Genomic DNA, 57,671 nt, shown 5'->3' with positions numbered 1-57,671 from the left:
TTAACTTAAGTTCACCCAGCCAGCATGCTTGGACACAAATCAAATGAGGGGGCACGCCCGATTTTGCATGGCTTGGCGTCTGCCAGAGTCTTGATGCTCACAACATGAGGAGGTTCTGTTGGGTGCTCAGAGGCGTCGTCATGAATAACTTGTTGTGTCGCAGCAACAAGGCGGAAGCTTCTTTCGTTGTAAAAGCTTGTGCTTTCACCTATCAATTGTGGATTCGGTAGCGTCCAAAGTTATGCATAATATTGGCGATTTATTGCAACTTATACAATTAACGAGTGTCTGGCCATCAAATTTGCGTGCCATGGTTAGAGAATTCGGTGCCATCGTTAGAGCGAAGTGTGCCGCTATTAGAGAACGCGAACTGTGGATAAGTCTGGTAGATACTAACGTAAGGCGATGAATTTTAAGGGAATTATATTAATCTTCAAGGTGCTCTGAAGTTATCCACAATTTCTCTCTAACCGTGGCACCGAAATCTCTAACGATGGCACATCTCACTAAGGATGGCACATTACCTCTCTACCGATGGCACCGGACCTCTCTAACTACGGCACATTACCTCTCTAATAGCGGCACAATTGACACTACTTTTCTGATTAAATTCAAGGACTTAGGCAGAGCGTAAACAACATCTTAAGGTTTACAATAAAAACTCAAGCTGTTTTTAACCACGCGACCCCTTAAACCGCTTACCGCCAAGATGGCGGCCTATAAGCACGGAAGAGGTTGATTTAGGTGTCGTCCACGACAGTGCCTTGACATTTGACGGCTTGCCGCCAGGTCGAAACACCTTTAAGCTCAGCGTCCATTGGATCGTGCTTTGGGAATAAGGAGCTACATGGCATCGACAGCACGGATTCGTAAGTTGACTATCCAGCGCTTCAGGGGTATCGAATCCCTGACATGGCTTCCTGCCGAAGGTATGAACGTCATTCTGGGTGGAGGTGACGTAGGGAAAACGACCATTCTTGAAGCGGTCGGCTTACTACTTCTGCCATCGAACACAGCGGTCATCTCGGAGGCTGATTACTGGCTTCGGGACAGTACGCAGGAATTTGTCATCGAGGCTGTTATGTCGCTGCCTGACGCAAGCGGGATCAGTTCACAGAATACTTTCGTCTGGCCATGGGCGTGGGATGGGCGGGATGCTGTCGTTCCATCTGCAGACGGAGATAATGGGGTTCCGATACTTGCCGAAGCGGTGTACCGGCTTCGCGTTCGAGGGACTACTGAATTGGAACTTGTATGGGAGGTTATTCAACCTAACGATGAGTTCACTTACTTTTCCACCGCTGTTCGTCGTCATATTGGGCTCGTCCGAATGGGTGCGGACGAACGTAATGATCGGGACTTGCGTCTTGTCTACGGGTCGGCTCTGGATCGATTGCTAGCTGACAATGCCCTGCGGGCACGCATTGGAAAGCAGGTGTCGGAGCTCAACTTGCACGATGCGCTTAATGATAAGGGCAGGGAGTCGATTAGTTCGTTGGATACGCGCATGGCAGGTGCAGCGCTTCCAAGCGATTTAAAGCTCGGACTGACTACTAGCCAAGGACTTTCTATTGGAGCGCTGATCGGTTTGCTGGCAAACAAACATGGAGTAGCGTTGCCACTTAGCACATGGGGAGCCGGTACCCGTCGCATGGCTGCACTTGAAATTGCTTCTGCAACTGAGAAGGAATCAAGCGTAACGCTCATCGATGAAATAGAGCGGGGATTGGAGCCTCATCGTCTACGAAAGCTGATCAACATCCTCGCCGAACAGCACGGACAAATTTTCCTAACGACCCACAGCCCTGTCGCGATAACCTGCGCGGAGAATGCGCATCTTTGGTATTTGGACAGTCTCGGGGCTATTGGTGCTCTACCACGCAACAAGATCGGTCCGCAACAGCGGCGAGACCCCGAGACGTTTTTGGCACGCGTTGCCGTCATCGCAGAAGGGCCAACCGAAGTCGGTTTCCTGCAGTATTTGTTGGAGAAGGCTTTCCGTGGTGACCCGCTAGATCACGGTGTTCGGATCTGTGATGGACAGGGAAATGATGCGACCTTGGACCTACTTGAGACACTCGTTTCTTCCGGACTCGTGTTCGCTGGTCTGGTGGATGACGAAGGGACTGCTCCGCAACGCTGGGCCAGGTTGAAGGAAAAACTCAAAGAGCGTCTGTATCAATGGCCAAAGGGCTGCACTGAAGAAAATGTGATCGGGGTAGTCTCCGAGGAAAATCTCATCGAACTTCTCAAGGATACTGAGGGCGAGCTGGACAGCTACCGCCTCCGCACACTGGCGGAGCGACTAGGTCTTCAAGATAAGACGCCAGAAGCGATAGACACGGCGCTGAGAGCGGCCGACCGAAGTTGGCGCAGCCTGATCATTGCAGCGGCGACTGGAAGCAAGCACGGCGCCCCTGATGGACAAGATAAAGCTTGGAAGAAGCATTCGCAACAATGGTTCAAGTCGACCGACGGCGGGCGCGAACTAGCCGAGAGAATGGTCGCGCTGGGTGCATGGAATGACATTCAGGCGAAATTGCTCCCGCTGATCAACGCGGTGCTTACGCTCGCGGGAAAGCCCGCTTTGGAAAAGCTAGATCTATGAGCGATGAGACCGTCGCCAAGCTTCTTCGATCACGCGAGCAACTGGTGATCATCGAAGCTGCTGCGGGTTGCGGCAAGACGTTTCAAGGGGCCACCTATGGCCAAGAGGTCGTAAGTAACCTTGGCAGTGGACGCTTGCTGATTCTGACGCATACCCATGCGGCTTGCTCCGTGTTTGCCAGTCGTACCAAAAGTGCCGGCTCTCGCGTGGAAATTAAGACCATCGATGCGTTAATCGCGCAAGTTGCACTGGCCTATCATAGGCCGCTAGAACTGCCCCGAAATTTAACTTCATGGGCTTGGCAGGACGGTGGAAAGGGTTTCGAGATCATGGCCGCAAAGGTAGCCGGATTTCTTCGCCATCAGCCCATGGTTGCCCGTGCACTTGCTCGACGATACCCAATCATCATCTGCGATGAATATCAGGATTCTAGTGTTGATCAGCACGATGTGGTGATGGCCCTGTTGTCTGCGGGTGCGGCAGTCCGGATTTTTGGCGACCCCATGCAGCGAATTTACGGAGCCAAGAGCGACAAGGCTGCGCGTAGGGATCGCACACGCTGGGATGCATTGAAGGCGCTAGGTGCAGGCGGAAAGTTGGTCGTCCCTCACCGCTGGGACGGCGGCTGCTCTCGCCTTGGAAAGTGGATTATTCGGGCACGGGAGAACTTGGAAGGCGGGGTGCCAATTGACCTGACGCGAGATGTGCCTTCATCGGTCAAAATTCTTGAAGGGGATAACATATCCCTGAAACGCACCGGCTACCGACTGACCAAGCAGCACCGAGCCCCGATCGACGAAATCCTGCGAGCCAACTCGCAGCTGATGATTCTGGCCTCGCAGAATGAGTTGGTGACAGCCCTCCGGGCATTTTGGTGGAGATCGATACCAATCTGGGAAGGGCACACGCGGGAGGCATTGGGTGCCCTTGTGCAGACGGTGCGTGAGGGTCAGGGGAATGCAGAAAAGCTGGCGCATGGCGTAATTGCTTTCATGGGTAGCGTCGCCGCTGGATTCAGTCCAACAAGTCACGGTGATAGACTTATCCAAGAAGTTCTCACGGGCGCAGCCCGTCCCACGATGGGAAAGCCCGCGAACATACAGACGGTCGCGCGTTGTCTTCTGATGAACCCGACGCATACCGGAGTCTCTGAAGCGCTTTTGACGATAAGCACCTTGGTGAACGAAGGCGCTGCGGGCTTTGACACAGTAAAGGTCGACCGTCGTTCTGAACTCCGTGACGCTATGCGAATCGGCCAGTTCACTGGAGTCGATGAAGGTTTTGCCGAGTTGTCGCGTATGCGCTCCTACTCCCGCCCATCTCCTCCGGAAAAGGTACTCAGCAGTATCCACAAGGCGAAAGGATTGGAGTGCGACCATGCCATGCTGATGGCCTGCGACAAAACTCAGTTTTCTTCAACCTTGTACGCCAGGTCCAAACTATATGTCGCGCTCAGCAGAGCCAAGAAGAGTCTGACCCTAGTAGTCCCGACATCCAACTCCAGTCCTCTCCTTAAATTAAGTTGAATACAGAACTATGTTAATGCCTATTTCAACGACGAAAAGATGTATAGTGCGTTCGCAAGTGTTTCAACATGCCATTAAAAATGCTCCGATTATTTTAGCGCCAGTGTGCGGCGCGCGCCGTTAAACACGATTACAGAAATAAGCGTTCCGACAGCGATATCGGAATATGGAAAGTCGGTCCATGTTCCCAGTGCGCTTGCAATTATGTGGCGAAGCCGTTCTCGTTCGCATTTATGGCGAGAGGCATGCCGCGCTGGAGAGCAAGGCACCTGAGCACCGGCATTGATGTTGCTCAGATCTTACCGAGTTGGCGATCGATCGCTTTCAACGCTCGCTCATTGCGTTCGCTATACCTGTCTGTCAGGTAGTCCGTGCGTCCACGCATCAGCAAGGTGAATTTTGAATAACTCCTCCATCACGTCGACCACTCTGTCATAGTAGGCGGACGGCCGCATGCGCCCGTCATCGTTGAACTCCTTGTAGGCCATCGGCACAGATGACTGGTTCGGAATCGTGAACATGCGCATCCAGCGGCCAAGCAGCCGCAGCGTGTTCACGACGTTGAACGACTGCGAGCCGCCGCAGACCTGCATCACCGCCAGCGTGCGCCCTTGGCTGGGACGCACTTGTAGCAGTAGCTTGATTGCTTTTTGGAGCGACAATCAAAGACTGCTTTGGGTCGTTAGCGGACGCTACAATACGTCGGCTGCCGGCCAGGAGCGGACCTGCGATGCCAAGTTAGCACGCATTTAAGACTGACAAGACATTCGCCTAATTATGTGCTTCCATGGAGTAACACATGAAATCAGTACGTAGATGTTTTCTCGCATTTTGCGTCCTGCTGACCGCGATGACTTGCCATGCCAGTGAGCCAATTGTGGACGGTCGAGGTGTCGGCAATCTCCTAATTGGAGAGGCGCCGCCACGCCTTCTAGGAAAGCATCTTGTCTCTCGAGAATGGCAGGAAGATGAAAACGGCGAACGCTACGAAAGTCTAAAAGCGCGCGTTGAAGGTATTCCAGTTGAGGCAGAAGTGTACGACGGTAGGATCTGGCGAATCACCGTGATGCGTCGTGGCCTGAGAACTCGGGACGGTTCACAGGTCGGCGATAGTGTACACAAATTGATTCATGCGAATCCCTCACTTCATCGTGAAATTGGTCCAGGTCCGAGACTTGTACTAATCCCAGAAAACTTCTGTGGGATCAGTTACACGACGGATGCGGATTTACCGGAAAGCGTAATGAACAACCTCAACAGCGAGTTGCCGACCCAGTTTGCGAGAAACACGCACATACACCAGATTTTGGTCACGGGCTGCGAAATATAGCCGGGTGGATCGTCCGCTTCGGGTCGTAAGCAGACGTCGAGGTAGGTCTGCTAACGGCCCAGGCTGTGTAAAAACGTACGGTCGTGTAAACGGCGGCAGTGTAGTAAACGTTAAGCCAGTATCTCATCACTACGGGTGCAAAATGAAGCGCTTTATTGAGGGCGAAGACCGGGGACAAGGCACGCTGCTTCCCGAACTCCTGGACGATTACGTGGCCGAGGATAATCCGGTTCGTGTAGTCGACGTGTTCGTCGACGAGCTCGACCTCGCCAGCCTGGGTTTTGCTCGGGTGGCGCCGGCGAAAACGGGCCGGCCGGCTTACCATCCAGCTGTGCTTCTCAAGCTCTACATCTACGGTTATCTCAACCGCATTCAGTCGAGCCGCCGGCTCGAGCGTGAGGCGCAGCGCAACGTCGAGCTGATGTGGCTGACGGGACGCCTGGCACCCGACTTCAAGACGATCGCGAACTTCCGTAAGGATAACGGCAAGGCCATCCGAAACGTGTGCAGGCAATTCGTCATCGTGTGCCAGCAACTCGATTTGTTTTCAGACGCGGTCGTCGCAATCGACGGCAGCAAGTTCAAGGCAGTCAACAGCAGCGACCGCAATTTCACCGACGCCAAGCTCAAGCGAAGGATGGCGGAAATCGAAGCGAACATCAGCCGCTATCTCACAGAGCTCGACACGGCTGACCGGCAGGAGCCTAGCACTGCACAATCGAAAAGCGTTCGTCTGAACGACAAGATCGCCGCGTTGAAATCGCAGATGGCCACGCTCAAGGAAATCGAAACGAAGCTGGAAACGACTGGCGAAACGCAGATTTCGCTCACCGATCCGGACTCACGTTCGATGATGACGCGCGGTTCAGGCATCGTTGGCTACAACGTGCAAACCGCCGTCGACACCAAGCATCATTTGATCGTCGAGTACGAGGTAACCAATAACGGCAGCGACCGCGATCAGTTGTCTGGCATGGCCAAGAAAGCCCGCACTGCAATCGGCACGACGACCCTGACAGCAATCGCCGATCGCGGTTACTTCAAGGGTGAAGAAATCCTCGCCTGCCATGAGGCCGGTATCTCAGTTTTGGTGCCACCTACGAAAACCTCGGGGGCCAAGGCCGACGGTCGATTCGACAAGGCCGACTTCATTTACGACCCGCAAAAGAACGAATACCGCTGCCCGGCAGGCCAAGCTTTAATATGGCGCTTCGCCAGCATCGAGAAAGACATGACGAACCACCGCTACTGGAGTTCGAACTGCAAAGACTGTGCTCTTAAGGACAAGTGCACGCCGAGCGCAAATCGGCGGGTAACCCGCTGGGAACATCAGGACGTGCTCGATGAGATGCAGGCACGTCTCGAACAGACGCCGGATGCCATGCGAATCCGGCGCTCGACGGTCGAGCACCCGTATGCAACGATCAAGGCATGGATGGGAGCGACGCACTTCCTGACAAAAGGCCTGGAGCGCGTAAAAGCCGAGATGAGCCTGCACGTGCTTGCCTACAACTTTAAGCGCTTGATGACCCTGCTCGGCATGGAGGAACTGCTGGCAGCGATCAGGGCATACGCCCGTTTTTCGACGCTACAAGGCTTGCTCACTGCGGTAATCTTGCTGGCCCTGCCGAAAATGCTAAAGCGGAATTACGATGCCTGGGGCACTGCCATGCACTTCAGAATCCGCCTTAGTCCGTACAATCAAGCTCCCAGTCCTCCATTTTGAGTTTTTACACGGGCTGGGCCAGAAGCAGACATAAACATGGGAGGTGTATGGCACTCGAGGCACTGGCGGAATTTATCCTGCGGCCAATACTTGAAATTGCTTTTCATGTAGCCGGATACATGACAGGTTACATCGTTGTGCCACTCCTTACCCTTGGTCGCGTTTTTGTCGAACCAGACAAGAAAGGCTTGGGTAATTTCAGGAAAGGCAATCGCTTTATGCGGCGGCCCGACGGGACGTTGGTCATGGAAGCTGAGCTAGGCGCTTTATGCGGCATCGTATTCTGGGCTGTGCTGGCTGGCTTGTTCCTTGCATTCCAATACTTAATCCCGTGAGCCGACTTTAGACTGCCAAACCGAACTTCAAGCTGATGCCGGTAAGGCGACTGGACGCAATCGATGTCCGCTTCGGGTCGATAGCGGACGCTATAATACGTCTGCTTTCGGCCAAAAGCAGACATTGGTGACCGATGCTTTCGATGAGGCCCGTATCGAATAAATGATAAGATTTGGCATGACCGCTCGTAGGTAACACTCAAGCGTAGCGGCTTTACGACAAAATGTTTACACCGCCGTTTTTGCCGGGGTACCAACTGTCGTCCAAGCACCTATTTGAATTTCTTTCCTTCCCTTTAGCATGTCAAGCAACATCACTTCAATTTCCGCGCCAACGCGACAGCAGACTGACGAAATCGAGGAACGTCTGCGACTGGTCAATCACTACAATCATCTTCGCGGCCAGCCTGGTGGGTTCGTAGCTGAAGCGCAGAAAAAGTTTGTAGCGGGCACTATGGCGGACAGCGAAATGGTCTCGTTGCGTAGGCTCTATACGTACGTGGTCGACGCTGCTGAACAGAACGATGCTTTGCCTTCACAGCAGTCACTAGGCTAGAGCACGGTTGGGAGTTGCAAAACGAACAGATAATCTGGCCAGTCTGTTAAGCTGAGTTCTCCAGGCGGGCACGCTTACGCGTACCCTTCACAGGAGGTTGACTCGCGTCGGAATCGTATGCAATTTGAATCTCTACCGCTTCACGACGCATTGCTGGCAGATGTCTACGTTAGTTGGGATGCCGCGCTTTGTGATCTACGGTTTTGCCCTGTTGGCTTGCCGGATCACCTACTGTTGTTTGAAGGGTTTACACATGTAGAGCTGCCTCGAATTGAAAGATGGGGGCGGTCTTGCTCGGTAGACGCCGTTCCCCAGCCCCTCGAAGGTGTATTTGAAGTTTCCCTTCAGTCGGGAGACGTAATCCGAATCGCAGCCCGGCAGTGGAGATTCGCGCCAGTATGAGTGATCTACCTTCAACAGTTGGCTGAGTCCTGTCCAGCAGAATGCACCCGTACTGCCAACAGGCAGAACGCAAGAAAGCGTTATCGTTGTCAAGTTAGTTCCACCGCGTCTTGTAAATACGATACTCTCTTTAGACAGGGGGAGAAATGCATCAAATGCCAGTTCCCGACAGACGCCTAAATCGCCACCGCAAGTCACTGGTCGAGGTAGGCATCCTGCTAGAGCGCGCTTACGGTGGCGCATATGCGCGCGCCTATCTTCAAGACGTCAACATTCCGGAGCCTGTCATAGTTCGAGTTCTCGGGCACGGCGTTCGACATCACGTCGCAAAATCTGAACGTTAGCTCCTGCAAAGCTAGTGCGCGGCTTCTTCACAAGCTCTGCAGTCAATAACCCGTGTTATCTTTGCAACAACCTTATTCACTCGTCACCTGAAGCCTCCACTATCGGCCAACAGCGGAGCCAGGCGTGTTCGCCCCTTCCGTGTCTACTTTGGCATACGACGTCGCTCAACCGGTGGGGTCGCTGCAGTCATATTAACTCCAAATCCTTCTATGTTGGATTCAAGCAATCGACGCAACAAATCGAGAGACGGATGACGCGGAACAACTGCGCATGCACCTACTGGTGGTAGGAACTTCGTGACGATGTACTCCTCGTCATTGGCAGCAATAGCAATAACTGCTGACTTTGGCGCAATCCGCTTCAGTTCACCGGGCAGTTGGCGGCGCTCGGTCAATAGATCATGTAGCGGTGTGAAGATCAGCTCAAAATCCATCGCTGCGGTAAGTGTGAGTGCTTCGTCTGCTGTTGAGGCCACAACGGGTGTGTGGCCTAACCATCCCACTAGCTTAACAAACCGCTCGCGGGTGTACTCGTCCGTTTCCAGAATCAAAGCATATTTCATTGAGTTCCCCCTTTACCTAGGGGTAGTGGTCAATTTGATATTTTCAAGCGGTGGTCCAAAGTATTTCTCTCAGCAGTATCCGCTCAAGCAAACGTTAAGGCAAAAAAATGCCCGACTCACGGCCGGGCCAAACCAAAGCGGACTACGAGAGGTAAGCGCCCATCTTAGCAAGCCTGCCGCAGCATCGCCGCACAGTTGGGTTACCGAAGCGACACGTCTGCTCTGGGTCGTCAGCGGACGCTACCGAAGGTCCACAACCACCTACTAGCGAACCTCAGGTTCTGAGCCAGCGTCCTCATCCTGCAGTTGGCTCTTCGTTCATGATAGGGTACAGCTTCATCTAAGGAGACTACGCATAATGCATGACCTGTCTAAATATTCGCTAGCTCAGCTGCGCGCTCTAGAAGTACAAGTGATCGACGAGCTAAAAACTCAACATTTCCTCAGTATCAGTAAGGCGCGTGAACAGATTCTTCACATTGCTCGCAACGCTGGGCTGTCTGAAAAGCAGCTTCGCTCTATCAAAGTTGGTAAAGCGCCGAAAAAAGGCAATGTGCAGGTCAAGTACCGTAACCCCGAAGATTTAACCCAGCAGTGGACCGGTCGTGGACGCCAGCCAGCGTGGGTCAAGGCTTGGATTACATCTGGAAGGTCCCTCGAGGCCGCTAAAGCGTAGAACGGTTGCAGTGGATGCAGATATTTGAGTCAGGTCTAAGTCATTAAAAAGCTGGATTCAGGCTGCGGCGTGTGGCCACGATGACTGCTTTCGACCAAAAGCAGACTTTTTCTTGGTTCAGTCTATTGGCGTTTGCACATGTCAAGGAACGGCATGTGCCGAGTCTAGGATATGATGTTTTAACCTCAAGGCGTCGAGACGATAATCCATCGTTGCCTTCAATCCTGCGCCATTCATCTATGTCCAAGACTCCTAATTTTTCGGCGTTGTTTGATGCGTCACCCTATCCATATCTATTGATAGATACGAATTTTACAATTATCGGCGCCAACACGTCCTACCTGACGGCAACACGTCGTTGCGCTGATGACATTGTCGGCAAGCATATATTCGAAGCATTCCCTGCGGACCCGAGTGATCCAGAGTCGACGAATATAACCGAAGTGCATAACTCGATCTCCCTCGCCGTTTCAACGAGGAAACCCACACCAGTACGCTGCTTCGATACGCGATCCCTGTTGAAACTCCCGACGGCACCGCCTATAAGGAGCGCTACTGGAGCGCCGTCCACACTCCGGTGTTCAACGACGAGGGAGAAGTGGACTTCGTCGCCCAAAACGCCATTGACGTCACTGACCTGTATCGCTTTGATCCAACGACCCAGCGCTACTACCTAAAGCAAGACGCGAACGGTGTCCCAGATGGGCAGCAGGCAAATCGACCGCAAATTCATGAAGCGATGACGCGAATCTTGAATGCCGAACGCAGTCAGCTTCAGACCATGTTTGACCAGGCGCCCGGTTTCATAGCGGTGTTGCATGGCAAAGAGCATGTGTTCGAAATGGCAAATGAAGCGTACTACCAACTAGTCGGTCATCGAGACATCATAGGGAAGCCGGCGATGCAGGCTCTTCCGGAGTTGGCCAGCCAAGGCTTTGCCGAATTGTTGGACAACGTATTTGCCCTCGGAGAACCACTGGTGTTGCGAGACCGTAAAATTTCGTTCCAGCGTTATACCGGTGCTCCACGGGAAGATCGATTTGTGGATTTGCTTTATCAGCCAATCATCGGGCTTGACGGTCGGGTAACAGGAATTTTTGCGCAAGGAAATGACGTAACGCGGGCTTACCAGGCCAGTATGGCGTTGGCTGAAAAAGTGCAGCAGCTTGATGAAATACGATTGAACCAGGCCTTTCAACTTGAACTGAGCGACAGCATTCGACCGTTGAGCAATCCGGCGGATGTGACGGTAGTTGCATGTGCGCTATTAGGACGCAAACTCAATGCGTCGCGTGTGATGTACGCAGAGGTCGACAATACCTGCGGTACCATTTTCATGCGACACGACTGGACTGCTAAAGGATTTGCCAGCCTGGCAGGGCAGAGCAAGACAATGGATGATTTCGGCCCGGATTCGATCGCGGATTTACGCGCCGGAAGAGCAGTGATCAATGACGATGTGGTAAAGGATATCCGTACGGCAGCACACGCCGATGCCTTTTTGGAAAATGGCGTACGTGCTGAGATCGCGCTTCCACTTATCAAGAATGGAAAATTGCGGGTCGTCCTTGCAATTCACAGTGCTCACCCGCGCACTTGGCAGGAAGAAGATCTGAAGTTGGCAAGAGAAACGGCCGAGCGGACCTGGTCGGCAGTGGAAGCCTCCCAGGCCCAATCAGAATTGCGTTTGGAACGTGATCGAAGCCAGGCTGTTTTCGACACGATGGCGGAAGGCTTTGTGTTGATCGACCAGCATTGGACCGTGCTGTACGTAAACGCGGAAGGTCTGCGACTCGGCGATCGAACCAAACAGCAAGTCGTCGGCCGACCGCATTGGGAAACATGGTCTGAGCTTGTTGAGTCTGACGCCTACCATCTGTATCGGCGGGTAATGGAAAGTAGGGAAGCAGAAACCACGGAATTTCAATTTTCCTACCTAGACGGACGTAGTGCCTGGATCGAAGTGAGGGCGTCTCCTGCCATGGACACCGGTCTCGCCGTGTTTTTTCGAGACGTGACAAGCCGCAAGGAAGGCGAAGAACGGCTGCGCGATGCTGACCGGCGCAAGGACGAGTTTCTTGCAATGCTTGCGCATGAGCTAAGGAACCCCCTGGCACCGATTCGTGCCGCTGCCGAGCTGCTCCAGTTGGCAAAAATGGATGAAGTACGGGTACGAAAAACAAGCGAAGTCATCGTGCGGCAGGTGACCCACATGACCGGGTTGATCGATGACCTGCTCGATGTTTCTCGTGTCACCCGTGGCCAGATCGAACTGAACAGGATTGAGCTGGACATCCACCAAGTCGTAAACGAGGCAGTCGAGCAGGCCAATCCGCTTATCCGATCACGCCGGCATGAACTGACGATTCGACATGCGCCGCACACGGCCGTCGTCGCTGCCGACAAGAAACGCCTTGTGCAGGTGCTTTCAAATGTCCTAAACAATGCTGCTAAATACACGCCGGAAGGTGGTCACCTGAGCTTGCGCACCACGGTCGACGAGTCGCGGGTACAAATTGAAGTAACCGACGACGGAATCGGCATGACGCCGGAGATGACCAAGCACGCATTCGACCTTTTTGCCCAAGCACAACGCAGCTCCGACCGATCCTCTGGGGGGCTGGGACTGGGGTTAGCGCTGGTAAAAAGCATGGTAGAGCTCAATGGTGGCTCCGTGACGTGCAGAAGCGAGGGGCTCGGCCAGGGCAGTACGTTCTCGATCTGCCTGCCGCTCCTGCGCGAGCAAGCACCGGCTGAGTCCAGCGAGCTTTTAGAAAGTGGCGCCGAGACAGCTTTTCATCGCCCACTACGGATCATGGTGGTCGATGACAATGTCGATGCCGCAGAAATGCTAAAAATGATTTTGCAAGAGATGGGACACGACGTGCTGGTTGAAAACGAGCCGTTTCAGGCACTGGAGCGAGCCAGGATTGATAGTCCGCAGGTTTGTCTGTTGGATATCGGCCTGCCCGAACTTGATGGCAATGAACTCGCGCGACGGCTTCGGGCTCAGCTTGAAAATAGTAGGTTGGTCCTGGTCGCGGTCACCGGGTACGGGCAGGAGAGCGACCGGCAAAATGCGATATCTGCTGGGTTCGACTACCACCTCGTCAAGCCGGTGGATATTAATGCGCTCGCTTCCATCCTTAGGACAATCGAGGTGGCTTGATCGTCTGCTTTGGGTCCGGAGCGGACGTTCCGGTAGGTCCGCTACCGGCCAAGAGCGGACGTAAGCACTGCCATTATCTAGGAGTGTCATGCATATGGTGCAAGCACGATTCGAGCAATTCCGTTCCGAACAGCCTGGTCTGAAGTTCATCGATAGCGGCGCGGTGTCCCACGTACAGCTATCTCGAACGCTCCGCTCGCACGAAGGGGAAGCAAGGGCGCCGTCATGATCCATGCGGCTTCGCAAGGTGAATCGTTGATGTTAGCTGAGGTGCAGAGAATCGGCTTTGGCGGCGGCTGCCATTGGTGCACTGAAGCCGTGTTCGCTGCTCTTCGCGGCGTTATCCGCGTGGAGCAGGGGTTCATCCAGGCCGACGCGCCCGACGACAATTTCTCCGAAGCGGTACTGCTCACCTTTCTACCAGACAAAATCGCGCTTAAGTCCTTGATCGAGATCCATTTGCGGACACATTCAAGCACGTCGAACCACTCCATGCGGCACAAGTATCGCAGCGCGGTTTATGTAATGGACGAGCTACAGGCCGAGGCTACACGGCGCGTCCTGATCGAAGTCGGGCCAGGATTCGATGCGCCCCTGGTCACCAGAATCCTGCCTTTTCGAACCTTCAAAGCATCGGATGAGCGCTTTCAGCGCTATTCTGAAAAGAATGCCGGCGGCCCGTTTTGCAGCACTTATATCGATCCGAAGCTCGCGCGACTTAGAGAGGAATTCGGCGGATTACTGAGGTCGGCAGGGGAGTAGTCGCGGAATTCGGACGCGTGCGAACTTCCGAGATCGACCAGGGTAGGAAACTGGAAAATCGGCACACGCGTGCACAGCTTTGAATAATTTTAAGTTACTATCTCGCATGAAAAGGCGGGTTGACCACGAAACTGCCGCTCACATGTCCAAGCGATCAAGATCAAGCAATCGCGGGGAGAACTTGAAGCCGCAAGATTTCTCTAAGAGCACAAAGTCTAAATCGAAATTGCTCTACGTGTCGTATCAAAACTTTGGCAGATATCGGGCTAGACCTTACACGCTGTGTGACGAAGTCTGCTATGGGTCATAGTCAGATGCTTCATGGGTCCTCTCTCGGCCGTTAGCGATGTTCAGCCCTGCTTTTATCAGAACTGCCATTGGCTATAAGCTATGCTCGTCCGTTAGCACTGCGGTATTGCATTTCGATATGAATCAAGTGCAAGAGTAATGCAAATCTTATTCCTCTTACTGGAGCCATACGTTAAGACAGTGTGAGTAATCAGTAGTATGCCAACTGTGAAAACCGCCAAACTAATGCTGAGCAGAGGGAAATATGGTAGATTTTTTTGGGTCGGTGGACTGGTACACTATACTCACACCGCAGATTTCAATTGCAGAATTGTTCGTACGCGCAACATTCATGTACTTCATCCTGCTAATACTTATGAGAATTATTCTAAAGCGACAGGGTGGCGGAATTGGCACTGCAGATGTTTTAGTGATTGTCTTATTGGCTGAGGTTTCAGGCAACGGATTTACTACAGAGTACAAGTCGATAATAGAAGGCGCAGTGTTGATTGCCACAATCCTTTTTTGGACGTACTGCATTGAATGGCTGGCTCATCGGTTTAAATTTGTTAGTCGCATTTTGCACTCGCCAACCTTACTCCTAATTGAAAACGGAAAAATGTTGCGAAGAAACATGCGTGCAGAACTGGTTACCGTCGAAGAGCTAATGGCACAATTACGCGAAAATGGGATTGATGACTGTTCTAAAGTGAAAAGTGCATGCATGGAAGCCGACGGGATGATCAGTGTCGTAAAGATAGAGAACTGACTTTTGATCGTGACGATTCGACGCGGTAGTGGAGAGGCCCACTATAGAGCAGGGGTATGTGGCTTGGCTTTCCTACGATCCATCATACTTAAAATAAATTCGGTGGTTAGCCCATACACAACGTGCGCGATTAAGCCGCGTGCATGTGCTTGCCAAGGATAAGCGCCCGGTTTTGCTCCCAGTCCGGTTAACGAATTCAATGCTTCGTCTTGCACCAAGAAAAGACTGAGGCCGAAGAGCGCTCCCCGTGAAACTTCATTGCCAGGCAATTTTGCTCGTATTAGTGCATAACCAGCGGCCGGTGCCATACCAATGGAGTAGTGGGTTGTGTTTCCGGCAATATTATGTTGCCGTTCAGTTAGATTCGAACCAGTGAATTCCTCGACCTTTGTAATCAGTGCATGTGAGGGCGGCTCCCCTCCAGGTCGAACACGTATCGTCTGGGCACGCGCTCGCGGATCTTCTCTGTTCCACATGAGCCAGTCGACACGGTCAAGTGCCCATACGCCTACTGTGCCAGCCACAGCGCCCAATAGTGCTGTAGTAGCAGTCCCCCTTGTTTTCGCGCCCACTGCAAAAAATTGATTCATAAGTCTTCCGTTGCGTTGTTCACCAACTGGCTCGGTGTCGTGGGGCGTCGATCGGCCGGCCGAGCAACAATACGCACTGCGACACCTACTGGTACTCCTTGCTCAACAAGCTCCCACGCCGTGTCAATCCGGCTATGGGCCCTGCCGTCTTTGAGAGCTTCCTCGATGAGCCGAGCCGTGCGTAAGTCATTTCGATTATGCATATTTCCTCCTGTGAACAATGTGCTTCAGCCTTCGGAGTCTCGCGAACAACTAACGGTAACACTTTCAGTAAGCAGTGACACTAACTCGTTTGCAGCTAGAGCGGCTGGTCCGCTATGGGTCGGAAGCGGACGCTGCAATAGTCAGCTTACGGCTAACAGAGGACAGTGATGAAAATGCAGCAATGGGGCAAAGAACCTGTGAAAAAATTATTTGGAAAATTGGTATTGCTCAATTTTGTCAGCTTTTTTGTGGGCGGCATCTACTTAGGAGGGGACGCCTTAAATGGAAAAATCGAAGATGGGCGTTTCTACCTGGCTAACCATGGGCAACTTACCGAGGTCAGCGAGGGTATCTACCGATACAGCCAGCTCCACGCACTGTCCGTGCTTCTGCTCATCGGCGTCGTCATGATTGTCCATTTCGGCAAGAAAAATGACTAATGCTTCTGCGGTGCTGTTCGGCAGGTCGCTACGACTGAATCGCCCCGGATTTTGTAGAGGCTCCATTCTTTGAGAAAATGGAGCTATGAAAAAGCAACCCAAGTATTCCCCCGAACTCATCGAGCGCGCCGTGCGCATGGTCAGCGAAGCCGGCAGCCAGTACGAGTCGCAATGGGCCGCAATCACGTCGATCGCCGCCAAGATCGGCTGCACGCCGGAGACACTGCGAACGAGATCCTGCGCCTAACGAGTGCGTTTTTCGCCCAGGCGGAGCTCGGCCGCCACTTCAAGCCGTGAGGGCTTTCATCGACCGGTACCGCCATGCCTACGGCGTCGAGCCGATCTGCAAGGTGATGCAGGTCGCGCCGTCGGGCTACTGGCGCCACGCCGCGCAGCAACGCAACCCGGCACTGCGCTGTGCCCGTGTCCAGCGGGACGACGTGTTGAGCGTCGACATCGAACGTGTCTGGCAGGCGAACCTGCAGGTTTACGGGGCTGACAAGGTTTGGCGCCAGCTGAGACGTGAGGGAACGGACGTAGCCCGCTGTAGTGTGGAGCGTTTGATGCGCAAAGCCGGCCTGCGTGGCGTCATGCGTGGCAAGGTCGTGTGCACGACGGTAGCCGATGCGAAGGCACCGTGCCCGCTCGACCGCGTCAACCGCCAGTTCAAGGCACAGCGGCCAAATCAGCTATGGGTCAGCGATTTTACTTATATCTCGACCTGGCAGGGCTTTGTCTATGTCGCCTTCGTGATCGACGTTTTTGCCCGGCGCATCGTCGGCTGGCGCGTCAGCAGCTCGATGCGGACCGACTTCGTGCTCGACGCCCTGGAACAGGCGCTGTACGCTCGCCAGCCTGAACGCAACGAGCTGGTCCACCATAGCGATAGAGGGTCGCAATACGTATCGATAAAGTACAGCGAGCGCCTGGCAGAAGCCGGCATCGAACCGTCTGTGGGTAGCAAGGGCGACAGTTACGACAATGCCTTGGCCGAGACGATCAATGGGCTCTACAAGGCTGAACTGATCCACCGCCGTGCTCCCTGGAAAACGCGTGAAGCCGTCGAACTGGCGACGCTGGAATGGGTGTCCTGGTTCAACCACCACCGCCTGCTGGAACCGCTCGGCTATATACCGCCTGCCGAAGCTGAGGCAAACTATTACAAGCAACTGAGCAGTCAAGCCGTCGCGGCCTGACTCACACTAACCGGCCTCCACGAAAGCCGGGGCGATTCAGTGCAACCTCTCCTGCATATTCAGCTGGTTCAGTTGCACCTGAGGAGTGGATTTTAAACCCTTGGCGAGGCGGCCTGTACCTAACAACTCCGTTTGCAGCACGAGACTGCTCAAGTGGCAAACGCTGCCAAGGACCGTTTCAGTAGAAGCGAGGAATGCTCATATCACGAAGTCGGGCGCCCACCTGCCCCCACCGTTGGTCGCGCTACATACGCGATTGCGACCACCACGTTTTGCAAGGTAGAGTTGCGCGTCAGCTGAGGCTACAAGTTTGGAAAACTCGAAGCTACTGTCGATCTGCATCGATGCTAAACCAATACTGACCGTTGCACCACATGGCAAGTCAGGGTGCGAGCGCGTTGTTCGTTCAAATTCCCGCCTGGCATGTTCGGCAAGTTCGACGAGCGATTTATCTGAATAGCTGTCGACGACCAGGCAGAACTCTTCGCCTCCCCACCGGCACGGCGCAATATGCGGACTGCCAAGAGCACGCATGACGTCTCCCATCATGGCGAGAACCTTGTCCCCAACATCGTGCCCATGCTGATCATTCACTGTCTTGAAATGGTCAATGTCGAGCAACAATACTGCTAGCGACTGCACAGATCGTGTTGGTGTCAGAAGTGAATCAATGTGTGAACGAAGTCCTCGGCGGTTTAGTAAGCCAGTGAGCGAGTCCTGCGCAGCAACGGCCTTCAACTCACTAACCAGACGAAGCATGACGAGGAGGAACAGAATCCAATTTCCAATTAGGGCATTCGCCATCGCTCCTACCCAAGTTACGATATTTGCAAACGGAAGCTCTGGCGCTGCATAGGTAACAGTTACCGAGCTAGTGAGCACAAGGAGTCCCTGCGCCAACGCGGCAGCAGCTTGGGCGAGAACCACTGCAGAAGCTACCCAATACGAGCGGGATGATTGTGGCTCTCGATATCTCCACAACAACCATGCGGTATAGCCGTTCACACACGCCTGAAACGTCGATAATGTAAAAATTCGCAACCCGCTGCTAGGTAAGAGCAGCGTGAACACGACGGTCAACAGTACAACGATGACGACGAGCAGAGATAAAGTATGCTTCTTAGCGGGGCGGCTAACGAAGTGCGCTGTTCCGACCAGGAATAAAGCCTGACCTGCGCTGAGTGGGATGTTGAAAAGCAACGAAGCCCACTGCCAGTTTTCGACCAGCCGTGGGGCGTCGAGAAGGACGGCAAAACCGACTGATAGGCAGCCCAATGCCCACAAACGTACGCCGGCGATATGACGGGCAGAAGCATGCAGCGCAAAAAACATAGCGCTCGCTGTGATCGAGGCCACCCCGAGGACCATCATCAGGGTCGATTCATCAATATTCATTGGAGTATTCAGACGAGGAGGCGAGGTGGCAAAGGAATTGGGTTGTGCAGGCGAGACACAATGACCGGTTGACACAGCTGCTTGCGCTTTATACAGCTTACGTAGGATCAGTCTGACATAGATAGGTCGAAGGGCAACTAAACTTCATGCAATTGTTGTTTCCCGGCAACTTATGCTCGATACGCTCTTCTGTGAGCGGTGGTTGTCTTATTATTACTGATCTTCCTCGGTGGACATCAGGGATCAACTTTCTTTGCAAGGTAAGCTTTTGCTCTTGGTTTGATTACGCGGTCATGAAGCACATCCTGCCCAGGATGTTGTTAGAAAGGGAAGTATGCCGCCCTGGTCTGCCGTTGCAGCGATATTTGCTACGTCTAAGCCATGATTTCTGAGTCAGTTAGCAACGTCCGACGCACGAGTAAGCGCAATAATTGGTGACAATGTAATGTCTTGTGATCCGTATAATTTCTGGCACGGGGTACTTAGGTGCCTGTCTGCTAGGATAAACCAATGGCTTTGCAAGCATGTGTTGAGTGTGGATATGTTAGTACCTTCGTAACAGCATGTCCTCAGTGTAGAAGAAAGCCACGCGTTTTCATTGGTCTTCGCACAACTGGGTTAGCTGCTGCTGCGCTCTTAGCCTGCCTAGCAGGGCATTATTTTTTACAGGCTAACGAGGTTCAGTCTGCACCGGTTTTAGCTACTCTGCGCCATGGATGAACTGCTCGATCTCTACAAGGCGATCGCAGAACGGGACACGGGCTTCTGGATAGATTTGCCAGCTGCTACGGGTCAACAAGTCTTACGTGCCGAATGGATGAGTTTAATGAAGGAAGATCCGGATCGCTTTCAGCTTGCTACGCTCCCGATTGAAGAATTAACTCACGATTCTGTTCAGGATAGAGGTGTTATAGAACGTGCAGTAGTTGTGACCTGGTCAGACGAAAAGCTGCATTGAGTCAAAGAAGCCGATGGCATTGAGCATATGCGCCAGGTGCGGATACAAACGCTTATTTTATAAATCTGTCCACGATGTGGCAGAGAGCCGAGCTTGATTGCCCAACTTGCCTTGAGATGCCTAATTTTGTTGGCACTAGGCGGATTTGTTTTTTTGTTCACTTCTTGCTGCCGGAAGTAGGCCACAACGTCGGGCGTGCTTTCGCCAGCGTGGTCGCGCTACTCATCGATCGGCACCTGCCTAGAGAACAGGGCGCAGAGGGTTGCGTGCCTACGTTTGATTACTAATCTCTGTTGTGCCGTGGTCCGTTCTCGGCTAAAAGCAGACATTCGACAAGGCGGAAACCCAGCTCAGGCATAGGTCTACAACCGGCCAGAATCACTCAGTGGATGTAAGGTAAATATCAGGATTAGCAATAGATAGGCATGCGCCAGTTTTTAGCAGCGATAAACGGCGGCTACTCGCGCTCAACCGGCGTGTCCTGTCCAGCTTTTAATAATGCCTCATTCAATTGCATCATATCGACCGGCTTCACTAAATGATGATGGAAGCCCGATGCTCTAGATAGCACGCGGTCGTGTGCCTGACCATATCCGCTTAACGCAATGAAGGTTGCTAGCGACAACTCTGGAAGTTGTCGCAATCGTCTTGCCAATTCATACCCGGTCATATCCGGCAAGCCAATATCCAGAATAAACACTTGTGGAAGTATGCTGCCTACCGAATCCAATACGGAATGAGCATTCTCTTTAATCGTCACTTGGTGGCCTTGTGCTTCAAGCAACGCCCCTAAGGTGAACGAAGCATCTAGATTATCATCAACAAGCATAATCTTGCTTGGGTTAATAACAGCCATGGAAAATAGAGTTTCTTTAGTGGACTGACCTTCAGTGACATCGACAACCACTGGTAAGCTCACGGTAAACGTACTTCCCATGCCAGGTCCGCTGCTCGACGCCTCGACTTTTCCAGCATGAAGGTCAACGATACTTTTTACTAATGCCAGCCCAATACCAAGGCCGCCCTGTGATCGATCAGGGGTGCGCTCAGCTTGGGTAAATAGCTCGAAAACATGGGGTAAGAGCTTTAGCTCCATCCCAATCCCATTGTCCATAACCTCGATTTTTGCTTCACCATCCTCGACGATGACGTTCAAAATAATCTCTCCGCCCTGTTGGGTATACTTGGCGGCGTTACTCAAGAGATTAGAAATTACTTGAGTAAGCCGTGTACGATCCCCATGAACAGAAATATGGGCTGACGCCATCCGGGTTGTCAGCACATGATGGCGTGCTTCGAATATTGGCCGAGTCTGCTCAATGGCACCGTCCACGACGGATTTTAAATCTAGTGCCTCCTTTTGCAGCTCTACCAGACCGCGAGTCACTCGTGATACATCCAGCAAATCATCTACTAACTCAACCATATGACTTACTTGACGCGAAATAATGTTGCTGGCTTGCCGGACACGCTCTTGGTCGCCGCTGGCGAGTTTAAGCAACTGGGCCGCCGTGCTGATGGGCGCCAATGGGTTACGTAACTCATGTGCCAGCATCGCCAAAAATTCGTCTTTACGTTTGTCGGCACCTTTCAGGGCCTCGATCATTTCTACCCTCTTTGTCACATCGCGGAAAAGCGCCGCGACCCCGTCTCCGACCTTGAAAGCACGTACCTCGAACCAGACGTCACGACTATCTGCGAACACATAACGATGTTCCAGAAAATTTGGTTGCCCACTGGATAGCACTTGACGATACACCTGCCCGAGCTCGGATTCGTATGTTCCCGGAAACAGTTGCCAATGGTTGGACCCGATAAACTGCGAGCGTGTAAGGCCGACGAGTCTGCAGGCTGCGTCGTTCACCTCGACGATGTTAAAGTCCACGTCAAACAAAGTGAACGCTTCATCCATGTTCGAAATCATCCCACGATGACGAGCCTCGCTTTCAGCAATGCGCTCTTCCGCAAGCTTTTGAGTCGTGACATCTACCGTGAGCCCGTCAAAGTGGATGGGGCTCCAGTCACTCGCGTAATCAGTGCCGCCGAGTGCACGAATCCACTTTACTTCACCTGTTGATGGGTGCACCGTGCGATAAACGATATCGTAAGCATCGCGACTACTGATCGACGCATCAATGGCCGAGCGGGTTAGTTCACGATCATCCGGGTGGATTCTGCCGTAAAAGTCCTCGATGGTAACCGTCGCCGACGGCTCCAAAAAGAAATGCTCTTTTACACGTTCGTCCCACTCGAGGACGTTGAAAGGTAGATCGCAGTACCAAAAACCAACATTCGAGAGGCGGCTGGCGTATTCGAGACGTGCGCGATTAAGCATCAGTTCTCGGTCAATCGCTTCACGTGCGATGCGATCCTGTGAAAATTCCCGACTGAAAAAGTCCACTGACTCGGCAATAGCTTGATCAACCGCCTCGTTAAAACGCATCACGTCGCTGGCAGCCGACGCATCGCTCAACGAGTGATCCACTGTCGTCCATAGCCGCAATACACTGGCGCGCAGTGCACGGTATTCGCTTACAAGTTGCGTCATTGAGAACCCATCTTGCGCCCGCAACGTCCCATGCATTTCGGCTGCGGTGCGGCCGCTTTGCACGACAACGGCCAAACCATGCGACTTGGCGAACTGGGCGCCTTCTGTTTGAGGCTGACGCAGATCATCGGCAATCGCGTGGAGAATCTGATGAGCATGGTCCCGTAGCGCCGCTACGTCTATCGTTGCGGCCGACGGAAAGCGAGTCGCAGCGAATGCGTCCCACTCGCGAAGGATTTCTGCCATATATAAATCGATAAAATCTGCGAAACGCATCTTACTTCTGCCCTTAGTAGCCAATCTATGATGTACTAATCGAAATACAAATTTAGCCCATTACTCTACCTCAATTGCAAGGATTCAGCTTAGTGCGGACGCATATATGCTACTGCTTGACCGGCGCAGTGGTAACGGGACAGAAGAAGCATCTGAGAGGCGTCGCCACTAGTGCAAAGGTTGATAGGTGCTCAGGTGGAAGGACGCTGCGAGCTTCTTTAGAACTATCAAAGTCCGTAGTAGGCCGGTAGCGGACGCTACAATACCTCGCTTTCTACCAAAAGCAGTCATTAACTGACCACTCTCTTCTGTGCCAAGTGTGTCCATCATGCTGGGGAAGCCCAATTCTGCGCGGCCACAAACGTACACCGACGATATGACGGGCCGAAGCATGCAGCGCAAAAAACATCCCGCTCGCTGTAATCGAGGCCACCCAAGGACCATCATCAGGGTCGACTCATCAATATTCATTGCAGTGTTCAGATGAACATGCGAGGTGGCGATGGAAGCGGGCAGGCAGGCGCAACAAGACGACCCGGTAACTAGCTGCTTGCGGTTGTACAGGCGATGTAGGATCAGTCTGACATTGAACAGCCGCAGCAGAGCTGAACTCATGTGATGTTGTTTTTTGGGCAACTTATGATCGATGTGCTTGTTTGTAGCCTGTAGCTATCTGATTTGTACCAATCTCTTCGATGGTGCGTGTCGAAAGGCACGCGTGCTGACGCAGCTGGAGTGTTGCAGGTGGTAAAATATTACCCCATCGAATTGCGCTTCGTTACAGAGCCAGATATCCCAATTTAAGGTTTGTTTGATGAACGCTACTACTGTTCTTCGCGCCGTTGGCGGCTTGCTCGCGCTTTCCCTCTCTCAGCAGCTGGCGGCACAAGAGGTCCCGCCGTCACTTGCCGAGCTTAGCTTGGAAGCCTTGAGCAACACCAAAGTAACTTCGGTCTCGAAACGCTCGGAGCTACTGACTGATGCCGCTGCTTCCGTCTATGTGATTACGAGCGAGGCGATCAGGCGTTCCGGCTACGCGACACTGCCTGAAGCGCTTCGCCTAGCGCCAAATTTGCAAGTCGCGCGAGTTGATGCCCGCAACTACGCGATCACCGCGCGCGGATTTAACAGTGCTTTTGAAAATAAGTTGCTGGTACTGATCGATGGCCGCAGCGTGTACACCCCCTTGTTTTCCGGCGTGTTCTGGGATGCCCAGGACGTCATCCTCGAAGACATTGAGCGCGTCGAGGTCATTAGCGGCCCCGGTGGAACGCTTTGGGGCGCTAATGCCGTCAACGGGGTGATTAACATCATCACCAAAGCAGCGGGTGCGACTCAGGGCGTCCTCGCAGCGGCCTCGGTGAATGGAGATCAGCGAGTGGGCACCATCCGTTTTGGCGGACGCATCGGCAAAGGACGCTTCCGCGCGTACACCAAGACGCTGACTTTGGACGACTTGCAGCGCGAAAGTGGTGCGGTCAGCCTGACCGGAATGCAACGCTCCCAAGTAGGTGCACGCGCCGACTGGGAGCGCCCGGACGGCGCCAGCACCCTTCAGGGCGATGCCTACACCGGTGCGTTGCACCAGCAGGGCACCGCCGATATCAAGATCGCCGGCGCTAACTTGCTGGCCAGGCACACCGTACGCATCAGCGGTGGGACCGAACTTTCGGCCCAGGCCTACTGGGATTTCACTGAGCGTAATCAGCCCAATGCCTTCATCGAGCACCTCAACACGGTGGAGGCGCAGGCGCAGGCCGCGACTTTGCTGGGCGCCAGCCATCGACTTGTAGTCGGGGCCGGGTACCGCCACGCATTCGACCGTCTGCAAAATGGCGTTGGTTTCGGCTTCTTACCGGCCAAACTGGACATGCACTGGGGTAATATCTTCGTGCAAAACGAATTCGATCTGACGCCTGAGGTGCGCTTAATTGGCGGAGCGAAGTTGGAGCATAACAACTATACCGGTTGGGAGTTCCTGCCCACCCTGCGCCTGGCCTGGAACCCAACGGCGTCTAGCCTCCTGTGGAGCGCCGCCTCGCGCACTGTGCGCGCGCCCTCGCGCATTGACCGCGATTTTTATAGCCCCAGCAATCCGCCGCTGGTCGGAGGGGAGCGAAGATACAACATTGCAGGGGGGCCAAACTTTCAGTCGGAAGTCGCTGTAGTGGCCGAGCTGGGATACCGACTAAATCTGCTATCGGACTTCACGTACTCCGCGACCGCGTTTTACAGTATTTACGATCGTCTGCGCACGCTCGAACCCAATCAGGCTGGTGCAGGCTCCGTTTTCTTGAATCGCGCCAGTGGCCGCACCAAGGGCGTCGAGATGTGGGCAGATTGGCGTGTTACCCCGGCGCTGCGCATGTCCGCCGGGGCGGTGGCACAACAGGTGCGAACTCGACTTGATCCCGACAGCCGCGATGCCTCCGGCACTACCGGGTTAGCCACGGGCGATCCGAGTTCGTATTGGAAACTGCGCACCGCCTATGATATCGCTCTCGGCCACAGCATTGATCTCTTGGTGCGCCACTACGGCAAGCTGACGCGCCCGGCGGTGCCGGCCTACACCACGGCTGACGTGAACTATCTGTGGCGCATCTATCCGAACTTGGAGCTGTCCTTGAGTGGGACCAACTTGTTCGAGGCACGCCACGCTGAATATGGAGGGGCGCCTAACCGCACCCTGTCGGGGCGCGCCGTAGGGATGAAGTTGCTCTGGCAGCCAAAGTAATAGTCGCCATGGCCTGTTTGATTTCTTCCCAATCCCGCCGTCGCCTGATGCAGGCAGCGCTGCTCCTGGCTGTATGCGGATCGCCCGCAGCCGTGCTGGGGCAGGGCGGGCCATCGGTCGATGCGGTCAAAGCGGCCTATTTGCACAAGTTCCGCCATTATGCCGAGTGGCCGGGCAAGCGCCATCTGGGCGTCGAGCCGGTGGCAGTAATTGGTCTGGTCGGGGCCGACGATGTGGCCGACGCGCTACTGCAGATGGGTGGGGCGAGCACCCGCCCAGGGACCCCCATTGAAGTACGCCGTCTGCGCCTGAGTGAATCGCCTCGCGGCATTAACGTGCTGTACGTGAGCGCGGCCTACTGGCCAAGAGCCCAGGCGCTGGTCGAGGCCGCCGCCGCCCAGGGCGCGCTGGTGGTGAGCGAATCAGAAGGCGCGCTCAACAACGGCAGCATGCTCAATTTTCGTATTGTTGACGAACGTTTGCGTTTCGAGATCGACCTCGATACGGCAGAGCGCGCCGGCGTTAAGCTTAGTTCCCAATTGGCGGCGCTGGCGCTGTCAGTGTCGCGAAGAAAAAGGTAAACAAGCATGCTCGCTTTGGTTCGCCGCTCCATTTCCGTCAAATTCATGGCGGCCGTCATGGCCACGACCTTTGTGGCAGTGGTTGTGTCCGGCCTCGCCAACCTGGCCTATGACATTCATGATTTTCAGGATAGTGCCGTCAAGGACCTGAGCTCCCAGGCTGATCTGCTGGCCCGAGTTAGCACTGCATCGCTCGAATTCCAGGATGCAGCAAGCGCGCAAACCCTTCTGAACCAGTTACAGGTCAAACCTCAGATCGAAGCGGCAGCCATTTATGGTCCGGATGGCCTCCCGTTCGCGGCCTACAGCGTCAATCGCGGCACTCCCGCGCCAGCCACTTTAGGCCCAATCGGCACCTACATCGACGGCAACAACATTGTGCTGTCCAAAGCCATCACACGCAATCGCGATCAGCTGGGTACCGTCTATCTGCGGTCTGTCTATCCGATCGATGAGCGCATTTACGGCGGAACCAAAATTCTCGCTGGCGTCACTTTGCTCAGTCTTGTCATAGCAGGCTTCGTCTCGCTGTGGCTGCAATCGGCAGTGACGCGCCCCGTGCAGGCAGTAACCCAGGCGGTGCGCGAGCTTATCGCCCAGCGCGACTTTGGGCGTCGGGTGGCGAAAAGTACGGAAGACGAAACTGGAGAGCTGGTCGATGCCTTCAATACCATGCTGGGGGAACTCGGCAGTCATGCGGCCTTGTTAGAAGCGAGTAACGCCTCGCTGCAGCGAGAAGTAGGCGAACGGGAAAAAGCCGAAAGAGAACTGAGCGTCCTGAATGCCTCCCTGGAAGAGCGTATCGATGCGCGCTCGCGCGAATTGGAAAAGACCAACGAGCAGTTGCGCCAGGCGCAGAAAATGGAAGCTATCGGCCAGCTGACCGGGGGTGTGGCACACGATTTCAATAATGTCCTCCAGGTTATCTCAGGTAATTTACAGCTGCTCTCCATTGCAATGCCCGGGGACGCAGTTGCTCAGCGCCGCATCGAGACGGCGAAGTTTGCCACCGATCGCGGCGCCAAGCTGTCCTCGCAATTGCTAGCGTTTGCACGGCGCCAGCCGCTTCAGCCGAGTGTGGTCTCCCTCGGCCGGGTGGTCCGTGCCATGGACGACATGCTGCGCCGGGCGCTGGGCGAAACGGTGGAGCTGGACACGGTGGTTGCTGGTGGCTTGTGGAACACCCTGGTCGATCCTAACCAAATTGAAAATGCTATCTTGAACCTGGCGATTAATGCCCGGGACGCAATGGGCGGCAGCGGGAAGCTGACGATCGAATTGGGCAACGCCATGCTCGACGAACATTACACGCGCGGCGAGCAGGAGGTGGCGGCCGGTCAATATGTCCTGCTTGCGGTGTCCGATACCGGCTGCGGCATGCCTCCCGAAGTCGTCGAACGCGCATTCGAGCCGTTCTTCACGACCAAGCGGGAAGGTGAGGGCACTGGCCTGGGCCTGTCGATGGTGTTCGGCTTCGTCAAGCAGAGCAGCGGCCATTTAAAAATTTACAGCGAAGTTGGTAGCGGGACTACCGTGCGCATCTATCTACCCCGTTCGCATCAGCCGGAACAGGTCGCGCGGAAAGATCGCACGGCTGAGGCCGTCGGCGGAAGTGAAACCATTCTTGTGGTGGAGGACGATCTGTCAGTGCAGGCGACAGTTGTGGACATGCTCAGGCAGCTCGGCTACCGGGTACTCAGTGCGAACGATGGCACAGCAGCATTGCACGTGGTGCAAAGCGGCGTGCCAATCGACATGCTTTTTACCGACGTGGTGATGCCTGGTCCATTGCGCAGCCCGGAATTAGCCCGCCAGGCTAAGCTGCTGCTGCCAAAGCTAGCCGTGTTGTTTACCTCTGGCTACACGCAGAATGCAATTGTGCATGGGGGCCGCCTTGATCCGGGCGTGGAGTTGATCAGCAAGCCGTACCGGCGCGACGATCTGGCTCGTAAAATTCGCATGCTGCTTGGTAATGCTGGCGTGGCGTTAGAGCCCAGCGAGATCCAGACGCAATCACCAAAACTAGCCCAGCCGACTGCCACGGCGCCGCGCGGGCGCCGTATCCTGCTCGTCGAAGATGAACCCGACAACCGTATGATACTGTGCGAGATACTGAGCATGCTGGGCCATCAGGTTGCTGCCGTGCCCGATGCGGAGCAGGCGCTGACACTCTTCGTCCCTGACGCATTCGACGTACTCATCACCGATCTGAATTTGCCAGGCATTTCAGGTACGCGGCTGGCGGCCAACCTGCGGGTTAAAGCACCGGGGCTGCAGGTCATTATTGCGTCGGGAATGGCGCTTAGCCCTGAAGACCTCGCTTCCGGCTCATATGCTCATATGCTAAAGCCGTATCAACTTGATAATTTACAAAAATTGCTTGACGCGCCGTGAAGCAGTGAAAGCCTGCGCTCAGCTCTGCTATTTTCGTGATTCTTTAGGAAAAAATTGCCGCGAAGTCCAGAGCGGGCGGGGAGCTCTTTTTCTTTGTTTCCCGCACGTTGCTTCCTCAGTGCTCGCTACAGTGGAATCGCTCAATGCTAACAAGTTACGCATGCTTGCAATGAATCATTTGTCTGACGAAGCTCGGTGGGGCTATTACAACCTGCCGGCAAATACAAAACTCGTATCTATCGACAAAGCGGTCCCCCTCTCTATCGAGGAGTTGGCGAGAGTGCCCAGAAGACAGCCGAGACCATTCACTTGGGAGTGAGGAATTAGCCCGTCCAGCTATATTCTCTGCATGAGGCGGGCAAGTCACGTGGTCTTGCAATCGTTCGCTTCAGCTAGATCGAATAGCCAAGCCTGCCTTTGAGACATGTGAGACCACTCCTTGTCTCGCCAACCGCCAGGTCTGCTTTAGGCCGACTTCAGATCCAATAGGGTAACCTGAGTAGTCATTCACAGATGCAGGCGCAGCGGGCCGTAGCGCTCTCTAGCGCCGGGCGCCGCGCCATGTCTATTTCGTCATCCGCGACATCGACCTGTCGCGGACACCTGAGACCCCGCCTGGGCGAACACATCCCTGTCGGTCCGCTCCCGACCCGCTTCGGGCTTGGCGTCCGGCCGACCCGCTCCCAGTCCTGGTTCGTGCCGGCGCTGGCGATGATACCGCCGGCGTCTCATAATTCTCTGGTCCGACTTGTCCGCCGTTGAGTGGCTTGGCTATACACTTTGAAACTGATCGCCGAGGCGCTTGATTGGGCGCTGAGCATTCGTTACTGTTGGCGCTTCGGGAAAAAGCTACAGCAGGCTTTCGACCGGTCTACCACGGCACATGGCGCCTTGGTCTTACGTTTTTACACAGTGTGAGCTGAGGGCACAGATGCCGACTGTGCCTTTTGAAAAGTCGCTTGTAGGTACGAGAACGCCTTATCACGCGGCTACGCGTGCTTTTGGGGTAACCTGTTACTCGGAAATTACAAACTTATTTGCCCCGCTTTCCGCACTCCTAGGGCTGCCTTCTCTGAGTGTGCGGATAGCAAACCATCTTTCCACTCGCCCCTCACCTGGAATACCGGTTTTTCGCCCTCAGTGCGGAAACCACATCGCCAACACACCCGGTCCTCACCACCAACACACTTCAGCATCCGGTCCGAATCCAACAGTGCGTATTCAGTGCGTTCCCGGTGCGAAGAACGCACCGCGAATGCACTAGCAGCACACAACGGCAATGCCCATAATAGGCCAGGTGCGCATGGGCCTCGGACGTTGCTTTAGCCCGCACGGCGAGCGATGCCCCGGCAAGCGCAGCTCCATTTATGGAGCGTAACCCCTTTAGGGGCAGACGACACTTTCCCTTTAGGGGAAGTGTCTAGTCTGTTACTAGAATCTTTAGGGAAAAGTAAGAAAGCCGGGAACATGGCATTTTTGGCATGATAAGATACCCTAGTAAGTATAAAAATAATAACTTCTATTAACTAGGAGAAATACATGGCAGACCCAACAGGAGAGGTAGTTACCGGTTACCAATTTATTCACAAAGACTGGTCAGCCCGAATACAGATAGAGAAGAAGAGCACGATCATCGTCGGAAACAGGCCGGTGAAAGCCGTTGCGTGGTCGGTTACTGATCTTCTCTCAGAAGCGCTCAGGATTGAAGAGCACATCCCTCACGTCTTAAAGCCGGAGCCACCTGGAATCCTTTATGCATGCAATGACGAAATTCGCGAAAATCCGCTCAAAGTCGCTGACTTAGCGGACGAGTGGGCAAGATCCGTAAAAGAAGTCACTGGCCGTGCGCATCAGAAAAATTCGCCAGTGATGGCTAACGGAGTTATTTCATTTCCGAGAGAGCGGATGGATGACTGGCCTGCTTTTAGGGATGCGTCCCTAGCATGGCTTAAGAAGAAATACGGCGAACGACTCAAGTTAGTTGTCGAGCATGCAACGGATGAGGCACATCCGCATGTACATTATTACGCAGTCCCAACAAAAGGTGAAAGTTTTGGCGCAGTGCATGAAGGGTATGGAGAAAGCCGAACGACCCGCCGAAATAAAATCGAAGAAGTCGGGAAAAATGCGGTCGACAAAAAGGGCAAAGCGTTCACAAAAGGCGCAAGTACGGGTAAAGCATATATCGACGCGATGAAAGGTTATCAAGATGATTTCCATAATAAAGTCGGAAAATATTTTGCATTAGCTAGGCTTGGTCCTCAGGTCGAAAAGCTCAGCCACGCTGAAGCAATAAGGCAGCGAAATGAGCGTAAAGCGGAGGCTGATCGTTTGGCTGCGGAGAAGCTTAGGGACAAGGCTGACGACGAACTCATAGCAGCCCTGGAGGAGCGCCGAGTCTCGAACCTAGAGATGGCGCGCAAGGCTGCTCAGGTCGAAACAGAAGCCGAGGAGGCCGGACGACAGATGATCGAAGAAGCAAGGGAGCGGTCTCGTATCGAGGCTCAGCGGCTGATGGAGGCGGCAAAGATAGCTGCGGAAGAAAAGAAGCGCACTATTGACGCATTGTTGAAAGGTGACGAGCGTGTTGCTATCAGAGTGTTCAAAGAGAACGTCAAGCTAAAAGAGGAACTGCGGACTACTCGAACGGCCCTCGCTGCAGCGAAGCAAGAAATAGAACTATTAAAGGCTAAGTTTAGTTCTGCCTATAACTGGTTGAAGGATGCAGTGAAAAAGCTTGAATTCATTGGCGATTTCAGTTTTTCTCGTATCTTTGCTCGCCAAGCTGTAGAAGAGCTGAGAGAAAGAGAAAAGGCAAGGGGAGGGGAGAGAGATAAAGGGAAAGTCGGTAGTAAATTATCTTCTCTCCCAAAACCAGCTCCAAAAGGCTACAAAGCTTAGATAAACATAATTCAATCAAAAAACGTGCGTTTTTGTCGTTATAGCGGGTCGACATTTTAAAGTGGGATGCAAGATAGATTCTATATATCTTATGTAAGTGCAATATGCCACGACGTATAAATGAATCGGATTTAGATGCAGCCCGCGAGGCAATCCAGCAGTGTGCCGGCTAGGTAAATGCTGCGTGCAAACTCCTCGGAATAGCACGATCTAGAGCAGTTCCAGAACGCATTCCCGAAATAACAGAAGAGCGCTTATATGCGATGGCAAAGAGCGGGGGTGAACTATCGGAGCAGCTAAGAGCCTTGCAAGCCTGGATCCGAGAAAGCGGTTTATATTAGAAATCGTTGTATCTTTGCGAAAATCAAAGGGGAAACAAGAATTATTATTCGTCAAGCGGGTTTCGATAAAGTGATAAGAAAGTGTGTGTACAATATTTGCACATTCACTTTTAGGAGATCATGATGTGGAATACGAAGCGCGAAGTATCAAACGAGGTTATTCGATTGCACGGAACGGATTATCGTTTCGTTATTTTAGAAATGGTCGATGAGGACGCCGAGCTTCACGGCTACCTTTTAGAAATGACTGCGGCAGACCAGCACGGTCGTGTAATTAATTGCGGTGATAAATACGCTCATCCAGATTTGCGTGTGCTAAGGCAAGTAATGCAGGCCGCGATCGAGGAAGAAGAAGAGGAGCGTTACTTCATGCTAACAAACGGCAGTCGGCTTTTCTCTCGCATGGACAGGAAAGTGCTGGATCAAAAGCAGAATAAGAACAAGGTGTTTTCGCTTCGTCTCGATGCTGAGATGCAAAAGAGTTTCAGCAAGAAGTGCAGAGAAAGAGGCCACTCCAAGTCAGTGGTCGTTCGCATACTGATGGAAAAATACATTGAGGCGAACTCCTTCTCACTGAGCTGAACTGGAAATAAAATGATTTCACGACGCAGCGCTGACATGGCTCTTTTTTCCGCATAATTGCAAGTAATGATCCCAAAGTGGCCGAGGAGTTCGTGCCGCAGTGTTGCCCTAAGGTCTTCCTCATTGGCATGATTGGCAGCGGATATATCGCATCTCCGTCGATGAAACTGAGTTTCTCCTGAGGAGAAGGATCTAAAGATAATTCCAGCAGCTGCTTTAGTTGCTTGCTTTCCATAAAGTTACTCTTGTGTATTTCGAACACGAAAGTCAAGATTGTACCCAGACTTACATGGTTCTGTCCGTTCAAGAGAGGATATCTTGAGATATCCTCTAAGTTTAAAATTGATTTAGTGGATCTCGCTATGGTTCGTCGCGACGCTCGACATCGAATAGTGATCGCCATCGAGCAAACCGGGTCCGCTATCTCCCGTTGTCGAAATCCAACGCACACGGACATCATGCGGGGGCGGCTGCATCCAGCAACCGGTCACGGAAGGTTGAGCGCAACCTTTCCGTTTGCGAAAGAACCAATGGCGACGGATAATTTCGGACCCGAAGCAGCGTAAGCAACGCCAGCGATGAGTAGGCCGACAACAACGAATGCGCTGGCGATCAGGATGACAGTAGAGCGGCTCTCAGCGTTCCTGTAGAGAAGTATCTCACGCTCCGCTGAGCATTCAAAAGTTGTTCAGCGAATGGGGGCAGCAAATAGGTTTTTCATTTGAGACTCCTTTATTTAATTAATTTTAATTTTGTGGGTTTCTTGTAACCTAATGGTATCACTGTGTGGTGCATGCCGATGTCTCGCATAAAGATTTCGTGCTTGTGCTTAGCTTGTAGATTGCCATGTAAGTATTCTTCGACAGTCACCGTATGAATGTCGCCTCCTGGGCCGTCCTCGTCATTGTATTTCTGAAATATCGGTGGATTTGAAGTCGAGTAGCGCTCGGACATCTGCTTCAGCTTCTTGATTACTTCATCAATGTCAGCGACATTACTGATATAGATTGCAGAATCAGGAGACTCAGCGAACGGTAGGAGGGGTTTCGATCGCCTGTCTGGTGCAAATGCTCCAACAATTAAGTTTTTATCGTAGGAGTCGACTGCTAGCGTAACCATGATTCCATCAAAGTGCGCTGCTTTTGAAAGACGTTGCAGCATGTCGATATCTAGCTCCTCAAGCGAAGCGATCGGTATTTCGTCTAAATGATTCATCGCCTGCAACGTGTAGTAGAAAAATGCAAGTTCGTCAAATTCGTTGTGTCCCATGATCGGCTCCTATGTTGTGGGATTTTTCATCAGTATTCAAACTGTGTAGATCTATATTAAAACGAATTAGCCGGCGAGTTCCCGGAGGGATGGGGGCACAAAGATATTTTCGCATTTTCATGGCATCTTCGGACGAGCTCGAAGATAATAAAAAGGATAGTGCAGGTTGCATTTTGACGAAAAAGGGTAGTCTAATACCCATACCAGCAACGAATTTCTGCTATGGAGGTGTTACTTTGACGCAACAACTTTTCTTCGATTCAGAATTTACGGGTTTCAAAAATCCCAAACTGATCAGCATTGGAGTTGTAGCTCAGAGCGGCGAGGAATTTTATGCGGAAGTGGAATATCCCATTGATGAGTGCAGTGACTTTGTGCGCGCGACGGTACTGCCGCTTCTAAATCAAAATAAGCGCTATTCTTTGGCGGAGTTGAAAGAGGCGCTGTGTTTGTGGATCGAGACAGTGCGGCAGGATGCGCCAATTTTAATTTGCTATGACTCTGAGTACGATCGCGCGATGCTTAGGCAAATCTTTGAGAAGGACACCCCAAATGGACTTGTGTTCCGAAACTTAGGAACGAATTACGTTAATAAGCTGCGGCAGTATGAGTGGCACGTCAAGCATAAACAGGCCGAGCATCACGCACTCCATGACGCACGAGCATTAAAATACGCTTTCCGGGGATGGTTGCGGAAAGTGCGATAAATCTAATTTCTGGAAAATTCGCTTTTTGCGGGCGCGCTGCAGAGGTAACATTAGTGTATTGTTACTTTGGCAGGAGATGTCATGGCCCGTGAAGAATTCTTGGAAGAGCTGTCAGAAGACTTCCCACCGCAGCGAATTTACTCCTACGATGAAAACGCTCGCTATCTTACTGATCGCCGGGAGTTGATGGACGCGGTGCTTGATGGTACTTTTCAGACGTACGAGTGCGCAGTCAAAGAGTGTGAGTTTCGATATAAGATCAGCGCCGATGTGGATTTTGAGCTCGAAGTGTTTTATCGCGACGAAACTTGGCGGAAGACATTCTCTTACATTGCAGAGGCTTTTGATATCGCAGAAGCAGCGTATCGTTTCTTCATCGTAGTGCCACGGATCTTAGGAGAAGCTGAACCGCGTCAGGCTGTTGAGAGTGCTCGCGTTCCGGAACAGGTAGTTCGCACAATAGATGCCGATCGATCAGAAGCTGAGGAAGCTAATTCTGTCGAAGTCATTGTTCCACCGGTTTTCAGCGAGAGAGGCCAGTACCTCTCTGCTAGCATCTTTCGCTGCACAGATGACAGCTACACTTTGTGCGTGCTGCATGCTAGGCCCCAAGGAAGTCGGTTGCATCTACTCGAGAAGTCGTTCACTGATAAAGACTTCGCAGAGTTGATGGCAAAGAAATACCTAGAGTTGTTTGACCACGAACTGCCTGGCGCGCCTACTGAGGTCTATCAGTTTGTGTACAAGCGCGTAACGCAATGACAAAAAGGGGTTTTGATGGGTTCCATGATTACGTTTCCAGACTTGGAATTACAACGACTCGTCAATGTAGGACTGCTGACGAAAGGCATGAACTATCGCATCCACCCCAGTCCTGCGCTGCTCCTGAGCTTCTGTAACCGGCTGGAAGGTCGCACAATTTATGCAGAGATAGCATATGACAGCTTGCGTTCGCCAGCTGAGATCTTCGAGATGGTTGTCATGGAGCAGATTGACGGACAAGATTCAGAGCTGGTTTCGCTGTACCGGCATGGTTCGCTGGAGCACGCGGTACGCGTTGGGAACGGGTTGCTGTGCTATCACAGCACTGCCCGAAAAATGAGCAAAAAGGCCGAGAAGGCCGTTGTCACTGTAAGGGTTGATGAGGATCTGCGTCAGGCTTTTGAAGCTGCTGTAGGCGCTACAGGCGAGTCGCAAGCTGTGGTGATGCGTCAGCTGATGCGCTTCTTCATCGGAAAAGGACCCGACCCACGACTGGTCGGGTAGCATTACAGTCAATTATAGTTTTCTATAGCCCATTATAGTAGTTACTCGGGGGCAACTCTTGCTCCCTTCGGCGCATGTTCTCCGCAGCGAGATAAGTAAGTTTCTCCACTTACCAAAATTGCCCCCGGCCCGCCGCAGCATTCGCAAATACGGGCGGACATGGCCTCAGCCATCGTGATCATCCCGTTCTGTTCCTGGTCACCTCCGTGACCATAAAAAGAGAGCTCTCCCCACTTCTCCTTCACCTGAGAGACGACAACTTGCGGTGCACCGTTGTGGTCCGTCCAGAATTGAAGGCGCTCACACAGCATGTCTAGCAGATCGAACCAGCCGTCGTTGCACATCGTGCGTTGGCAGTCGGCGAAGATCTTCGGATAGCGCTGGCACAGCAGTGCGTCGAGCTCTTGCTTCATTGTTGTAGATCCAATAGTTAGGCTGCTCTAGCGAACTGCTCTGGCTTCCTGACAAGGCGTAACCAAGGCAGGTTTCCGTCCTCATCAGGGTGTAGGTCCTCGGCGCGAAGCTGAACATACCGAGAAAGCATCTTCCAGTCATTGTGGCCGGTGAAGATAGCGACGCGTGGGATGTCGTACCCTATCTCGAACAGCTTAGACGTACCCTCATGGCGAAGGTCGTGGAAATGCAGGTTTTCGATGCCACATGCTTGTACAGCGCGCGGGAAGATCGTAGAGATCGTGTTAACGTCATAGGGGAAGACCTTATCACTCGTGCGTGGTTGCCTGTTTAGAATCGCCCAAGCCTGGGGCAAGAGCGGCACCTTTTGATGATTGCCCTTCTTCTTCGTAGGGTGCTTCCTGTCACGTATAATGACGGTCCTTTTGTCGAAGTCGACGTCTGACCACCTGATGCTGGTAATTTCCGACGCACGCATCGTTGTTGCTACTGCGAAGTCGATGATGTCGGACATTGGGATCTTCTGGCGTGTCTTCTCGTTGAAGTGCTTCTTGATCGCGTTGAGTTCTTCTTCAGTAGGACGCCTATCTCGCCAATGTGACTTAGTCTCGAGACCCAAGTCAGACAGGTGCTCGCGGATTTCACTGAAGACAGCGATGTCAAAATCGTACTTGTGTCGCTTGCGACCAGCGCGGATGACTGCAGCTAGTTCAGCGATGTCCATGCCGATGGTAACGCCGCCAGCTCCTTCCTTTGCACGATCGCTGACAAAGAAGACGAGGCGGTCATATTTTAGGGCTGTGAGCAGCACTGAGCCGAGCATGCGCTTAATGCGGTTCAGGTTCGCTTTCTTGGTATCACCGAATGGCTTAGCAGTGGTTTCTTTACCGAAGTATTCATCAACCAGCTTGCCAACCGTGAGATCTTTCATGGCACGCTTGTCTTTGAATAGCTTTTCATTCATTTCCGTTTCGGTTTTAGCCGCCCACTTCTCGGCCTCCTTCTTGGTGTCGAAGTTTTCGGAAGTGGATGGGAAGCCTTTCTTACGTATGCGAGCCTGCCATTTTTCGCCGATTCGTTGGAATGATGCCACGTGTTCTCCATGTTCAAGTAGGGCGCTCAGCCAGCGGAATTAGGCTGAGATCGTAGGGCAAAGTGTGGCATTTTTTGTGGCGCCCGTACAGTGACACACCATGATAAATAGTGATTCAAGATGACTGATCAGAAGCAAGAAAAAATGGGTTTCTCCTGTGAGAACACAGGGGAAAAAAATATTTACAAGGGCCGTCGATTATCTGTTGCCCCGATGATGGACTGGACCGACCGCCACTGCCGCGTCTTCCACCGCCAGATCACGCGCCACACCTGGCTGTACACCGAGATGGTGACCACCGGCGCCCTGGTGTACGGCGACGTCGCGCGCCACCTGCGCTTCGACGAGATCGAGCATCCGATCGCGCTGCAGCTCGGTGGCAGCGAACCGGCGGACCTGGCGAAAAGCGCGAAGCTGGGTCAGGAGTGGGGCTATGACGAGATCAATCTGAACTGCGGCTGCCCGTCCGAGCGGGTGCAGCGCGGTGCCTTCGGCGCTTGCCTGATGAGCGAGCCGCAACTGGTGGCCGACTGCGTCAAGGCGATGCGCGATGCGGTCTCGATCGACGTCACCGTCAAGCACCGGATCGGTATCGACAAGAACGAGGAATACGGTTTCGTGCGCGATTTCGTCGGCACGATTGCCGATGCCGGCTGCCGCACCTTCATCGTCCATGCCCGCAATGCCATCCTCAAGGGTCTCTCGCCCAAGGAAAACCGCGAGATCCCGCCGCTGCGCTATGAAGTCGCCTACCAGCTCAAACGCGAGTTTCCGGACCTGGAAATCATCATCAACGGCGGCGTCAAGACCGACGATGAGATCGCGCTGCACCTGCAGCACCTCGATGGCGTCATGCTCGGCCGCGAGGCCTATCACAACCCGTATTTGATGGCGCACTGGGACGCGCGCTTCTACGGCGATACGGCAGCCCCAAAAACGCGCGCAGAAGTGCTGGCGGCGATGGTGCCGTATATCACTGCCCAGCTGGCGCAATACGGCGGGTTTGGTCTCAAGCTCAACAGCATCACGCGCCACATGCTGGGCCTGACCGCCGGTTTGCCCGGCGCGCGCGCGTTTCGCCAGATGCTGTCGGACCCGAAAAAGCTGGCCACGGCCGACCCACATCTGCTGCTCGAGGCGGCTGCACAGATCCGCAGCATGTAATGCACATCGGCAGGGGCCCGCCAGCGGCCGCCTGCCTTCTCGCGTCTTTCCTTCCGCATGACCTAATTCCCAGGCTGGTGCCTGCGCCCTTGCCGTGGAAGCCATTTGGCTTGCCCGTCTTCACTACCTCTAATCACAACGACAAGAACGCTCGTGCCTTTTCTTATTGCGTGTAGGAAATTTACTACACGGAAACGGCAAATTGTGTAGACAAATCGACCCAGGGCTTGCTCTGCAGCAAGACCCAATCCATAATTTCGACGACGGAATCTCCGACGATGCAGCACCGAAGCAAATCTGATCAACAGACAGGAAGGCGAAATGAATTTATCGAAGATGAAAGTCGGGATGCGCTTGGGACTGGGCTTCGCCCTGGTGCTGGTGCTGCTCGTTGCGGTCACCGGGGTTGGCATCATGCGCATGGCGCAGATCCAGGACCGCCTCGACCACGTGGTCAGCGTCAACAATGTGTCGAGCCGCGCCGTCATCGAGATGCGCAACAACGTCCATGACCGCCTGGCGTCGCTGCGCGTGCTGACCCTGATGACCGATGCCACCGAGATGGAGCCGGAACTCAAGCGCTTCAAGGAACAAACCGCCAAGTACGACGAAGCGCAGAAGAAACTGAGCGCCATCTTCGCCACAGCCGGCACCGCCGCAGAAAAGTCCCTGCTCGCCGAGATCAAGAGCCATGAAGCCGCCGCCATGCCGGCGATTGCCAAGGCGTCCGAGCTGTATTTGGCCAACGACGCCATGAGCGCTACCCGCGTCATGGTCAAGGAAGTGCGTCCGGTCCAGAAGAAGTGGACCGAAGCGCTCGACAAGCTGGTGACCCTGGAAGACACGCAGAGCGCCCAGAGTCAAAAGGATGCCGAGTCCGCTTTTGCCAGCACCCGTAACTTCATGGTGGGCATGCTGATTGCCGCCCTTGCCATCGGCATGGCCGCTGCCGTGGTGATCACCCGCGGCCTGATCAAGCAGCTCGGCGGCGAGCCGGACTACACGGCGAGGATCGCCACCAGCATCGCCCATGGCGACCTGGCCATTGCCATCGACACCAGTACCGCCGAACGCGGCAGCCTGCTGGCCGAGATGAACGAAATGCGCAACAGCCTGGTCGGCATCGTCGGCCAGGTGCGCCGCGGCACCGAGACCATCGGCACCGCCTCGCGTGAAATCGCAGCCGGCAACCTCGACCTGTCGTCGCGTACCGAACTGCAGGCCAGCTCGCTCGAAAAGACCGCTTCGGCGATGGAAACCCTGACGACGACCGTCAAGCAGAATGCCGAACACGCCCGTGAAGCGAACCACCTCGCGGCCAGCGCCTCGGACGTGGCCCGCAAGGGCGGCGACGTGGTGTCGCAAGTGGTCGGCACGATGGGCGAGATCAACAGCTCGGCCAGCAAGATCGCCGACATCATCGGCGTCATCGACGGCATCGCGTTCCAGACCAACATCCTGGCGCTGAACGCCGCGGTGGAAGCGGCACGTGCCGGCGAGCAGGGCCGTGGTTTCGCGGTCGTGGCTTCCGAAGTGCGTAACCTGGCGCAGCGTTCGGCAGCGGCCGCCAAGGAAATCAAGACCCTGATCGGCGACTCGGTCGAGAAGGTCGAGCGCGGCAGCAAGCTGGTCGGCCAGGCCGGCGTGACGATGGACGAAGTGGTGGCCAGCGTCAAGCGCGTCACCGACATCATGGGCGAGATCGCCAACGCCAGCGCCGAGCAGAGCGCCGGCATCGAGCAGGTGAATATGTCGATCATCGAGATGGACAGCATGACCCAGCAAAATGCGGCCCTCGTCGAAGAGGCGGCGGCAGCAGCCCAGAGCCTGCAGGACCAGGCGGGCGAACTGAGCCGCGTGGTGAGCATCTTCCGCCTGGTCGAAGGCGAAGAGCACACGATCGAACCGGCGCTGGCAGCACCAGCAGCAGTACCGAAAGCACCGGTAGCAACCCTGCCGGCGGTGCGGACCCCTGCACCACGTCCCGCACGTCCTGCCATCAAGAGCAGCGCCGCCGCGGCGGCACCGGCCAAGCCGAAGAAGGCAGCTGTGACCCCAGGCACCGACGATTGGGAAGAATTTTAAATGACGGCAAACCGCCGGACTCACTGAAAGACCGCACGCAGTCAGCGGCAGATTAACACCAACTAAACAGGAACGACAATCATGAAAAAAACTACCTTCAGCGCCATCGCAGCCTTCGCTTTCACCGTCTTCGCCGGCTCGGCGTTCGCCGCTGAAACCCCAGCCTCGTTCGACCCGTCGAAGTGCAAGGTCGACTACCCGAAAGCCTCGCTGATGAACGAAGAGCAGGGCACGACCACGATGTCGTTCCTGGTCAACGCCGACGGCAGCGTTGCCGATTCGAAGCTGGACAAGTCGAGCGGCTTCAAAGGCCTCGACAAGGCAGCCCAGAAAGGCCTGACGGCCTGCAAGTTCAAGCCGGGCATGAAAGACGGTTCGCCAGCCCAGACCTGGGCCAAGGTCGACTACGCATGGAAGCTCGACTAATCATCAGCGTCAGCATGAACAATAGCCGGCCTTGTGCCGGCTGTTTTTTTTATGAAATGCATTCTTGCGAAATGTATCGCATGTAAGCACTTGCATCAATTCAACTGTGCGGTGGAGCGTCTGGCTATAGTGGTTTCACACCGAACCGAAAGGAGCACTACCATGAAACGAATCCTCTTTACTGTCGTCGCTGCCGTGATCAGCACCGCCACTTTCGCCCCGGTAGCACAAGCACAACAACACACCCGCACCGAGGTAATCGTCGTCAAGAAGGCGCCGCCGGCACTGCGCCGCGAAGCGGTCCCTGCAGCACGCCGCGGCTATGAATGGGCGCCGGGCTACTGGAACTGGACTGGCCGCCGCTATACCTGGGTTGGCGGCCACTACGAGAAAGTCCGTACCGGCTACGTCTACGCCCGTCCTGAATGGCGCCGTAACGGCGGCGGCTGGGTCCTCGAGCGCGGCGGCTGGCAGCGTGGCGACCGCGATGGCGATGGCGTCCGCAACCGTGACGATGCACGCCCGAACAACGCCAACCGCAACTGATCGAATAGTGCCGGCACGGTCCGGCCCCTGACATCGACGATGGCCACCCTCGAGGTGGCCGTTTTTTTGCACGAATTTTTTTTGTCGACGGTCGCGCCCGCTGCAGGAAGGTGCCCCTGACGCCGGAAATGGGTCTTGCTAAAACGTATCGATTGTAAGCACTTGCATCAGTTCTACTGTGCGCCGGAAACTTTAGCTATAGTGATCTCACACCGAACCAAAAGGAGCACTACCATGAAAAGAATCCTCTTCACTGTCGCAGCTGCCATCATCAGCACCGCCGCCTTCGCTCCGGTCGCTCAAGCACAGCACACCCGAACCGAGGTCATCGTCGTGCAGAAGGCGCCGCCTGCGCTGCGCCGCGAAGCAGTCCCGGCAGCACGCCGAGGCCATGTGTGGGTGCCTGGTTACTGGAACTGGACCGGCCGTCGCTACACTTGGGTTGGCGGCCGCTACGAGAGGGTTCGTGCCGGCTACGTCTACGCTCGCCCTGAATGGCGCCGTGACCGCGGCGGCTGGGTGATGGAGCGCGGCGGCTGGCAGCGCGGTCCAAACGGCGACCGTGACCGCGATGGCATCCCGAACTACGCCGACCGCCCGAACCGCGACCGCGATGGCGATGGCGTGCGCAACCGTAACGACGCGCGTCCGGACAATCCGAACCGTTATTGATCGGGAGGCGCTGGCGAAAGCCGGCGCCTGACATGAGGAAGGCCACCGATGGTGGCCTTTTTTTTGCCGGCGCCAGGTACCTGACTGCGTGGCAGTTCGGCGTCTAGCCGCCGGATGCGGTATCGGAGGCGCCCTGAAAGCCCTTCGGCATGGACGGCATCGTCAGCGTGAAGGTCGTCCCGTCATCTTCATTCGACACCAGCTTGACCTTTCCGCCGTGCGCGTGCACGATCTCGCGCGAAATGTAGAGGCCGATCCCAAGGCTGGTGCGTTCGATGGAGTCGCTGTTGACGTTCGCGGCGATGCGCACCATCGGATCGAACACGCTCACTATCCTGTCGGGTGCAATCGCTTTACCGCGGTTATTCACCGCAATGACGATGTCGGCCTCGGTACTGGTCACCCGTACTGTTACCGGCACCTCGCGGTTGCCGTACTGGATAGCGTTGCCGATCAGGTTAGATAACACCTGGGCGATGCGGCTGTCGTCGAAAATGGCGTCCAGGTGGGGTGGCACGTGCAGGTCGATCAACTGCTCGGGGTGGTAAGTGCGCAGTTCGTTCACGACCTCTTCGCACACGGCCACGATGCTGCTCTGCTTGACCCGGATCGGAATGCCGTGGCCGAGGTGGGTGCGCGTGAAATCGATCAGGTCATTGATCAGCTTGCTCATGCGCTTGGCGCTGTTGAACATGCGGGTGGCAACCAGGATGTAGCGCGGCGGGATATCGATTGCCTGCATCATGAAGCTCGATCCGGTCACCACCGTGCCCAGCGGGTTGCGCAAGTCGTGGCCAAGGATCGCCAGGAACATGTTCTGCGATTGCCTGACCATGTATTCGTAGCGCCCCACCGATTCGGCCAGGGCCTGGTCGATCGCCTCGTTGAAGCGTGTCACGTCGATGATGTGCGCGGCCCGGGCTTCGCCGATGTCGGCAGCCCAGAGTGTCAGCACGCTCGCGCGCAGGGCGCGGTATTCCGATACCAGCTGGACCACGGTATATCCCGACAGCAGGCGCGCTTCGGCGTGCGTTTCGGCAGCCGTATCATCCGGTCCGCGCTTGCCGAGGCCTTTCGACTTGTTGGTGCTCTCCTGCGTCGATTGCGGCGTGCCCAGGTCGGATGCGATTGCAAGCAGCATCTGGCGGGCATGGTCACGCAGTTCGGCGTCATCCATGGTCAGTGCCGGCGGCTCGATGGTGCGTGCAAAATCCTCCCATGCCTGCAGAATCGACTCCATATTGTCGTGTATGAAGTTGCCTAATCGTTGCTCTGTCATGATATTCGTACCTTATATTCCCCGATTCCGCGATATTTTCGTCCAACCGGTTTTCGATGATAACAGCCATTGCCTGCACTGATGCGTATTCACACACAGCAGCCCGGTTCCAATTAGATTGAAAATTATTAGGACAATTCCCGAAAGTGCTGTATCTTCTGCCTCGCACTACGTCAAGTCGTTGTTATTGTTGGTCTTTCTTTCCTGTCTCGCCTTTCGGCGGTCCCGTTTGATTCCCTCCCGTTACACCCTCTCTTGGTCGAAAGTGCATTTCGGGCACTCATGCCCCATGCAAATCTAAAGGAATGTAAATGACTACTCAAACCGGCACAGTAAAATGGTTCAACGATGCAAAAGGCTTCGGCTTCATTACGCCTGACGCAGGCGGCGACGATCTGTTCGCCCATTTCCAGGACATTCAATCGCAGGGTTTCAAAAGCCTGTCGGAAAACCAGCGCGTCTCGTTCGAGCGCTCGACCGGCCCTAAAGGCGAAAAAGCTGGAAACATCTGCGTGATCTGATCGGCTGGCCAGATACCCGGCGCGCACCACGCAGATAGCGTGGGCGAGGCTGGCGGGAAAAGCTGTCACGTGTAAAAACCCGCCAATGGCGGGTTTTTTGCATGTGGGGGGTGGGCAGGGGAGCTGTTGATGAAAACTGCGCGGGAATGAAAAAAGGGTTACACGCCGAAGCATGTAACCCTTTCTTTTTACTGCTGAATTCTTGGGGTGGCTGATGGGGCTCGAACCCACGACAACAGGAATCACAATCCTGGACTCTACCAACTGAGCTACAGCCACCACTGTCTTGCTTTCCATCTCTGCATTGCCGAGACAGAGCAAGATTATACAAACTTCAAAGCAAACTGGCAAATCTATTTGTTCTACCCGGTCAACATGGCGCCGGCAGGATCTGCAAGGACCGCGTGCGTGGGCGGATCGAGGCCGAGCAGGGCGGAAAAGGCAGACGAGAGCGCAGTCGCGCTGGCGCTCGTGTAGCCGTCGAGGCGGGCAGGGACGTCGCTTGTCGTGCGCGCGATGCCGCTCGCCGCCAGTAGCCGCGCCAGGTGGCGCGCCACTGCCTCGCCGGTGTCGATCAGGGTGACAGGGCGGGAGCTACTCCCCGCGATCACGCGCTCGATCGCGGCTTGCACCAGCGGATAGTGGGTGCAGCCGAGTACCAGCGTGTCGGCGCCTTGTGCCAGCAGGGGTTCGATATAACGGCGCAGCAGGCTGGTCGTGGCATCGGAGTCCAGTTCGCCCAGTTCGATCTGGTCCACCAGGCCGTGACAATGCTGGAGCAGGAAGCGTGCGCCGGTGCTTTGCGCGATCTGGTCGCGCAGCAGCAGGAACTTTTTACCGCCGAGCGTCACTTCGGTCGCGAGTACCCCGACGGTGTTGCTGCGCGAAGCGGCCGCAGCCGGTTTGAGTCCCGGTTCGACGCCCACGATCGGCATGGCTGGATAGCGCTCGCGCAGCACGGCAATCGCGGCGACGGTGGCCGTGTTGCAGGCCACGACAATCGCCTTTGCACCATGCCGGACAAAAAAATCGCCGATTGCGAGCACACGCTCGACCACCAGCTGTTCCGGTTTCGCGCCGTAGGGGGCGAAGCCGGAATCGGCGAAATACATCAGGTGCTCGTGGGGCAGTTGCGCGCGGATATGGCGCAGGACGGACAGGCCGCCGACGCCGGAGTCGAAGATGCCGATGGGGGCGTCGGGGGACATGTGGAGTGTGGATTTACATTGCGTTGATTGGAATGCCCTTCAGCGATTCGATCTTCGCCGCCCATTCCTTCGGACCGGTGTTGTGCACCGAGGTACCGGTCGAATCGACCGCCACCGTTACCGGCATGTCCTGAACGTCGAACTCGTAGATCGCTTCCATGCCCAGGTCTTCGAAGCCGACGACCCTCGCCGACTTGATCGCTTTTGAGACCAGGTAAGCCGAGCCGCCGACCGCCATCAGGTAGGCCGACTTGTGGCGCTGGATCGATTCGATCGCCATCGGGCCGCGCTCGGCCTTGCCGATCATCGAAATCAGGCCGGTTTGCTCGAGCATCATGTCGGTGAACTTGTCCATGCGGGTCGCCGTCGTCGGACCGGCAGGACCCACGACTTCGTCGCGCACCGGATCGACCGGGCCGACATAGTAAATGACGCGATTCGTGAAGTCGACCGGCAGCGATTCGCCGCGTGCCAGCATGTCCTGGATGCGCTTGTGGGCGGCGTCGCGGCCGGTCAGCATCTTGCCGTTCAGGAGCAGGGTCTGGCCCGGTTTCCAGGAGGCGACTTCTTCTTTCGTCAGCGTGTTGAGGTCGACGCGCTTCGATTTTTCGGTGTCCGGTGTCCACTGCACGTCAGGCCAGGTCGACAGCGCCGGCGGTTCGATGTACGAAGGACCCGAGCCGTCCAGCACGAAGTGGGCGTGGCGCGTGGCCGCGCAGTTCGGGATCATGGCCACCGGTTTCGATGCCGCGTGGGTCGGGTACATGTTGATCTTGACGTCCAGCACGGTCGTCAAACCGCCCAGGCCCTGGGCGCCGATACCGAGCGCATTGATCTTGTCGCACAACTCGATACGCAGCTCTTCCGTCTTGTTCTGCGGGCCGCGCTGCTTCAATTCGTACATGTCGATGTCTTCCATCAACGATTCCTTGGCCATCAGCATCGCCTTTTCGGCAGTGCCGCCGATGCCGATGCCAAGCATGCCTGGTGGGCACCAGCCGGCGCCCATCAGCGGCACGGTCTTCATGACCCAGTCGACCAGCGAATCGGATGGATTGAGCATCACGAACTTGGTCTTGTTCTCCGAGCCGCCGCCCTTGGCTGCGACTTTCACGTCGACCGTGTGGCCTTCGACCAGTTCCATGTGGACCACGGCCGGCGTGTTGTCCTTGGTGTTCTTGCGCTCGAAATGCGGGTCGGCCACGATCGAGGCGCGCAGCTTGTTGTCGGCGAAGTTGTACGCGCGGCGCACGCCCTCGTTGACGGCGTCGGTGACGGTGCCTGTAAAACCTTCGAAGCGCACGCCCATACCGATCTTGAGGAACACGTTGACGATGCCGGTGTCCTGGCAGATCGGACGCTTGCCTTCGGCGCACATGCGCGAATTGGTCAGGATCTGCGCGATCGCGTCTTTCGCGGCCGGGCTTTGCTCGGCCTCGTAGGCGCGCGCCAAATGCTGGATGTAGTCAGCCGGATGGTAGTAGCTGATGTACTGCAGCGCGGCTGCAACCGATTCGATCAGGTCTTCCTGCTTGATGACAGTCATGAAATTCTCGCGAAAAGGGATTAGTGGTTTTTTGCCGCATGCGTCGTCATGACGATGCGGTCGGTATAGGCGATCGCCATGGCCGACAGCAGGAAGGCGAAGTGGATGATGGTTTGCCACATCATCGTCTCGTCCTTGTACGACGCCGCGTTGATGAAGGTTTTCAACAGGTGGATCGACGAGATGCCGATGATCGCCATGGCCAGCTTGGTTTTCAGGACCGAGGCATTCACGTGCGACAGCCATTCCGGCTGGTCCGGATGGCCTTCGAGATTCATGCGCGACACAAACGTCTCGTAACCGCCGACGATGACCATGATGAGCAGGTTCGAGATCATGACGACGTCGATCAGTCCCAGCACCACCAGCATGATCGTCACTTCGGTCAGCTTCGTCGGACGGTCCGCGCCCGGAACGGTGACGGCGTCGAGGATATGCTCGAGCGAGGCGACATTGCCCATGGCGGCGCCAATCAGGTCTTTCAGTTCGACCCAGAAATGGAAAACGTAGACACATTGCGCCAGGATCAGGCCCAGGTACAGAGGCAGCTGCAGCCAGCGGCTCGAAAAAATCAGGCGGTTCAGGGGGGTAAGCTTTTGCGGCTCGCGTGCGGGTTGGTTTTGCGCCATCAGGTACGACTCCAGAGTTCCGACAAAATTCAGCCCATCATTTTACACCTCTGGCGCGCGCTTGCCGATGGCCGCGCCACAATGACCGGCCATTGGTAAAATCACACCTGAATAGGGAAGGTGCGATGCACAGGGCATGTAAGGGCTCAGTAAGCGGACGCACCTAAGGTGTCTGGACAAAACTACTACGATGGAGACGAACATGGCCGAGAACGAGACCAAGCAGGAAAATCATGGTTTGCAGGAGCACCGCGTGTTCCCTCCGCCGCCGGCATTCACCGCGAATGCCGCCATTGCCGGCATGGACGCCTACGACAAGCTGTGCGCCGAAGCAGCCACCGATTACGAAGGGTTCTGGGCGCGCCTGGCGCGCGAACACCTCGACTGGCACAAGCCGTTCACCAGCACCCTGGACGAGTCGAACGCGCCATTTTATAAGTGGTTCGCCGATGGGCAACTGAACGCCTCGTACAATTGCCTCGACCGCAATCTGCAGAACGGCAACGCCGAAAAGACCGCGATCATCTTCGAGGCCGACGACGGCACCGTCACGCGCGCCACCTACCGCGAGTTGCATGCGCGCGTCTGCAAGTTCGCCAACGGATTGAAAAGCCGCGGCATCGGGAAGGGCGACCGCGTCATCATCTATATGTCGATGTCGATCGAAGGCATTGCCGCGATGCAGGCCTGCGCCCGCATCGGCGCTACCCACTCGGTCGTGTTCGGCGGCTTTTCCGCGAAGTCGCTGCAGGAACGCATCATCGATGCCGGTGCCGTGGCCGTGATCACCGCCGACGAGCAACAGCGCGGCGGTAAGTCGCTGCCCCTGAAAGCCATCGTCGACGAGGCACTGGCGCTGGGCGGCTGCGACACCATCCGTAACGTCATCGTTTATCGTCGCACCGGCGGCAACATCGCCTGGAGCGAAGGACGCGACCTCTGGCTGCACGAACTGGTCGATAGTCAGTCTGCCGAGTGCGAACCGGAATGGGTCGACGCCGAGCATCCGCTGTTCATCCTCTACACCTCGGGCTCGACGGGTACGCCGAAGGGCGTCCAGCACTCGACCGGCGGCTACCTGCTGTGGGCCGCGCTGACGATGAAATGGACCTTCGACATCAAGCCAAGCGATGTGTTCTGGTGCACCGCCGACATCGGCTGGGTCACCGGCCACAGCTATATCACCTACGGGCCGCTGGCCGTCGGCGCCACCGAGATCGTGTTCGAGGGCATTCCAACCTTCCCGAACGCCGGCCGCTTCTGGGACACCATCGCCAAGCATAAAGTCTCGATTTTCTACACTGCGCCGACCGCGATCCGCTCGCTGATCAAGGCGTCCGATGTTGACGAGAAAGTTCATCCTAAGAACTACGACCTGTCCTCGTTGCGCCTGCTCGGTTCGGTGGGCGAGCCGATCAATCCGGAAGCCTGGATGTGGTACTACAAGAATATCGGCCAGGAACGCTGCCCGATCGTCGATACCTTCTGGCAGACCGAAACGGGCGGCCACATGATCACGCCGCTGCCGGGCGCCACGCCGATGGTGCCGGGTTCGTGCACCTTGCCTTTGCCGGGCATCATGGCGGCCATCGTCGACGAGGCCGGCGCGGACGTGCCGAACGGGCAGGGCGGAATCCTGGTGGTAAAACGTCCGTGGCCGTCGATGATCCGCACCATCTGGAACAATCCGGAACGCTTCCGTACCAGCTACTTCCCTGAAGAACTGGGCGGCAAGTACTACCTGGCTGGCGACGGTGCGATCCGGAACAAGGACACGGGTAATTTCACCATCACCGGCCGCATCGACGACGTGCTGAACGTATCCGGTCACCGCATGGGCACGATGGAAATCGAGTCGGCGCTGGTGGCGAATCCTTTGGTCGCCGAAGCGGCCGTGGTCGGCAAGCCGGACGAAACCACCGGCGAATCGATCTGCGCCTTTGTCGTGCTCAAGGGGCCGCGTCCGACGGGCGAGGAAGCGAAGAAACTGGCGCTTGAATTGCGCAACTGGGTCGGCAAGGAGATCGGTCCGATCGCCAAGCCGAAGGAAATCCGCTTCGGCGATAACCTGCCGAAAACGCGTTCGGGCAAGATCATGCGCCGCCTGCTGCGCGTGCTGGCCAAGGGCGAGACGATCACCCAGGACGTGTCGACGCTGGAAAACCCGGCTATTCTGGAGCAGCTCAAGGAATCGGCGTAATCCTTGTAGTGAGGGCCGGCCCGCGGTCCGTGCGCGGGCTGTTTTTCTCTATATACTTTGTGCATGACACGGCTCTTTCGACATGCGCTGGCCACCTGGATCGCTTTGCTTGCGCTCCTGTTCGGCGCGCTTGCGCCGACGCTGTCGCACGCCTTTGTGCGCGCCGGCGGGCCGGCGATCGAATTTCCGATTTGTAGCGCAGTTGGCCATACCGCGGCAGACGTGAAAACGGCGGGCCTCCCCGACCTGGGGCCCGATCCGTTCCAGCATTGTCCGTATTGCGCCGACGGGCATCACGCGCCTGGCCTGCTGCCAAAGTCGCCGGCCGTCCCCGTTGTCGTGGGCAGCCCGGTACACCCCTTCCTGTTTTACCAATCCTCCGAGCCCTCCTTTCACTGGGCCGCGAGTAAATCGCGCGGACCGCCCCTCGTTTCCTGATCTGCCTTTGACACTGTAGCGCATGCCAAGCGGCATGTGCTGCGTTCGCATTGTACGAACAGGAACGCTGATGAAACCGACAAAAACCTCACTCGCGCTGACCATCCTGGCCGCGTTCAGCACCACTGCCGATGCGCAGGAAGCCACCTTGACGGACGCCCCGGTCAAGCAAATGGGTACCGTCATCGTGACCGGCAACCGTCCGACCTCGCTGCCGACCCAGATCCCGACCACGATCGAAGGCATTACCGCCGCGGAAATTGCCCGCACGATCAACGCGACGGACGCCGAAGACGCCCTCAAATACCTGCCGAGCCTGCTGGTACGCAAGCGCTACATCGGCGACTACAACCACGCCGTGCTGTCAACGCGGGCCTCGGGCACCGGCAACAGCGCGCGCTCGGCCGTGTACGCCGACGGCATCCTGCTGTCGAACTACCTCGGCAACGGCGCCACCTTCGCGCCGCGCTGGGGGATGGTCACGCCCAGCGAAATCGAGCGCGTCGACGTGCTCTACGGACCGTTCTCGGCGGCGTATGGCGGCAATTCTGTCGGCGCCGTGGTCGACTACGTTACGCGCATGCCGCGCCGTTTCGAAGCGCACGCCAAGCTGTCGCTGTCGCACCAGCCGTTCCGGCTGTACAACACGCGCGAACATTTCAATGGCCGGCAGGGCAGCGTGTCGTTGGGCAATCGCGAGGGCGCCTGGTCCTGGTTCATCGACCTCAGCCGCAACGACAGCGATGGCCAGCCACAAACTTTCCTTACCCGGCTGCCTGGCGCCGGGGGGGCGAGTGTGAACCCGGACAGCGTCACCGGCGCCGTGCCGGGACAGGACCGGAGTTTCCGTGACTGGCTGATCCTCGGCAGCGCCACCCAGTACCAGACGGTGCAGGACCATCTGAAAGCCAAGCTCGCCTACGATGTCTCGCCTTCCTTGCGTGCGACGTATGTGCTGGGCCTGTGGAGGAACGATTCCGAAGGCCGGCCCGCCAGCTACCTGAGCAATAGCGCCGGCCAGTCGGTCTACAGCGGCCCGGTCACGATCGACGGCCGGACCTATACGCTCGGCCAAACCGATTTCAATGTCTCCAACGAACGACTGCGCCACGTGATGCATGGCCTGACCGTAAAGCGTTACACGAAAGGCGTCTTCGATTGGGAACTGGCTGCCAGCCTCTACGACTACGATGAAGACACCCTGCGTGCCGCGACGGTGGCGCTGCCGGGTGCACTGAATGGCGGCGCAGGGCGCATCGTCGATGGCAGCGGCACCGGCTGGAATACCTTCGCCGCCAAGGGAATCTGGCGCCCGCGGGGGCAGGGCGGGGCGCACATCGTCGAGTTCGGCTACCAGCGCGAAGCCTACAAGCTGGCGAGTATTGAAAATGCGACGCCACACTGGATCGATGGCGGGGCAGGCGCGCGCAACTCGGCCTTCGGTGGCCGCACGCAAATCCAGGCGCTTTACGCGCAGGACACCTGGCGCTTCGCACCGCGCTGGAAAGCCGTGCTTGGACTGCGCATGGAGCGCTGGGAGGCGAGCGAGGGACGCACGTCGAATGCGACCAGGACCGTGACGCATCCGGAGCGGCACGGGACGTTTGCCTCACCGAAGGCGGCGCTGGCCTGGCAGGCCACGCCCGACTGGGTCCTGAAGGCGTCCGTTGGCCGCGCGGTGCGCATGCCGACCGTCTCCGAGCTCTACCAGGGTGGCGTGAACGGCGTTGGCGTCCTGATCAACAACGATCCGAATCTCGCGCCGGAGCGCTCCTGGACCGGCGAGCTGACGGCCGAGCGCAAGTTCGAAGCCGGAACGCTGCGTTTGACAAGCTTTGGCGAGCGCACGCGCGACGCTCTGTATTCGCAGACGAATGTGCTGGTCACGCCAAACGTCACGAACGTCCAGAACGTCGGACGCATCGACACGAAAGGCGTCGAGCTGGCCTATGGCGCGAGCGACGTGCGCTGGGCAGGGTTGGACCTGAATGCCAGCCTGACCTGGACCGATTCACGGATCGAGCGCAACGCCAATTTCCCGGTCAGCGTGGGCAAGCGCCAGCCGCGCATTCCGGAGTGGCGGGCGACGGGGGTGGCAAGCTATCGCGTGAGTGACAAGCTGGCGCTGACCCTGGCGGCGCGTTACAGCGGGGACCAGTTCTCGACCCTGGATAACTCGGACCCAAATGGATTTGCCTACCAGGGAGCCAGCAAGTATTTCACGGCCGATTTGCGGGCAACGTACCGTCTGAATGCGCAGTGGAGTGTGGCGGTCGGGATCGATAACCTGAACAATTATCGGTACTGGAATTTCCATCCGTATCCGCAGCGGACGTTTTTGGCGGAGCTGAAGTACGACTTGTAGCTTTCGAAGGGTGGGCCGGGCCGCGAAAGGCACTTGTTCCTACGTGGTACGGCACATGCGTGATGCCTACGTGTGCAAATGCATGCAAGCGTTTGCATCGCGAAAAACCGGCAATGAGAAAGGCCACCCAAGGCTGATCTCAAGCCAGTAAGCGACTCGGCGCTGTAAAGAGGCGCTACTGACAGCTGACTTGAACGTTCGGCTCCTGAGGAAACTTCTTCTTCTCATGCGTCAGCGTACATGCTGTGGTCGTGTCCGCAACACGGCGGGCTAGCTGCACATTTCCGCCAGCTCCGTAATAGCAGATGAACCACTTCTCTGGTGGGTCCTGCTCCCGATCGAATCCGAAAAAGGTCTGGGAGCCACCTTTGATTCGGTGCGCGCTGCCGTGAAGTTCTCCGCGTCGGGCAAGCGGGCCTGTCGCCATGCCAGCGCCCTCCAGGGGCAACTTTCCGAGAACGAGACCGGTATCCCACTTTCCACTTTCGGGCAGCCTTACGTCTTCAAGCGGATACCGGGACGGGCATTCAATACGTAGCTCAGCGGCGCGTGCCGGTAACGCGAGGAGTACAGCGGCAAGGAATAGAAGTCTCATCGGACCACGTAAAAATGTTCAGAGTTATCGGAATCATCCATCGAATTTCCGTCGATACGGAGCTTGTGGCCGCGTGGGTAAATGCTGCGCGCGCTGATGCGTGGCTTGCGCTTCCACTGATCAATCACCACAATATACTGCGGCTTCCCAGTCTTTTGACTTCGGGGACCGGAGTAAAGATAGAGCGCCGCGTGGTTGCCCGTCGGTCTGCTCGGGTATCTTCCATTTTCGAACGTCGCGATCACCGTGCCAGGCGCAATCGCGATGGCATCCATGACGCGTTCGCCTGGACGCCACGTACTTGTATGACCGACTTTCGTAAGTTCCTGGACTAACGCGACGCAATTCCCATCGCCGAGCTTGTGTTTCCCTTCAAGACCCCGCGCCTTTGAATAGACGTATGGCATATCATGCTGGCCGGTTCGTTGCCAGATTCCAGCCACCTGCCGTATTGCCAGCGGAACTGCCGGCAATACGCTGCTGGGTATAGCGCCACCGTACTTGCGAAAACTTGAGACCGATACTCTCTTGTAGAAGGCCCATACCGAGGATCGGGGAGATCGTGCCGATGAGGACGTTTTCTAATTCAATCTCGAAATACTTGATCGGGTTGCCATCGCCGTCCGCACGCATGAATTCGAGAGTCGCCTTCGGGATCGTCTTGCCCATCGCGCAGGTCTGCATAAGAATTGGCGAAGAGAGGTCACAGAGCTTCTCGAAGCTGACTTCAGAGAGTTCGGCGCGCTCTGCAGTGTGGCCACCCGCCGTTGAGGCCGTCGCGCTCTTTGGTTGCTGGATTGCCCACCGCACGCCTGAGACTTCAATCCACTCCCTATGCCCGTGATCTTGGGATTCGCCTTTGATTCCATCGAACCGCAGATACGCATCGCTTGCCATATTGCCTCCTGTCTGTAAAGAGGCAATTTTGCTGTTGCTAAATTTACTGGAACTTGGCTTGGCTCAACCGATGGGCTATTGAGTGCCGATTTTCGATCCTGGCGCCATATGGTATGGAATGTACTCGAGCCCAGCAGAAGCAAATACAACAAAAAATGCCAGTCAGCCTCACTGACCGGCATTCGTCTGAATGGCGGTGTTGTCGATGACCAGGGCCTGGGCCTGTAACTTACGACCCCGCGAACGGGCTGCCAACGAGGCCCACGGCCAGCTCCGCCCACACGAACACGAAGCACAGCGCAATCACCGCGATGGCGATAAAGCGCGACTTGAGCGTAGGCAGCTTGGCCCGTGCCAGTTCGAACAGCAGACCGGTGCCGGCCAACAGGATGGCTGCGATCACGAAATCGCTGACAGTCCAATTGACTTCGCCGGTGAACTGCATGGCCACAAACGGAATCAGGAGAATAGCCGCCGTGCCGAGCAGGACGCGCAGGAATTGTTTGCTGCCGATCTGCTTTGCTGGTTCGTTTCCGCCTGCCATGGTGTTCATCGTCGTTCTCCTGAGTGTGAGGGGAGCCAGCTGTCAGTTTCCCATGATTGGAGGATGGGTTCAACCGGTAAATACGCCGCGCCCACGCCATATCGACTGATACGTGACAGCACCTGTCGGCGGCGTGCCGCGCGGGCTCGGCACTGCGATTACAATGGTCGTTTCTCAGCTGTGGGTTTCAGATTGGAAAAATCCTCCGTTCACCAACCCTTGCTCCATGTCATCCTCCTGATCTGCTTCCTGCTCGGGACGGCCAATGCCATCGGCTGGGTATGCGATATTCCGGCATTGGTGTCGCTATTCGAGCAGCTGCCGAAGATGGTGCCCACTACCACCTTCCTGGTACTGTCGAGCGTCGTCAGCTTGTGGCTCCAGCTGCGTCCGCCCGCAGGAACGCGCCTTGCATTCATGCTCGGCGCCATCGTGTGTATTACTGCACTGTTTATCCTCGGATGCCACTTGGCCGGCATCGCGCCACCGCCGTTTGTGCTCTCGAGAGGCAGTGCGCAGTCTGCGCTCAGTATCTCCGCGCCAGTGACGGCAGGGATGTTCAGCGCGCTGGGTCTCGCGTGCGCCCTGCTGGCGCGGGGCCGGCACCTGATGCTTGCGCAGCTTGCGGCCATGGCGGTCCTGCTGCTGTCCGTGCTCAACTTCGTCGGTTATTTTTTCCAGGGCACGCTCCTGTACGAATCACTGCCCGGCAAGGGTGTGTCCCTGCCGACGACCGTCGCAGCCATTTTCCTTTGCTGTGCTGCGCTGATGCTGCGGCCGTCGCAAGGCATCATGACCGTCATCGCGGGCGCTTCAGCCAGTGCCCGCATCGCGCGCCAGCTATTCGTCTCGGCGCTGGCAGTGCCCGTACTGCTTGCTGCCTGCGCCGTCGCGGCGCTGGACGCCGGGCTGTATGACGCGCAGACGCTGCTGCCCTTGCTCGCCTGGGGAACGATCGTCCTGTTGGCGCTGCTGATCTGGCGTTTCGCCTTCCGGCTGTATGACATCGACGTTGCCCGCACCCGCGCCGAACAGGACTTGCAGGCAGCGCTGCAGCAACTGCGGGACGAGCGCGACCGCAAGGACATCTTCCTTGCCACGCTTGCCCACGAGCTGCGCAACCCGCTCGCGCCGATCCAGTCCGCTGCCGAGGTGCTGCACCACATGCGCGATCCCGACAAGGCGCGCATCGACAGGGTCAGTAGCACGATCCTGCGCCAGGTCGACAACATGGTGCACCTGGTCGACGACCTGATGGACGTGTCGCGTATCGGCCGTGGCCAGCTGACGCTTGACGTCCAACCCGTCGATCTACGGTCGGCAATCAATGACGCCCATGAGCAAGTGCGCCCGGCGATCGAGCGCAAGCGGCATGCATGCCGCCTCGATCTTGCGTCGGAACCCGTTGTCGTGCTTGGCGACCACAAGCGACTGGTGCAGGTGATGGCGAACCTGCTCAACAATGCGGCCAAGTACACGCCCGAGGGTGGGGTATTGACGCTGCAGTTGACGGCTGACGCGCAGCACGCGCGCATCGCCGTGCAGGACAATGGGAGCGGGATCGATGCGGCGCTGCTACCGCGGGTGTTCGAAACGTTTACGCAGGCGGCGCTGACCCCGGATCGGCGTGAGGGCGGGCTGGGACTGGGGCTGGCGCTGGTGAAGCGTTTGATCGAACTGCATGGCGGGACCGTACAGGCCGAAAGCGACGGGGTCAATGCGGGAAGTACGTTCACGGTCGTGTTGCCGAGGATAAGTTAGGGCAATACCGTTTCAGCGGGAGGGCCTTGGTTCCTTTCCACATTGCTTCGTACATCTTCTTACAAACCGGGCTAACACAATTTTCAAAAGGCGCTAAGCTCTACCCTCGGAACTGAGAAGCGGGTAGCACATCATGAAGACGCAACTGCTTGAAGACATCGGCCACAGCGCTGAAATATCCCTGACGTCTTCAAAAACAGTCGGAAATTCCACAGCAGACAAAGCGGTGCAAAACCTTGCACCTGCAGGGCAGGCACTGCCAGCCAGGCCCCGTTCTGCCCTCGGCGTGTGGAGGCAGAAGCCTGCAGACGAGCCGCTAATTTCCATCACGCAGCAGCCAGATCAGCAACCGACACCCCTGGAGTTACACACCCTGTTCGAGGAAATCGCCGCCCTTGAGGCGCAGTTTGTACCTCCATTGCGGCAACATGAGCCTGCCATTGCCCCGGCCGAGCCCAGGCACGAACTTCCCACGCCCCCATCCGAGCCATTGACGCCCGCGCTTGCCCCAGCCGAAGCTACGCTGCCGAACCAGACGCAAGATGCGACGGCGCCGCACGACCCGTTGTTCGACTTCACAATGCCTTTGCCTGCAGAACAGGCAGCCGATCCGTTCGTGCATGTCGCGCCCACACGGTCCAGGCAGCGCTATCTCCTGTGGGCCGCGTGCTTGCTCGCGGGTGGGCTGCTCATCCAGGGCGGGCGGTGGTTGTACCAGGAGCGCAACGATGCCGAATCGCTCGCCCTCATCGCCAACGAAGCGAAAGAAAAGCTTCAAGCCGAGAACGGCGTGAACCTGCCAGCGCTTGCTGCAAAGGAGTTCACGGCGGGCCTTGGCGACGACCTGCGTGTACCGGCCCCTGTGCCCGCAATCCTTCCTTCACCTGCTGCGCCACCCCTCGTGATGCTCGATCCCGAGCCGTCTGACGCTACCGAGGTCGAGCAAAGCGCTCCATTGGTGGCGAGCCCGGCAGAGCAACCGACGGCGGTCAAGCCTGAACCTGTCGCGAAACAAGGGTCCGCTTCTCCGTCACCGAAGCGCCCCAGCCGCCTGGCGCGCCGTCAGTCAGACGCGGCAACCAAGCCGTCGATGGAACGGGGCAGACGCGATCCCGTCCGTCAGATTGCACGCGCATCCGCCATTGGGACGGAAACGCCAACCGGCCGTGACACCACATTGGCAGCAACGCTGAGGGCGTGCAGGGAACGTGGATATCACACGACGCAATGCATCAAGCGGGGGTGCAGCGTGACTGAATATGGGTTCGTTTGCCGTGGGCGGTGACCATCACCACGTGGACTAAAGGGAAAGACGCGGACTTCAGGTAATGCATCCTGTCAGCTTGCCCGCAGGCGTCGTGACCAACGCGCAGTCATTCAGGACTTCCTCGTGGTTCTCGGAGACCTGAGCCGCTCATGGCCGACTGCAAACGTTCAGTAGAACCGCATACGGACCCGAAGCGGACCTTTAACTCAACTATTCGTCAGGGCGCCCTGCGCACTGCTTCACTGTGATGCAGGAACTTTGTGTAGAGATCGCGTGGCGGTGCAACGGAAATCGACTTGAGCACTTGTCCGACATTGCCCCGATGGTATCCACCATGGGTGAGCACGTGAAGCAGCACTTCTTCGCGAGACATGCGGCCCGGGTCTCCATCGGTAAAAGTGAAGTCGAGAATTTCCGCCGCCTCAGCGGCCGTGAGCGATGATACGTACTTCTGATACCAGGCATCGGTGGCCTCAACATCCTCGCGCAGTTGAGAAAGTGACGGCGTTGCCCTTGTATTCGTAGCGTCAAAGGGTCTGGATTCCCCGCTCAAGTGAGCACGAAAGATTCGGTCAACCACGTAGA

General features: G+C 56.0%; 44 protein-coding genes, 1 tRNA gene, 3 pseudogenes and 1 other annotated feature. Of the genes and pseudogenes, 31 read left to right on the top strand and 17 right to left on the bottom strand.

The window, feature by feature from the left end:
- Positions 1–847: 847 nt before the first annotated feature.
- Entirely contained in the window at positions 848–2,608 is a 1,761-nt protein-coding gene (locus ACHAC9_RS08060; protein WP_435758899.1) for an ATP-dependent nuclease, read from the top strand.
- Positions 2,605–4,134 (top strand): UvrD-helicase domain-containing protein, encoded by a 1,530-nt coding sequence (locus tag ACHAC9_RS08055; RefSeq protein ID WP_435758897.1) that lies wholly within the window; start codon positions 2,605–2,607, stop codon positions 4,132–4,134. Before ACHAC9_RS08060 ends, ACHAC9_RS08055 begins: the two co-directional genes overlap by 4 nt.
- A gap of 292 nt (positions 4,135–4,426) precedes the next feature.
- Here the strand turns inward: ACHAC9_RS08055 and ACHAC9_RS08050 are convergent.
- Positions 4,427–4,760 (bottom strand): annotated as a pseudogene (locus ACHAC9_RS08050) (arsenical resistance protein ArsH); the annotation flags it as partial.
- Positions 4,761–4,933: 173 nt separating this feature from the next.
- Between ACHAC9_RS08050 and ACHAC9_RS08045 the strand changes: the two are divergent.
- The 3 genes and pseudogenes from ACHAC9_RS08045 (at position 4,934) to ACHAC9_RS08035 (ending at position 7,525) form a co-directional block, all read left to right on the top strand.
- The gene (locus tag ACHAC9_RS08045) at positions 4,934–5,464 is read left to right on the top strand and encodes a hypothetical protein (RefSeq protein ID WP_435758895.1); all 531 of its coding nucleotides are present in this window, start codon (positions 4,934–4,936) and stop codon (positions 5,462–5,464) included.
- 142 nt (positions 5,465–5,606) lie between these two features.
- Positions 5,607–7,034 (top strand): annotated as a pseudogene (locus tag ACHAC9_RS08040) (IS1182 family transposase); the annotation flags it as partial.
- 203 nt (positions 7,035–7,237) lie between these two features.
- The gene (locus tag ACHAC9_RS08035; RefSeq protein WP_435758894.1) at positions 7,238–7,525 is read left to right on the top strand and encodes a hypothetical protein; all 288 of its coding nucleotides are present in this window, start codon (positions 7,238–7,240) and stop codon (positions 7,523–7,525) included.
- 1,445 nt (positions 7,526–8,970) lie between these two features.
- Here ACHAC9_RS08035 and ACHAC9_RS08030 read toward each other — a convergent pair.
- Positions 8,971–9,390 (bottom strand): hypothetical protein, encoded by a 420-nt coding sequence (locus tag ACHAC9_RS08030; protein ID WP_435758892.1) that lies wholly within the window; start codon positions 9,388–9,390, stop codon positions 8,971–8,973.
- A 358-nt stretch (positions 9,391–9,748) separates the two neighbouring features.
- Between ACHAC9_RS08030 and ACHAC9_RS08025 the strand changes: the two genes are divergently transcribed.
- The 6 genes and pseudogenes from ACHAC9_RS08025 (at position 9,749) to ACHAC9_RS08000 (ending at position 17,484) form a co-directional block, all read left to right on the top strand.
- Entirely contained in the window at positions 9,749–10,066 is a 318-nt protein-coding gene (locus tag ACHAC9_RS08025; RefSeq protein WP_435758890.1) for an H-NS histone family protein, read from the top strand.
- Positions 10,067–10,664: 598 nt separating this feature from the next.
- Positions 10,665–13,235 carry an ATP-binding protein gene (locus ACHAC9_RS08020; RefSeq protein ID WP_435758888.1) on the top strand — a complete coding sequence of 857 codons (2,571 nt, stop codon included), beginning with the start codon at positions 10,665–10,667 and terminating at the stop codon, positions 13,233–13,235.
- A gap of 225 nt (positions 13,236–13,460) precedes the next feature.
- Positions 13,461–13,997, top strand: coding sequence for a peptide-methionine (S)-S-oxide reductase (locus tag ACHAC9_RS08015; RefSeq protein WP_435758886.1), 537 nt, complete (start codon positions 13,461–13,463; stop codon positions 13,995–13,997).
- 553 nt (positions 13,998–14,550) lie between these two features.
- Positions 14,551–15,054, top strand: a complete 504-nt coding sequence (locus ACHAC9_RS08010; RefSeq protein WP_435758884.1) for a DUF421 domain-containing protein — start codon at positions 14,551–14,553, stop codon at positions 15,052–15,054.
- 961 nt (positions 15,055–16,015) lie between these two features.
- Positions 16,016–16,288, top strand: coding sequence for a hypothetical protein (locus ACHAC9_RS08005; RefSeq protein WP_435758882.1), 273 nt, complete (start codon positions 16,016–16,018; stop codon positions 16,286–16,288).
- 85 nt (positions 16,289–16,373) lie between these two features.
- Positions 16,374–17,484: pseudogene (locus ACHAC9_RS08000) on the top strand (IS3 family transposase).
- Positions 16,540–16,656 (top strand) — a sequence feature (AL1L pseudoknot). Its footprint overlaps the pseudogene before it by 117 nt.
- Before the next feature lie 198 nt (positions 17,485–17,682).
- On the opposite strand, the gene ACHAC9_RS07995 reads toward ACHAC9_RS08000, so the two are convergent.
- Positions 17,683–18,879, bottom strand: a complete 1,197-nt coding sequence (locus tag ACHAC9_RS07995; RefSeq protein ID WP_435758880.1) for a diguanylate cyclase domain-containing protein — start codon at positions 18,877–18,879, stop codon at positions 17,683–17,685.
- A gap of 712 nt (positions 18,880–19,591) precedes the next feature.
- Between ACHAC9_RS07995 and ACHAC9_RS07990 the strand changes: the two genes are divergently transcribed.
- Positions 19,592–19,837: a hypothetical protein gene (locus tag ACHAC9_RS07990; RefSeq protein ID WP_435758878.1), complete on the top strand. Its 246-nt coding sequence runs from the start codon at positions 19,592–19,594 to the stop codon at positions 19,835–19,837.
- Positions 19,838–20,294: 457 nt separating this feature from the next.
- Here the strand turns inward: ACHAC9_RS07990 and ACHAC9_RS07985 are convergent, their stop codons facing one another.
- Positions 20,295–22,661 (bottom strand): ATP-binding protein, encoded by a 2,367-nt coding sequence (locus tag ACHAC9_RS07985; RefSeq protein ID WP_435758876.1) that lies wholly within the window; start codon positions 22,659–22,661, stop codon positions 20,295–20,297.
- An 814-nt stretch (positions 22,662–23,475) separates the two neighbouring features.
- On the opposite strand from ACHAC9_RS07985, the gene ACHAC9_RS07980 reads away from it, so the two are divergent.
- The 5 genes from ACHAC9_RS07980 (at position 23,476) to ACHAC9_RS07960 (ending at position 32,194) form a co-directional block, all read left to right on the top strand.
- Positions 23,476–25,395, top strand: a complete 1,920-nt coding sequence (locus tag ACHAC9_RS07980; protein WP_435758874.1) for a TonB-dependent receptor plug domain-containing protein — start codon at positions 23,476–23,478, stop codon at positions 25,393–25,395.
- An 8-nt stretch (positions 25,396–25,403) separates the two neighbouring features.
- The gene (locus tag ACHAC9_RS07975) at positions 25,404–25,976 is read left to right on the top strand and encodes a YfiR family protein (protein ID WP_435758872.1); all 573 of its coding nucleotides are present in this window, start codon (positions 25,404–25,406) and stop codon (positions 25,974–25,976) included.
- A gap of 6 nt (positions 25,977–25,982) precedes the next feature.
- The gene (locus ACHAC9_RS07970; RefSeq protein WP_435758870.1) at positions 25,983–28,370 is read left to right on the top strand and encodes a response regulator; all 2,388 of its coding nucleotides are present in this window, start codon (positions 25,983–25,985) and stop codon (positions 28,368–28,370) included.
- 1,539 nt (positions 28,371–29,909) lie between these two features.
- Positions 29,910–31,271: a hypothetical protein gene (locus ACHAC9_RS07965; protein ID WP_435758868.1), complete on the top strand. Its 1,362-nt coding sequence runs from the start codon at positions 29,910–29,912 to the stop codon at positions 31,269–31,271.
- Between the two features lie 461 nt (positions 31,272–31,732).
- Positions 31,733–32,194 (top strand): ribbon-helix-helix protein, CopG family, encoded by a 462-nt coding sequence (locus ACHAC9_RS07960; RefSeq protein WP_435758866.1) that lies wholly within the window; start codon positions 31,733–31,735, stop codon positions 32,192–32,194.
- A gap of 732 nt (positions 32,195–32,926) precedes the next feature.
- Here the strand turns inward: ACHAC9_RS07960 and ACHAC9_RS07955 are convergent.
- A complete protein-coding gene (locus tag ACHAC9_RS07955) occupies positions 32,927–33,463 on the bottom strand; it encodes a hypothetical protein (protein WP_435758864.1) in 537 nt (178 codons plus the stop codon).
- Positions 33,464–33,582: 119 nt separating this feature from the next.
- Between ACHAC9_RS07955 and ACHAC9_RS07950 the strand changes: the two genes are divergently transcribed.
- The 3 genes from ACHAC9_RS07950 to ACHAC9_RS07940 all read left to right on the top strand — a co-directional run bounded on the left by ACHAC9_RS07950 (position 33,583) and on the right by ACHAC9_RS07940 (position 35,436).
- The gene (locus tag ACHAC9_RS07950) at positions 33,583–34,170 is read left to right on the top strand and encodes a 3'-5' exoribonuclease domain-containing protein (RefSeq protein WP_435758862.1); all 588 of its coding nucleotides are present in this window, start codon (positions 33,583–33,585) and stop codon (positions 34,168–34,170) included.
- Positions 34,171–34,251: 81 nt separating this feature from the next.
- On the top strand, positions 34,252–34,932 hold the full coding sequence (locus tag ACHAC9_RS07945) for a hypothetical protein (RefSeq protein WP_435758860.1): 681 nt from the start codon (positions 34,252–34,254) through the stop codon (positions 34,930–34,932).
- A 15-nt stretch (positions 34,933–34,947) separates the two neighbouring features.
- Positions 34,948–35,436 carry a hypothetical protein gene (locus ACHAC9_RS07940; RefSeq protein WP_435758859.1) on the top strand — a complete coding sequence of 163 codons (489 nt, stop codon included), beginning with the start codon at positions 34,948–34,950 and terminating at the stop codon, positions 35,434–35,436.
- Positions 35,437–35,477: 41 nt separating this feature from the next.
- Here the strand turns inward: ACHAC9_RS07940 and ACHAC9_RS07935 are convergent, their stop codons facing one another.
- On the bottom strand, positions 35,478–35,849 hold the full coding sequence (locus tag ACHAC9_RS07935; RefSeq protein WP_435758857.1) for a hypothetical protein: 372 nt from the start codon (positions 35,847–35,849) through the stop codon (positions 35,478–35,480).
- Positions 35,850–35,866: 17 nt separating this feature from the next.
- The gene (locus ACHAC9_RS07930; RefSeq protein ID WP_435758855.1) at positions 35,867–36,943 is read right to left on the bottom strand and encodes a tyrosine-type recombinase/integrase; all 1,077 of its coding nucleotides are present in this window, start codon (positions 36,941–36,943) and stop codon (positions 35,867–35,869) included.
- A 144-nt stretch (positions 36,944–37,087) separates the two neighbouring features.
- Between ACHAC9_RS07930 and dusA the strand changes: the two genes are divergently transcribed.
- From dusA to ACHAC9_RS07905, 5 genes are all read left to right on the top strand, one after another.
- Positions 37,088–38,107, top strand: coding sequence for a tRNA dihydrouridine(20/20a) synthase DusA (gene dusA, locus ACHAC9_RS07925; protein ID WP_435758853.1), 1,020 nt, complete (start codon positions 37,088–37,090; stop codon positions 38,105–38,107).
- Positions 38,108–38,428: 321 nt separating this feature from the next.
- The gene (locus ACHAC9_RS07920) at positions 38,429–40,192 is read left to right on the top strand and encodes a methyl-accepting chemotaxis protein (RefSeq protein WP_435758851.1); all 1,764 of its coding nucleotides are present in this window, start codon (positions 38,429–38,431) and stop codon (positions 40,190–40,192) included.
- Between the two features lie 81 nt (positions 40,193–40,273).
- Positions 40,274–40,618, top strand: a complete 345-nt coding sequence (locus ACHAC9_RS07915) for an energy transducer TonB (protein WP_435758849.1) — start codon at positions 40,274–40,276, stop codon at positions 40,616–40,618.
- A gap of 162 nt (positions 40,619–40,780) precedes the next feature.
- Positions 40,781–41,164 carry a YXWGXW repeat-containing protein gene (locus ACHAC9_RS07910; protein WP_435758847.1) on the top strand — a complete coding sequence of 128 codons (384 nt, stop codon included), beginning with the start codon at positions 40,781–40,783 and terminating at the stop codon, positions 41,162–41,164.
- 234 nt (positions 41,165–41,398) lie between these two features.
- On the top strand, positions 41,399–41,836 hold the full coding sequence (locus ACHAC9_RS07905; RefSeq protein WP_435758845.1) for a YXWGXW repeat-containing protein: 438 nt from the start codon (positions 41,399–41,401) through the stop codon (positions 41,834–41,836).
- A 103-nt stretch (positions 41,837–41,939) separates the two neighbouring features.
- Here the strand turns inward: ACHAC9_RS07905 and ACHAC9_RS07900 are convergent, their stop codons facing one another.
- Entirely contained in the window at positions 41,940–43,076 is a 1,137-nt protein-coding gene (locus ACHAC9_RS07900) for an ATP-binding protein (protein ID WP_435758843.1), read from the bottom strand.
- Between the two features lie 350 nt (positions 43,077–43,426).
- Between ACHAC9_RS07900 and ACHAC9_RS07895 the strand changes: the two genes are divergently transcribed.
- A complete protein-coding gene (locus ACHAC9_RS07895) occupies positions 43,427–43,636 on the top strand; it encodes a cold-shock protein (protein WP_435758842.1) in 210 nt (69 codons plus the stop codon).
- A gap of 203 nt (positions 43,637–43,839) precedes the next feature.
- Here the strand turns inward: ACHAC9_RS07895 and ACHAC9_RS07890 are convergent.
- From ACHAC9_RS07890 to ACHAC9_RS07875, 4 genes are all read right to left on the bottom strand, one after another.
- A tRNA-His gene (locus ACHAC9_RS07890) sits at positions 43,840–43,915 on the bottom strand.
- Between the two features lie 83 nt (positions 43,916–43,998).
- Positions 43,999–44,844 carry a glutamate racemase gene (gene murI / locus ACHAC9_RS07885; RefSeq protein ID WP_435758840.1) on the bottom strand — a complete coding sequence of 282 codons (846 nt, stop codon included), beginning with the start codon at positions 44,842–44,844 and terminating at the stop codon, positions 43,999–44,001.
- A gap of 13 nt (positions 44,845–44,857) precedes the next feature.
- Positions 44,858–46,390: a fumarate hydratase gene (locus ACHAC9_RS07880; protein WP_435758838.1), complete on the bottom strand. Its 1,533-nt coding sequence runs from the start codon at positions 46,388–46,390 to the stop codon at positions 44,858–44,860.
- 20 nt (positions 46,391–46,410) lie between these two features.
- Entirely contained in the window at positions 46,411–47,019 is a 609-nt protein-coding gene (locus tag ACHAC9_RS07875; RefSeq protein WP_435758836.1) for a TIGR00645 family protein, read from the bottom strand.
- 202 nt (positions 47,020–47,221) lie between these two features.
- Here ACHAC9_RS07875 and acs point away from each other — a divergent pair, with 202 nt between their 5' ends.
- From acs to ACHAC9_RS07860, 3 genes are all read left to right on the top strand, one after another.
- Entirely contained in the window at positions 47,222–49,219 is a 1,998-nt protein-coding gene (gene acs, locus ACHAC9_RS07870) for an acetate--CoA ligase (protein WP_435758834.1), read from the top strand.
- Positions 49,220–49,282: 63 nt separating this feature from the next.
- Complete coding sequence (locus ACHAC9_RS07865) at positions 49,283–49,657, top strand: DUF2946 family protein (RefSeq protein ID WP_435758832.1); 375 nt, start codon at positions 49,283–49,285, stop codon at positions 49,655–49,657.
- Positions 49,658–49,727: 70 nt separating this feature from the next.
- Positions 49,728–52,022 (top strand): TonB-dependent receptor, encoded by a 2,295-nt coding sequence (locus ACHAC9_RS07860; protein ID WP_435758830.1) that lies wholly within the window; start codon positions 49,728–49,730, stop codon positions 52,020–52,022.
- Positions 52,023–52,197: 175 nt separating this feature from the next.
- Here ACHAC9_RS07860 and ACHAC9_RS07855 read toward each other — a convergent pair whose 3' ends face one another.
- From ACHAC9_RS07855 to ACHAC9_RS07840, 4 genes are all read right to left on the bottom strand, one after another.
- The gene (locus ACHAC9_RS07855) at positions 52,198–52,617 is read right to left on the bottom strand and encodes an STY0301 family protein (RefSeq protein ID WP_435758828.1); all 420 of its coding nucleotides are present in this window, start codon (positions 52,615–52,617) and stop codon (positions 52,198–52,200) included.
- Positions 52,614–53,024, bottom strand: a complete 411-nt coding sequence (locus tag ACHAC9_RS07850) for a BPSL0067 family protein (protein ID WP_435758826.1) — start codon at positions 53,022–53,024, stop codon at positions 52,614–52,616. Before ACHAC9_RS07850 ends, ACHAC9_RS07855 begins: the two co-directional genes overlap by 4 nt.
- A gap of 1 nt (position 53,025) precedes the next feature.
- The gene (locus ACHAC9_RS07845; protein WP_435758824.1) at positions 53,026–53,514 is read right to left on the bottom strand and encodes an Hcp family type VI secretion system effector; all 489 of its coding nucleotides are present in this window, start codon (positions 53,512–53,514) and stop codon (positions 53,026–53,028) included.
- A gap of 229 nt (positions 53,515–53,743) precedes the next feature.
- On the bottom strand, positions 53,744–54,067 hold the full coding sequence (locus ACHAC9_RS07840; RefSeq protein WP_435758822.1) for a hypothetical protein: 324 nt from the start codon (positions 54,065–54,067) through the stop codon (positions 53,744–53,746).
- A gap of 210 nt (positions 54,068–54,277) precedes the next feature.
- Between ACHAC9_RS07840 and ACHAC9_RS07835 the strand changes: the two genes are divergently transcribed.
- Both ACHAC9_RS07835 and ACHAC9_RS07830 read left to right on the top strand, forming a co-directional pair.
- Entirely contained in the window at positions 54,278–55,819 is a 1,542-nt protein-coding gene (locus ACHAC9_RS07835) for a sensor histidine kinase (RefSeq protein WP_435758820.1), read from the top strand.
- Positions 55,820–55,952: 133 nt separating this feature from the next.
- Positions 55,953–57,104 (top strand): hypothetical protein, encoded by a 1,152-nt coding sequence (locus ACHAC9_RS07830; protein WP_435758818.1) that lies wholly within the window; start codon positions 55,953–55,955, stop codon positions 57,102–57,104.
- Between the two features lie 199 nt (positions 57,105–57,303).
- Here ACHAC9_RS07830 and ACHAC9_RS07825 read toward each other — a convergent pair.
- The coding region (locus ACHAC9_RS07825) for a DinB family protein (protein ID WP_435758816.1) at positions 57,304–57,671 on the bottom strand (368 nt) is incomplete at its 5' end.

Source organism: Massilia sp. CMS3.1, assembly GCF_051262535.1.
Classification (GTDB): Bacteria; Pseudomonadota; Gammaproteobacteria; order Burkholderiales; family Burkholderiaceae_D; genus Telluria.
This window is presented reverse-complemented; position numbering and strand designations above follow the sequence as displayed.

Coding starts and splice junctions, on each gene's coding strand:
- ACHAC9_RS07920 (WP_435758851.1), top strand. CDS start 38,429: ATGAATTTATCGAAGATGAAAGTCGGGATGCGCTTGGGACTGGGCTTC.
- murI (WP_435758840.1), bottom strand. CDS start 44,844: ATGTCCCCCGACGCCCCCATCGGCATCTTCGACTCCGGCGTCGGCGGC.
- ACHAC9_RS07905 (WP_435758845.1), top strand. CDS start 41,399: ATGAAAAGAATCCTCTTCACTGTCGCAGCTGCCATCATCAGCACCGCC.
- ACHAC9_RS08010 (WP_435758884.1), top strand. CDS start 14,551: ATGGTAGATTTTTTTGGGTCGGTGGACTGGTACACTATACTCACACCG.
- ACHAC9_RS07850 (WP_435758826.1), bottom strand. CDS start 53,024: ATGCCATACGTCTATTCAAAGGCGCGGGGTCTTGAAGGGAAACACAAG.
- ACHAC9_RS08005 (WP_435758882.1), top strand. CDS start 16,016: ATGAAAATGCAGCAATGGGGCAAAGAACCTGTGAAAAAATTATTTGGA.
- ACHAC9_RS07970 (WP_435758870.1), top strand. CDS start 25,983: ATGCTCGCTTTGGTTCGCCGCTCCATTTCCGTCAAATTCATGGCGGCC.
- ACHAC9_RS07875 (WP_435758836.1), bottom strand. CDS start 47,019: ATGGCGCAAAACCAACCCGCACGCGAGCCGCAAAAGCTTACCCCCCTG.
- ACHAC9_RS08015 (WP_435758886.1), top strand. CDS start 13,461: ATGATCCATGCGGCTTCGCAAGGTGAATCGTTGATGTTAGCTGAGGTG.
- ACHAC9_RS07990 (WP_435758878.1), top strand. CDS start 19,592: ATGGATGAACTGCTCGATCTCTACAAGGCGATCGCAGAACGGGACACG.
- ACHAC9_RS07915 (WP_435758849.1), top strand. CDS start 40,274: ATGAAAAAAACTACCTTCAGCGCCATCGCAGCCTTCGCTTTCACCGTC.
- ACHAC9_RS07975 (WP_435758872.1), top strand. CDS start 25,404: ATGGCCTGTTTGATTTCTTCCCAATCCCGCCGTCGCCTGATGCAGGCA.
- ACHAC9_RS07855 (WP_435758828.1), bottom strand. CDS start 52,617: ATGAGACTTCTATTCCTTGCCGCTGTACTCCTCGCGTTACCGGCACGC.
- ACHAC9_RS08030 (WP_435758892.1), bottom strand. CDS start 9,390: ATGAAATATGCTTTGATTCTGGAAACGGACGAGTACACCCGCGAGCGG.
- ACHAC9_RS07830 (WP_435758818.1), top strand. CDS start 55,953: ATGAAGACGCAACTGCTTGAAGACATCGGCCACAGCGCTGAAATATCC.
- ACHAC9_RS08060 (WP_435758899.1), top strand. CDS start 848: ATGGCATCGACAGCACGGATTCGTAAGTTGACTATCCAGCGCTTCAGG.
- ACHAC9_RS07960 (WP_435758866.1), top strand. CDS start 31,733: ATGATGTGGAATACGAAGCGCGAAGTATCAAACGAGGTTATTCGATTG.
- ACHAC9_RS07980 (WP_435758874.1), top strand. CDS start 23,476: ATGAACGCTACTACTGTTCTTCGCGCCGTTGGCGGCTTGCTCGCGCTT.
- ACHAC9_RS07900 (WP_435758843.1), bottom strand. CDS start 43,076: ATGGAGTCGATTCTGCAGGCATGGGAGGATTTTGCACGCACCATCGAG.
- ACHAC9_RS08055 (WP_435758897.1), top strand. CDS start 2,605: ATGAGCGATGAGACCGTCGCCAAGCTTCTTCGATCACGCGAGCAACTG.
- ACHAC9_RS07865 (WP_435758832.1), top strand. CDS start 49,283: ATGACACGGCTCTTTCGACATGCGCTGGCCACCTGGATCGCTTTGCTT.
- ACHAC9_RS08045 (WP_435758895.1), top strand. CDS start 4,934: ATGAAATCAGTACGTAGATGTTTTCTCGCATTTTGCGTCCTGCTGACC.
- ACHAC9_RS07895 (WP_435758842.1), top strand. CDS start 43,427: ATGACTACTCAAACCGGCACAGTAAAATGGTTCAACGATGCAAAAGGC.
- ACHAC9_RS07995 (WP_435758880.1), bottom strand. CDS start 18,879: ATGAATATTGATGAATCGACCCTGATGATGGTCCTCGGGGTGGCCTCG.
- ACHAC9_RS07910 (WP_435758847.1), top strand. CDS start 40,781: ATGAAACGAATCCTCTTTACTGTCGTCGCTGCCGTGATCAGCACCGCC.
- ACHAC9_RS07860 (WP_435758830.1), top strand. CDS start 49,728: ATGAAACCGACAAAAACCTCACTCGCGCTGACCATCCTGGCCGCGTTC.
- dusA (WP_435758853.1), top strand. CDS start 37,088: ATGGGTTTCTCCTGTGAGAACACAGGGGAAAAAAATATTTACAAGGGC.
- ACHAC9_RS07950 (WP_435758862.1), top strand. CDS start 33,583: ATGGCATCTTCGGACGAGCTCGAAGATAATAAAAAGGATAGTGCAGGT.
- ACHAC9_RS07880 (WP_435758838.1), bottom strand. CDS start 46,390: ATGACTGTCATCAAGCAGGAAGACCTGATCGAATCGGTTGCAGCCGCG.
- acs (WP_435758834.1), top strand. CDS start 47,222: ATGGCCGAGAACGAGACCAAGCAGGAAAATCATGGTTTGCAGGAGCAC.
- ACHAC9_RS07935 (WP_435758857.1), bottom strand. CDS start 35,849: ATGAAGCAAGAGCTCGACGCACTGCTGTGCCAGCGCTATCCGAAGATC.
- ACHAC9_RS07845 (WP_435758824.1), bottom strand. CDS start 53,514: ATGGCAAGCGATGCGTATCTGCGGTTCGATGGAATCAAAGGCGAATCC.
- ACHAC9_RS07985 (WP_435758876.1), bottom strand. CDS start 22,661: ATGCGTTTCGCAGATTTTATCGATTTATATATGGCAGAAATCCTTCGC.
- ACHAC9_RS07840 (WP_435758822.1), bottom strand. CDS start 54,067: ATGAACACCATGGCAGGCGGAAACGAACCAGCAAAGCAGATCGGCAGC.
- ACHAC9_RS07965 (WP_435758868.1), top strand. CDS start 29,910: ATGGCAGACCCAACAGGAGAGGTAGTTACCGGTTACCAATTTATTCAC.
- ACHAC9_RS07945 (WP_435758860.1), top strand. CDS start 34,252: ATGGCCCGTGAAGAATTCTTGGAAGAGCTGTCAGAAGACTTCCCACCG.
- ACHAC9_RS08025 (WP_435758890.1), top strand. CDS start 9,749: ATGCATGACCTGTCTAAATATTCGCTAGCTCAGCTGCGCGCTCTAGAA.
- ACHAC9_RS08035 (WP_435758894.1), top strand. CDS start 7,238: ATGGCACTCGAGGCACTGGCGGAATTTATCCTGCGGCCAATACTTGAA.
- ACHAC9_RS07940 (WP_435758859.1), top strand. CDS start 34,948: ATGGGTTCCATGATTACGTTTCCAGACTTGGAATTACAACGACTCGTC.
- ACHAC9_RS07955 (WP_435758864.1), bottom strand. CDS start 33,463: ATGGGACACAACGAATTTGACGAACTTGCATTTTTCTACTACACGTTG.